Source organism: Chthoniobacterales bacterium (assembly GCA_036569045.1).
GTDB lineage: Bacteria > Verrucomicrobiota > Verrucomicrobiia > Chthoniobacterales > JAATET01 > JAATET01.
Window position 1 is genome coordinate 1 of sequence record DATCRI010000017.1, and the last position, 55,935, is coordinate 55,935.

General features: G+C 64.8%; 56 protein-coding genes (1 of these 56 only partly in view). 30 read left to right on the forward strand and 26 right to left on the reverse strand.

Annotated features, from left to right (window positions below; genetic code table 11):
• Positions 1-120: 120 nt before the first annotated feature.
• The 4 genes from VIM61_04130 to VIM61_04145 all read right to left on the reverse strand — a co-directional run bounded on the left by VIM61_04130 (position 121) and on the right by VIM61_04145 (position 4,699).
• On the reverse strand, positions 121-681 hold the full coding sequence (locus tag VIM61_04130) for a cytochrome b/b6 domain-containing protein (GenBank protein ID HEY8899575.1): 561 nt from the start codon (positions 679-681) through the stop codon (positions 121-123).
• A 2-nt stretch (positions 682-683) separates the two neighbouring features.
• The gene (locus tag VIM61_04135) at positions 684-1,781 is read right to left on the reverse strand and encodes a catalase family peroxidase (protein ID HEY8899576.1); all 1,098 of its coding nucleotides are present in this window, start codon (positions 1,779-1,781) and stop codon (positions 684-686) included.
• A 197-nt stretch (positions 1,782-1,978) separates the two neighbouring features.
• Positions 1,979-2,272 (reverse strand): DUF3817 domain-containing protein, encoded by a 294-nt coding sequence (locus VIM61_04140; protein HEY8899577.1) that lies wholly within the window; start codon positions 2,270-2,272, stop codon positions 1,979-1,981.
• 222 nt (positions 2,273-2,494) lie between these two features.
• Positions 2,495-4,699 (reverse strand): NADP-dependent isocitrate dehydrogenase, encoded by a 2,205-nt coding sequence (locus tag VIM61_04145; protein HEY8899578.1) that lies wholly within the window; start codon positions 4,697-4,699, stop codon positions 2,495-2,497.
• Positions 4,700-4,838: 139 nt separating this feature from the next.
• Between VIM61_04145 and acs the strand changes: the two genes are divergently transcribed.
• On the forward strand, positions 4,839-6,785 hold the full coding sequence (gene acs, locus VIM61_04150; GenBank protein ID HEY8899579.1) for an acetate--CoA ligase: 1,947 nt from the start codon (positions 4,839-4,841) through the stop codon (positions 6,783-6,785).
• Between the two features lie 112 nt (positions 6,786-6,897).
• Here the strand turns inward: acs and VIM61_04155 are convergent, their stop codons facing one another.
• Positions 6,898-7,143, reverse strand: a complete 246-nt coding sequence (locus VIM61_04155) for an acyl carrier protein (protein HEY8899580.1) — start codon at positions 7,141-7,143, stop codon at positions 6,898-6,900.
• Positions 7,144-7,243: 100 nt separating this feature from the next.
• On the opposite strand from VIM61_04155, the gene VIM61_04160 reads away from it, so the two are divergent.
• Positions 7,244-7,732 carry an SRPBCC family protein gene (locus tag VIM61_04160; protein HEY8899581.1) on the forward strand — a complete coding sequence of 163 codons (489 nt, stop codon included), beginning with the start codon at positions 7,244-7,246 and terminating at the stop codon, positions 7,730-7,732.
• On the opposite strand, the gene VIM61_04165 is transcribed toward VIM61_04160, so the two are convergent.
• On the reverse strand, positions 7,729-8,463 hold the full coding sequence (locus VIM61_04165; GenBank protein ID HEY8899582.1) for a BsuPI-related putative proteinase inhibitor: 735 nt from the start codon (positions 8,461-8,463) through the stop codon (positions 7,729-7,731). The genes VIM61_04160 and VIM61_04165 overlap by 4 nt on opposite strands.
• 65 nt (positions 8,464-8,528) lie before the next feature.
• On the opposite strand from VIM61_04165, the gene VIM61_04170 reads away from it, so the two are divergent.
• The 16 genes from VIM61_04170 (at position 8,529) to VIM61_04245 (ending at position 23,202) form a co-directional block, all read left to right on the forward strand.
• Positions 8,529-9,191 (forward strand): hypothetical protein, encoded by a 663-nt coding sequence (locus tag VIM61_04170; protein ID HEY8899583.1) that lies wholly within the window; start codon positions 8,529-8,531, stop codon positions 9,189-9,191.
• A 31-nt stretch (positions 9,192-9,222) separates the two neighbouring features.
• Positions 9,223-10,851 (forward strand): apolipoprotein N-acyltransferase, encoded by a 1,629-nt coding sequence (lnt, locus tag VIM61_04175; protein HEY8899584.1) that lies wholly within the window; start codon positions 9,223-9,225, stop codon positions 10,849-10,851.
• Between the two features lie 68 nt (positions 10,852-10,919).
• The gene (purS, locus tag VIM61_04180) at positions 10,920-11,153 is read left to right on the forward strand and encodes a phosphoribosylformylglycinamidine synthase subunit PurS (GenBank protein ID HEY8899585.1); all 234 of its coding nucleotides are present in this window, start codon (positions 10,920-10,922) and stop codon (positions 11,151-11,153) included.
• Positions 11,153-11,809 (forward strand): phosphoribosylformylglycinamidine synthase subunit PurQ, encoded by a 657-nt coding sequence (gene purQ / locus VIM61_04185; protein HEY8899586.1) that lies wholly within the window; start codon positions 11,153-11,155, stop codon positions 11,807-11,809. The genes purS and purQ overlap by 1 nt, the downstream gene beginning before the upstream one ends.
• 5 nt (positions 11,810-11,814) lie before the next feature.
• Positions 11,815-14,079 (forward strand): phosphoribosylformylglycinamidine synthase subunit PurL, encoded by a 2,265-nt coding sequence (gene purL / locus VIM61_04190; GenBank protein ID HEY8899587.1) that lies wholly within the window; start codon positions 11,815-11,817, stop codon positions 14,077-14,079.
• A gap of 14 nt (positions 14,080-14,093) precedes the next feature.
• Positions 14,094-14,612 carry a nucleotidyl transferase AbiEii/AbiGii toxin family protein gene (locus tag VIM61_04195; protein ID HEY8899588.1) on the forward strand — a complete coding sequence of 173 codons (519 nt, stop codon included), beginning with the start codon at positions 14,094-14,096 and terminating at the stop codon, positions 14,610-14,612.
• The gene (locus VIM61_04200) at positions 14,605-14,832 is read left to right on the forward strand and encodes a hypothetical protein (GenBank protein ID HEY8899589.1); all 228 of its coding nucleotides are present in this window, start codon (positions 14,605-14,607) and stop codon (positions 14,830-14,832) included. Before VIM61_04195 ends, VIM61_04200 begins: the two co-directional genes overlap by 8 nt.
• A 39-nt stretch (positions 14,833-14,871) precedes the next feature.
• A complete protein-coding gene (locus tag VIM61_04205) occupies positions 14,872-15,213 on the forward strand; it encodes a hypothetical protein (GenBank protein ID HEY8899590.1) in 342 nt (113 codons plus the stop codon).
• A gap of 83 nt (positions 15,214-15,296) precedes the next feature.
• Complete coding sequence (locus tag VIM61_04210; GenBank protein ID HEY8899591.1) at positions 15,297-17,837, forward strand: response regulator; 2,541 nt, start codon at positions 15,297-15,299, stop codon at positions 17,835-17,837.
• A gap of 9 nt (positions 17,838-17,846) precedes the next feature.
• Positions 17,847-18,233 carry a response regulator gene (locus VIM61_04215; protein ID HEY8899592.1) on the forward strand — a complete coding sequence of 129 codons (387 nt, stop codon included), beginning with the start codon at positions 17,847-17,849 and terminating at the stop codon, positions 18,231-18,233.
• Positions 18,230-19,678, forward strand: a complete 1,449-nt coding sequence (locus VIM61_04220; GenBank protein ID HEY8899593.1) for a SpoIIE family protein phosphatase — start codon at positions 18,230-18,232, stop codon at positions 19,676-19,678. The genes VIM61_04215 and VIM61_04220 overlap by 4 nt, the downstream gene beginning before the upstream one ends.
• Before the next feature lie 13 nt (positions 19,679-19,691).
• Positions 19,692-20,111: an ATP-binding protein gene (locus VIM61_04225; protein ID HEY8899594.1), complete on the forward strand. Its 420-nt coding sequence runs from the start codon at positions 19,692-19,694 to the stop codon at positions 20,109-20,111.
• A complete protein-coding gene (locus tag VIM61_04230) occupies positions 20,108-21,295 on the forward strand; it encodes an MFS transporter (protein HEY8899595.1) in 1,188 nt (395 codons plus the stop codon). Before VIM61_04225 ends, VIM61_04230 begins: the two co-directional genes overlap by 4 nt.
• 13 nt (positions 21,296-21,308) lie before the next feature.
• The gene (locus tag VIM61_04235) at positions 21,309-21,644 is read left to right on the forward strand and encodes an STAS domain-containing protein (GenBank protein ID HEY8899596.1); all 336 of its coding nucleotides are present in this window, start codon (positions 21,309-21,311) and stop codon (positions 21,642-21,644) included.
• Positions 21,641-22,294 (forward strand): GDSL-type esterase/lipase family protein, encoded by a 654-nt coding sequence (locus VIM61_04240; protein ID HEY8899597.1) that lies wholly within the window; start codon positions 21,641-21,643, stop codon positions 22,292-22,294. The genes VIM61_04235 and VIM61_04240 overlap by 4 nt, the downstream gene beginning before the upstream one ends.
• A 71-nt stretch (positions 22,295-22,365) precedes the next feature.
• Positions 22,366-23,202: a hypothetical protein gene (locus VIM61_04245; GenBank protein HEY8899598.1), complete on the forward strand. Its 837-nt coding sequence runs from the start codon at positions 22,366-22,368 to the stop codon at positions 23,200-23,202.
• 15 nt (positions 23,203-23,217) lie between these two features.
• Here the strand turns inward: VIM61_04245 and VIM61_04250 are convergent, their stop codons facing one another.
• Both VIM61_04250 and VIM61_04255 read right to left on the reverse strand, forming a co-directional pair.
• Positions 23,218-24,201 (reverse strand): small ribosomal subunit Rsm22 family protein, encoded by a 984-nt coding sequence (locus VIM61_04250; GenBank protein ID HEY8899599.1) that lies wholly within the window; start codon positions 24,199-24,201, stop codon positions 23,218-23,220.
• Positions 24,191-24,646, reverse strand: a complete 456-nt coding sequence (locus tag VIM61_04255) for a cupin domain-containing protein (protein ID HEY8899600.1) — start codon at positions 24,644-24,646, stop codon at positions 24,191-24,193. Before VIM61_04255 ends, VIM61_04250 begins: the two co-directional genes overlap by 11 nt.
• A gap of 233 nt (positions 24,647-24,879) precedes the next feature.
• Between VIM61_04255 and VIM61_04260 the strand changes: the two genes are divergently transcribed.
• Positions 24,880-25,224: an RNA-binding protein gene (locus VIM61_04260; protein ID HEY8899601.1), complete on the forward strand. Its 345-nt coding sequence runs from the start codon at positions 24,880-24,882 to the stop codon at positions 25,222-25,224.
• 66 nt (positions 25,225-25,290) lie between these two features.
• Here VIM61_04260 and rapA read toward each other — a convergent pair whose 3' ends face one another.
• Together rapA and VIM61_04270 are read right to left on the reverse strand one after the other, a co-directional pair.
• Positions 25,291-28,083, reverse strand: a complete 2,793-nt coding sequence (rapA, locus tag VIM61_04265) for an RNA polymerase-associated protein RapA (protein ID HEY8899602.1) — start codon at positions 28,081-28,083, stop codon at positions 25,291-25,293.
• Between the two features lie 51 nt (positions 28,084-28,134).
• Entirely contained in the window at positions 28,135-29,145 is a 1,011-nt protein-coding gene (locus VIM61_04270) for a hypothetical protein (GenBank protein ID HEY8899603.1), read from the reverse strand.
• 105 nt (positions 29,146-29,250) lie between these two features.
• Here VIM61_04270 and VIM61_04275 point away from each other — a divergent pair, with 105 nt between their 5' ends.
• Complete coding sequence (locus VIM61_04275) at positions 29,251-29,541, forward strand: putative quinol monooxygenase (protein HEY8899604.1); 291 nt, start codon at positions 29,251-29,253, stop codon at positions 29,539-29,541.
• A gap of 51 nt (positions 29,542-29,592) precedes the next feature.
• On the opposite strand, the gene VIM61_04280 is transcribed toward VIM61_04275, so the two are convergent.
• Entirely contained in the window at positions 29,593-30,708 is a 1,116-nt protein-coding gene (locus VIM61_04280; protein HEY8899605.1) for a formylglycine-generating enzyme family protein, read from the reverse strand.
• Positions 30,705-32,276 carry a hypothetical protein gene (locus VIM61_04285; GenBank protein ID HEY8899606.1) on the reverse strand — a complete coding sequence of 524 codons (1,572 nt, stop codon included), beginning with the start codon at positions 32,274-32,276 and terminating at the stop codon, positions 30,705-30,707. Before VIM61_04285 ends, VIM61_04280 begins: the two co-directional genes overlap by 4 nt.
• Before the next feature lie 140 nt (positions 32,277-32,416).
• Between VIM61_04285 and VIM61_04290 the strand changes: the two genes are divergently transcribed.
• Together VIM61_04290 and VIM61_04295 are read left to right on the forward strand one after the other, a co-directional pair.
• Positions 32,417-32,770: a metalloregulator ArsR/SmtB family transcription factor gene (locus VIM61_04290; protein ID HEY8899607.1), complete on the forward strand. Its 354-nt coding sequence runs from the start codon at positions 32,417-32,419 to the stop codon at positions 32,768-32,770.
• Positions 32,767-33,720 carry an SRPBCC family protein gene (locus VIM61_04295; protein ID HEY8899608.1) on the forward strand — a complete coding sequence of 318 codons (954 nt, stop codon included), beginning with the start codon at positions 32,767-32,769 and terminating at the stop codon, positions 33,718-33,720. The genes VIM61_04290 and VIM61_04295 overlap by 4 nt, the downstream gene beginning before the upstream one ends.
• A 25-nt stretch (positions 33,721-33,745) precedes the next feature.
• On the opposite strand, the gene VIM61_04300 is transcribed toward VIM61_04295, so the two are convergent.
• Positions 33,746-35,443, reverse strand: coding sequence for an FAD-dependent oxidoreductase (locus tag VIM61_04300; protein HEY8899609.1), 1,698 nt, complete (start codon positions 35,441-35,443; stop codon positions 33,746-33,748).
• A gap of 184 nt (positions 35,444-35,627) precedes the next feature.
• Between VIM61_04300 and VIM61_04305 the strand changes: the two genes are divergently transcribed.
• A complete protein-coding gene (locus tag VIM61_04305; protein ID HEY8899610.1) occupies positions 35,628-36,095 on the forward strand; it encodes a hypothetical protein in 468 nt (155 codons plus the stop codon).
• Between the two features lie 246 nt (positions 36,096-36,341).
• Here the strand turns inward: VIM61_04305 and VIM61_04310 are convergent, their stop codons facing one another.
• The 9 genes from VIM61_04310 to VIM61_04350 all read right to left on the reverse strand — a co-directional run bounded on the left by VIM61_04310 (position 36,342) and on the right by VIM61_04350 (position 44,484).
• The gene (locus VIM61_04310; GenBank protein HEY8899611.1) at positions 36,342-36,977 is read right to left on the reverse strand and encodes a hypothetical protein; all 636 of its coding nucleotides are present in this window, start codon (positions 36,975-36,977) and stop codon (positions 36,342-36,344) included.
• Complete coding sequence (locus tag VIM61_04315) at positions 36,974-37,441, reverse strand: sigma-70 family RNA polymerase sigma factor (protein ID HEY8899612.1); 468 nt, start codon at positions 37,439-37,441, stop codon at positions 36,974-36,976. The genes VIM61_04310 and VIM61_04315 overlap by 4 nt, the downstream gene beginning before the upstream one ends.
• 302 nt (positions 37,442-37,743) lie before the next feature.
• The gene (locus VIM61_04320; protein ID HEY8899613.1) at positions 37,744-38,184 is read right to left on the reverse strand and encodes a hypothetical protein; all 441 of its coding nucleotides are present in this window, start codon (positions 38,182-38,184) and stop codon (positions 37,744-37,746) included.
• Positions 38,185-38,884: 700 nt separating this feature from the next.
• Positions 38,885-39,019: a hypothetical protein gene (locus tag VIM61_04325; GenBank protein ID HEY8899614.1), complete on the reverse strand. Its 135-nt coding sequence runs from the start codon at positions 39,017-39,019 to the stop codon at positions 38,885-38,887.
• Positions 39,020-39,101: 82 nt separating this feature from the next.
• Positions 39,102-40,067, reverse strand: a complete 966-nt coding sequence (locus VIM61_04330; protein ID HEY8899615.1) for an SDR family oxidoreductase — start codon at positions 40,065-40,067, stop codon at positions 39,102-39,104.
• A gap of 43 nt (positions 40,068-40,110) precedes the next feature.
• Entirely contained in the window at positions 40,111-40,677 is a 567-nt protein-coding gene (locus VIM61_04335) for a TetR/AcrR family transcriptional regulator (GenBank protein ID HEY8899616.1), read from the reverse strand.
• A 54-nt stretch (positions 40,678-40,731) separates the two neighbouring features.
• Positions 40,732-42,255, reverse strand: coding sequence for a YifB family Mg chelatase-like AAA ATPase (locus VIM61_04340; GenBank protein HEY8899617.1), 1,524 nt, complete (start codon positions 42,253-42,255; stop codon positions 40,732-40,734).
• Between the two features lie 162 nt (positions 42,256-42,417).
• The gene (locus tag VIM61_04345) at positions 42,418-44,142 is read right to left on the reverse strand and encodes an adenylate/guanylate cyclase domain-containing protein (protein HEY8899618.1); all 1,725 of its coding nucleotides are present in this window, start codon (positions 44,140-44,142) and stop codon (positions 42,418-42,420) included.
• A 24-nt stretch (positions 44,143-44,166) separates the two neighbouring features.
• The gene (locus VIM61_04350; protein HEY8899619.1) at positions 44,167-44,484 is read right to left on the reverse strand and encodes a hypothetical protein; all 318 of its coding nucleotides are present in this window, start codon (positions 44,482-44,484) and stop codon (positions 44,167-44,169) included.
• A 512-nt stretch (positions 44,485-44,996) separates the two neighbouring features.
• Between VIM61_04350 and VIM61_04355 the strand changes: the two genes are divergently transcribed.
• The 3 genes from VIM61_04355 (at position 44,997) to VIM61_04365 (ending at position 47,477) form a co-directional block, all read left to right on the forward strand.
• On the forward strand, positions 44,997-45,902 hold the full coding sequence (locus tag VIM61_04355; protein ID HEY8899620.1) for a polyphosphate kinase 2 family protein: 906 nt from the start codon (positions 44,997-44,999) through the stop codon (positions 45,900-45,902).
• A 79-nt stretch (positions 45,903-45,981) separates the two neighbouring features.
• Positions 45,982-46,341, forward strand: coding sequence for a DUF3302 domain-containing protein (locus VIM61_04360; protein HEY8899621.1), 360 nt, complete (start codon positions 45,982-45,984; stop codon positions 46,339-46,341).
• A 2-nt stretch (positions 46,342-46,343) separates the two neighbouring features.
• Complete coding sequence (locus tag VIM61_04365; protein HEY8899622.1) at positions 46,344-47,477, forward strand: biotin/lipoyl-binding protein; 1,134 nt, start codon at positions 46,344-46,346, stop codon at positions 47,475-47,477.
• Positions 47,478-47,519: 42 nt separating this feature from the next.
• Here the strand turns inward: VIM61_04365 and VIM61_04370 are convergent, their stop codons facing one another.
• Complete coding sequence (locus VIM61_04370) at positions 47,520-49,535, reverse strand: hypothetical protein (GenBank protein ID HEY8899623.1); 2,016 nt, start codon at positions 49,533-49,535, stop codon at positions 47,520-47,522.
• Positions 49,536-49,726: 191 nt separating this feature from the next.
• Between VIM61_04370 and VIM61_04375 the strand changes: the two genes are divergently transcribed.
• Positions 49,727-50,443: a hypothetical protein gene (locus tag VIM61_04375; GenBank protein ID HEY8899624.1), complete on the forward strand. Its 717-nt coding sequence runs from the start codon at positions 49,727-49,729 to the stop codon at positions 50,441-50,443.
• A gap of 3 nt (positions 50,444-50,446) precedes the next feature.
• On the opposite strand, the gene VIM61_04380 is transcribed toward VIM61_04375, so the two are convergent.
• From VIM61_04380 to VIM61_04390, 3 genes are read right to left on the reverse strand one after another with little or no spacing between them, the layout of a single operon-like run.
• The gene (locus tag VIM61_04380) at positions 50,447-50,911 is read right to left on the reverse strand and encodes a flavodoxin domain-containing protein (protein ID HEY8899625.1); all 465 of its coding nucleotides are present in this window, start codon (positions 50,909-50,911) and stop codon (positions 50,447-50,449) included.
• Positions 50,908-51,849, reverse strand: coding sequence for a hypothetical protein (locus VIM61_04385; GenBank protein ID HEY8899626.1), 942 nt, complete (start codon positions 51,847-51,849; stop codon positions 50,908-50,910). Before VIM61_04385 ends, VIM61_04380 begins: the two co-directional genes overlap by 4 nt.
• Positions 51,850-51,886: 37 nt before the next feature.
• The gene (locus VIM61_04390; protein ID HEY8899627.1) at positions 51,887-52,726 is read right to left on the reverse strand and encodes a M14 family zinc carboxypeptidase; all 840 of its coding nucleotides are present in this window, start codon (positions 52,724-52,726) and stop codon (positions 51,887-51,889) included.
• A gap of 57 nt (positions 52,727-52,783) precedes the next feature.
• On the opposite strand from VIM61_04390, the gene VIM61_04395 reads away from it, so the two are divergent.
• From VIM61_04395 to VIM61_04405, 3 genes are all read left to right on the forward strand, one after another.
• On the forward strand, positions 52,784-53,815 hold the full coding sequence (locus VIM61_04395; GenBank protein HEY8899628.1) for a dipeptide epimerase: 1,032 nt from the start codon (positions 52,784-52,786) through the stop codon (positions 53,813-53,815).
• 45 nt (positions 53,816-53,860) lie between these two features.
• On the forward strand, positions 53,861-55,414 hold the full coding sequence (locus VIM61_04400; GenBank protein HEY8899629.1) for a glycosyl hydrolase 53 family protein: 1,554 nt from the start codon (positions 53,861-53,863) through the stop codon (positions 55,412-55,414).
• Positions 55,415-55,560: 146 nt separating this feature from the next.
• Positions 55,561-55,935 carry part of the coding region annotated (locus tag VIM61_04405) for a CHRD domain-containing protein (protein ID HEY8899630.1) on the forward strand (this coding region is incomplete at its 3' end). 1,261 nt of the annotated region lie beyond the right edge of the window, so 375 of the 1,636 annotated nt are shown.

The window sequence follows — 55,935 nt, forward strand, 5'->3', positions numbered from 1 at the left end:
CCTGAGCTCTCCTTTCTGGCGTCCAAACAAGCCGATTCTCGACATCGAAACGGACAAATCCCGCCCCGGGGTCTGGCGGCGAAGAACGGAACTGCTTCCAGACAGCCCGCAGCCGCGCGGTCAATTTCCGTCGCGGTTGCGCACCGGCCACAACGCCATCCGATCGAGGATCCGGTCGCGCACGATCAGCGTGTGAAACAACACGGCGCCGAGATGCGCGAGAAACATGAAGAAGAGCAGGTAGGCCAGCACGGTGTGGGCCGGACGCAGGATCGCGTAAAGCGCCGGATGGGCCGGCAGGATGGGCGGCAGATGCACCGCGCCGAACATCACGATCGGGTAGTGGCCGGCGGACAGCATTCCCCAGCCGACGAGCGGCAATGCGAACATCAGCGCATAGAGCAGCTTCTCGGACGACGACGCGATGAATCGCTCCCGTTTCGACATCGTGGGCGGGAACGGCGGCAGCGTCGTGCACATGCGGTTGATGAAGCGCACCGCCGCCAGAATCAGAATCAGGATGCCCAGCGGACGATGGATGGCGACCAGCATGTGGTAGTCGCCGAGCGAGGCGACCATCGCCGCTCCGATGAAGAGCATGGCCAGCAGCATCGCGGCCATGAGCCAGTGCAGGATGCGGGACTGGAGGGCGAATTGGGTGCGTGGTTTTGGCGCGCTCATGGTTATTTGGCGACCTCGGCGGGCGAGACGGCGCTCGGTTCCTTGCGTTCGCCTTCGCGGCGCGCGAAGGATTTCAAATAGGCGGCCGAGCGCGCGCTGAGCAGCGGATCGTCCGACGCGGCGATTCCGTCCGGCAGCACGAGCGGATCGAAGGTGATGTCGCGGGTGGGGCTGGTGTCCTCGCTCTCGATGCGATCGATGGTCAGCATTCCCACGTCCACCTGTTTTCGATCCGCCGGCCACATTGCGGAGGCGTCTCCGGTCGGATCGCCGGGCTGGCCGACGGTGACCACGAGACGCCACTGCAATGGCCCGCGGTGAATGGCGGCAATCAGTGCGTCGAAGAGGTAGTTCTTGTCCGCCTTCTCCGGCTCGGGGCCGATCGGCGCGAACGGCTGGACCGGCACGAGCGACCAGCGAACGGGCGTCACCTCGCCGGCGGCATTGATGAACCGGAAAGCGTTGAGGCCATTGTAGGTGCTGTTGTCGAAACCGGAGGAACCCGGATTGGCGCCGATCACCGGGAAATTGCGGCCAGCCTCGGGATATTTTTCGATGAAGGCCTTCATCTTCGCGCCATCGGGCTTTCCGGTGGCCGGGTCCGGCGCGGAAGCGAGCAGCAGGTCGTAGAAGGCCTGCGGCGTGTGGACGGGGAAGACCGGAATATTGATGCAGCCGGTGCGCCATTCCTCGCCATTCGGCAGCTGGAACAGAATGGCCAGGCTGCGCACGATGCGCGACGAGTCAGGGACGTAGGGCTTCCCGCCCGCAAATGCGAAGCGGCCGACGAAAGGCACCCGGCCGGCCGGGAAGACCGCGGCTCTGGAGAGTGCGACGCCGTTGCCATTGCTCTCGAAGGTGCCGGCGATGCAGACGCCCTTCGCGTGATTGCGGCGGAAGCCGGGGAAGGTGCCGTTGACCTGCTGGAAGCGATCGACCATCGCCGTCGGCGACAGCGCGTGCGGCGTGAGCCAGCCGCCGACATAGGCGAACAGGCCGGCGATGCCGCCCAGCACCGCGCCGATGATCCCGAATCGCAGCGCGAGCCCCGCCCGCGATAGGGGCGGCGGTGTTTCCGGATTCGATTCGCTGGCGTTCATCGGTCTTCCATCCAATCCAGCAGGTGCCGGGCCAGCGACGGAACCTCAGGGGCTCAACGACATCGCCTTTCCGGGGAAGAAACAATCTTGCATTGGCAAATCTATCCGCCCGCGATCGCGCCCATCGATGAAGGGCTCAGCATTCCGTAATCGCGGAACGCCTCACGCGAGCCACGACCAATGCATCGCCCCCAGCGTCAGTGCCCGCTCTCGTAGTGCTTCAGCCGGCCGTCAATCACGAACGGCCCAAAGGGAACGAGCGCCGCGAGAAGGACCAGCGCCGCCCGCCCAATCGGCCAGCCGCCGCGGATCACCAGCGCAGCCAGCAGTCCGCACACGCCCATGAAAAGCACGCCGTGCAGCCAGCCGACGACAATCACAGCCTGCGGCAGGCCGGCCGCATATTTGAGCGGCATGGCCACGCCGAGCAGAAGCAGGAAGGAAACGCCCTCGGCGAGGGTGGTGAGACGCAGGAGATGAGCGGCAGGCATCGGAGTCGAGTGATCGAAAGTGCCCCGACAGAACCGCCGGTCGCGGCGGACGTCAACCCGTCTTGCGCAGGCTGCGGGAAAATATCCGGTAGAGCGGAGGGGCTGACGCGCCTTCGTGAACACGGTGAACCGGCGCGGCTGGCACTTGCCGACGCTAAAGGCCTGGCGATTCCCATGTCGCCGATTCCGACTCGGAGGCCGGAATCGGCGGGAATCGGATGCCTACAGCGTCGCGAGGATGCCGTTGAACGTCGCGCTCGGGCGGAGGGCGGCGTTGGCCTTCGCGTCGTCGGGCTGGTAGTAACCGCCGATATCGACGGCGCTGCCCTGCACGGCGAGAAGTTCCTCGACGATTTTCGACTCGTTCGCGGTGAGGGCTTCGGCGACGGGCGTGAAGAGGGCCTTCAGCTCGGCGTCGGCGTCCTGCGCGGCGAGGGCCTGGGCCCAGTAGAGCGCGAGATAGAAGTGGCTGCCGCGGTTGTCGATGGTGCCGAGTTTGCGGCCGGGCGAACGGTCGTTCTCGAGGAACTTGCCGGTCGCGGCGTCGAGCGTGTCGGCAAGGACCCTGGCTTTCGGCAGGCTGAAGGTGGCGGCGATGTGCTCGAAGCTGGGGGCAAGGGCGAAGAATTCGCCGAGCGAATCCCAGCGGAGGTAGTTTTCCGCGACGAACTGCTGCACGTGCTTCGGCGCAGATCCGCCGGCGCCGGTCTCGAACAGGCCGCCGCCGTTCATGAGCGGGACGATCGAGAGCATCTTGGCGCTGGTGCCGACTTCGAGGATCGGGAAGAGGTCCGTGAGATAGTCGCGGAGGACGTTGCCGGTGACGCTGATGGTGTCTTCACCCTTCACGATGCGCTCGAGGCTGTATTTGCAGGCGTCGGCGGGTGCGAGGACGGGGAACTCGAGACCGGCGGTGTCGTGGTCCCCGAGGTAGAGCTCGATCTTCTTGAGAAGCTCGGCGTCGTGGGCGCGGGTCTTGTCGAGCCAGAAGACGGCGGGGACGCCGGTGGCGCGGGCGCGGTTCACGGCGAGTTTCACCCAGTCGCGGACCGGTGCATCCTTCGTCTGGCAGGCACGCCAGACGTCGCCGGCCTCGACTTCGTGCGTGATGAGGACGTTGCCCGCGGCGTCGGTGACCGTCACGGTGCCGTCGGCGGGGATTTCGAAGGTCTTGTTGTGGGAGCCGTATTCTTCGGCGGCCTGGGCCATGAGACCGACGTTCGGCACGGAGCCCATGGTTTTCGGGTCGAGGGCGCCGTTGGCTTTGCAGAAGTCGATGACGGCCTGGTAGACGCCCGCGTAGCAGCTGTCGGGAATGACCGCGAGGGTGTCCTGCGTCTTGCCGGCAGCGTTCCACATCTTGCCGCCTTCGCGAATCATCGCGGGCATGGAGGCATCGACGATCACATCACTCGGGACGTGGAGATTCGTGATGCCCTTGTCGGAATTCACCATCGCGACAGCGGGGCTGTTTCTGAACAGCGTTTCGAGATCGGCCTTGATGGCGGCCTGCTTCTCCGCGGGCAGCGTGGCGGCCTTTGCGACAAAATCGCCGAAGCCATTGTTGAAATCGACGCCGAGGGCGGCGATGTCGTCCGCGTATTTCTCGATGAGGTCCTTGAAAAAAACCTTCACGGCGTGGCCGAAGAGGATGGGGTCCGAGACCTTCATCATCGTGGCCTTGAGGTGGAGCGAGAAAAGCGTGCCGTCGACCTTCGCGCGAGCGATCTGATCGGCGAGGAAGGAGACGAGCGCATTCTTGCTCATGAACGTCGCGTCGAGAATCTCGCCGGCCTTGAGCGGGGTTTTCTCCTTGAGAACGGTCACGGCGCCGTCCTTTGCGACGAATTCGATCTTCACGTCGGTCGCCTCCGGCACGGTGACGGATTTCTCGTTCGAGCAAAAATCGAACTCGCCCATCGTCGCGACCTCGGTCTGCGAATCCCTGCTCCAGGCGCCCATCTTGTGCGGGTGGGCCTTGGCGTAGTCTTTCACGGCCTTCGGCGCGCGGCGGTCGGAGTTGCCCTCACGGAGGACGGGGTTCACGGCCGAGCCCTTGACCTTGTCGTAGCGGGCCTTGGCGTCCTTCTCGGCGTCGGTGGTCGCGGCCTCGGGATAATCGGGGATGGCGTAGCCCCTGGCCTGCAGCTCGGCGATGGCGGCCTTCAGCTGCGGGATGGAGGCGGAGATGTTCGGTAGCTTGATGATGTTCGCCTCGGGCTCGAGCGTCCACGCACCGAGTTCGGCGAGGGCGTCGGGAACGAGATCGAAGGCCGCGAGGATGCGCCCGGCGAGAGAGATGTCGCGCACTTCCACGGCGATGCCGCTGTGCTTCGTGAACGCCTGAACGATGGGCAGCAGCGAATAGGTCGCGAGGAGCGGGGCTTCGTCGGTCTTCGTGTAGATGATGGTCGGCGTCTTGGACATGGCTTTAGCGCTCTGAAGTAGCCGCCGAGGCGCGGGAGAGTCGATGAAAAACCCTCCGAATCCCCTTGTGGCGACCACTTCGGCCTTTATCACCGCGCCGTTTTCATCCATCGTCCGCATTCCTTCTTCCCCTTTCTTCATGAGCACCAACGTCGAGTCTCACCTCGTCGAAAACCGCGTCTTCAAGCCCTCCCGTGAATTCTCCAAGGCCGCCGGCATCGGCAGCCTCGCCGAATACAGGCGGCTCTACGAGTCCTCCATCAGGCGCCCGGATAAGTTCTGGGCCGCGCAGGCCAGCGAACTCAGCTGGGCCCGGAAATGGACGAAGACGCTGGAATGGAAGGCGCCTTTTGCAAAGTGGTTCGTTGGCGGAAAGTTGAACGCGAGCGCGAACTGCCTCGACCGCCACCTCACCGGCCCGCGCCGCAACAAAGCCGCGATCATCTGGGAGGGCGAGCCCGGCGAAAAGCGCACGCTCACCTACCACCAGCTCCATCGCGAGGTCTGCAAGTTCGCGAACGTCCTCAAGCGCAATGGCGTGAAGAAGGGCGACCGCGTGCTGGTCTACCTCCCGCTCGTCCCCGAGGCCACCGTCACGATGCTCGCCTGCGCCCGCATCGGCGCCGTGCACTCCGTCGTCTTCGGCGGCTTCAGCGCGGACAGCATCAAGGACCGCCTCGCCGACTCCGGCGCAAAGGTCATCGTCACCGCCGACGGCGGATATCGCCGCGGACAGACGGTCACCCTCAAGCAAAGCGTCGACCGCGCCATCGAGGGCAACGAGGCCATCGAGCGCGTCATCGTCCTCCGCCGCGCGAACATCGACATCCACATCAAGGAGGGCCGCGATGTCTGGTGGCATCGCGAGATGGATTACGTGGATGCGAACTGCCCGGCCGTCCCGCTCGATAGCGAGCACCCGCTCTTCATCCTTTATACGAGCGGCTCCACCGGGAAACCGAAGGGCATTCTCCACACCACCGGCGGCTACCTCACCGGCGCCTACACGACGACGAAGTTCATCTTCGACCTGCGCGAAGACGACGTTTACTGGTGCACGGCCGACGTCGGCTGGATCACCGGCCACAGCTATCTCGTCTACGGCCCCCTCGCAAATGGTGCGACCTGCGTGATGTATGAAGGCGCGCCGAACTGGCCGGAGCCCGACCGTTTCTGGGAAATCATCGAGCAATACGGCGTCACGATTCTCTACACCGCGCCGACCGCCATCCGCGCCTTCATCAAATGGGGTGACGAATGGCCCGAGAAGCACGACCTCTCCTCGCTGCGCCTGCTCGGCACCGTCGGCGAGCCAATCAATCCCGAGGCCTGGATGTGGTATCGCGAAAAAATTGGCGGCGGCCGCTGCCCCATCGTGGACACTTGGTGGCAGACGGAAACCGGCGCGATCATGATCTCCCCGCTCCCCGGCGCGACGCCCGCCAAGCCCGGCACGGCCACGCTGCCATTCTTTGGCATCGATGCGGCGATCGTCGACGACGACGGCCGGGAGCTGAAGCACGGGGAAGGCGGCAAGCTCGTCATCCGCAAGCCCTGGCCCTCGATGCTGCGCACGATCTTCGGCGACAAGCCGCGCTACAAGAAAACCTACTGGAGCGAGGTGAAGGGCTGCTACTTCACCGGCGACGGCGCCCGCCGCGACAAGGACGGCTATTTCTGGATCACCGGTCGCATGGACGACGTGCTCAACGTCGCCGGCCACCGTCTCGGCACCGCCGAGGTCGAGAGCGCGCTCGTCGCGCACGAAGCCGTGGCCGAGGCCGCGGTCGTCGGCCGGCCCGACGAAATCAAGGGCCAGGGCGTCGTCGCCTTCGTCACGCTCAAGGTCGGCGTCGCCGCGAACCACGAGCTCAAGGAATGCCTCCGCAGGCACGTCGGCGAAATCATCGGCCCGATCGCGAAGCCGGACGAAATTCGCTTTGCCGACATGCTGCCCAAGACGCGCAGCGGCAAGATCATGCGCCGCCTGCTCAAGGAAGTCGCCGGCGGGGGGGGCGTCACGGGCGATACGACCACGCTCGAGGATCTCAACGTCCTGGCCAGGCTCGGCAAGGCCGACGAATAACCGGAGGGAGGGCGCCTGCGCGAGCTGGCGCCTTTCCTGTGACCAGAGGGAAACGAAACAGGCCGCGCGGTTCGCGCGGCCTGTTCAAAGTCGAACTCGAAAGTCGGTCGGCTTACTTGCCAGCCTTCTCTTCGATGTATTTGATGACGTCGCCGACGCTCTGGAGCTTCTCGGCGTCTTCGTCGGGCACTTCGACGTTGAACTCCTCTTCGAAAGCCATCACGAGCTCGACCGTGTCGAGCGAATCGGCGCCGAGATCCTCGATGAACGATGCGGCGGGCGTGACCTGCTCGGGCGTGACGCCAAGCTGCTCAACGATGATGTCTTTGACTTTTTCTTCGATGGATTTTTCGGACATAAGAATTCGGGTAATTGGGTGAGTGGGGAAGCAGTTATTCGCCCTCCCAGGCTTTGACAACAACTAATTTCCCGTGAGCGCAGAAACAGGGTTTTCCTCGGTGGGGTCAAGCAGAAATCTGTTTGCGAACTCCGCCATCTTCGAGCGTTCGACCTGGCTGGCGGCGCCTCCGGAAGCCGTCTTTGCCTTCCACGAAAACCCCGGCAACCTTGCGCGCATCAGCCCGCCCCTGCTCCGGCTGCGACGCATCGAGGCCGATCCCGTGGCCATCCCGGGAACGCGTTTCCGGATCGTGGCGAGACCGCTCGGCCTGCCACTGGACTGGACCGGCGAATGGCTGGCGATCGAGAGGCCGAGGCGGCTTGTCGATGGCGTGGTGCAGGCACCCTTTGCCCGCTTCGATCACGAGCATTGCTTCGAGCCCGAAGGCAACGGCACGCGCATGACGGATCGCGTGACGTATGCCCTCCTCGGGCCAGGCTGGGGATTTCTCGGCCGGCTCATGAACCGGCTCGTCGCCGCCTTCGTCCTGATCCCGATGTTCCGCATGCGCCACGTCGCAACGCGGCGCTATTTCGCGGGAAACTAGGCACCGGGCGTCGGTTCGGGCGTCGGCGTCGCTTCCAGGGCCGGATTCGGCTGCTGGCCGCGGGCCTTGCCCGTGGGCGTGACCGTGGCCGTGCGGGTGAACTCCGGATTATTCGCGAGCGAAGCCTCGATCGTATACGTCTGGCCGGGCTGCATGTCGCGCGTGGCGATCTTCTCCTCGTATTGGATGCGCTCGTCGGGATTGATCATCACGACTCCCGAGACGTCGTCGAACGCGCGATCGTCGGACCATTTTTCGATGACCTTGCCGCTGCCGTCGCGCACGAGAATCTCGATGCGCTGCGAGGTCGGGAAGTCGAGCTTGAGAAGCTTCGAGGTGCGATTGATCACCGAGTAGGTGACCGTGATCTCGCGACGATCATCGACGGAGAATTTCTCCGGCTGGATCACGAGCTTGCTGTCGGAGTGCTTTTTGACGAGCTGCACCGACGAGAACATGTCGGTGAAAAACGACGTAAGCATCTTCGTCGAGCTCTTGTCGCTCGTCTTGTTGAGCGGAAACGAGTTCGCGGGCGTGAGCGTCGACGATTTGTTCGTGCGAGGCCCCGGGCCCGTGGAATTATTGGAATCGTCGGGAACGATGAAAAACGGGCTCTGCTCCTCGGGGATCACCGGCACGACGGACTGCGCCAGGGCCGGCCGGAGACCGAAACCAAGGGCCGCACCGATGAGGAGCGGCGTCGTAGAGCGCAGGAATCGCGGGACTTGCATGGGGCATCGGGTTACCGCAGGGCGGGCGCGGTTGCAAATCCTATCCGCATCGCTACGCTCCCGCCATGCAGCGTTTCCGCCCCATTTTGTTCCTGACGCTCGCGCTCGTCGCGACCTCCGCCGCGTTTGCCGGCGCGAAGAAGCAATCCGCGGTCTCCGTTCGATTTCACGCGGAAGGCGGCTCGGAAGGTGGCGAGTTTTCCCAGCCCGTCGAGCTGATCAATCCCAGGCGCAAGACGAACATGCAGGCGCTTGCGCTCATCTCCGAGCGCGACATCAAATCCTTCTACCCCTACCCGGCCACGGACGGCTCCGGCACGTTTGGCGCAAGCTTCCGGCTCGATTCCCATGGATCGAACCTCCTCGGCCAGCACACGATGTCGCGCCAAGGCAGCTACCTGCTCGCCTATTTCAACGGCCGCCACGTCATCGACCTCTACATCGATCGCGCGGTCACGGACGGCATCATCAGCATCCCCAGCAGTCTGACCCCCGCCGACATCGCCGCCCTGGAACTCACTTTCCCCCTGATGGGCCACGAAAACGAGAAACCGGGGAAGAAGAAGCCGGTCCAGAAGGACGCCCCGCCGCCGAAGGCCTCCGAAATGCCACGCATGCAGCCGGCCACCGTTCGCCAGGCCGACGGCTCGCTGGCCCCCGCGCAATCCTCGGGCGCCGCCCCGAGCGGCGAAGTCATTCCCCGCTCGGTCTCCCCGGTCGGCCAGTAGCTCGCACTTGTCTTTCGCCCGCTCGTCCCGAATGCGTCAGCTGAAATCCGTCTGGCCCTGGCTGCTCGCAGCCCTGAGCGGCGCCCTCCAGGCCTTCGCCTTCCCGCCCTTCAATCAGGCCGGGCTCGCCTGGTTCGCCTTCACCCCGCTCATCGCCGCTCTCTGGTTCACGCCGACGACCGGTCGCGGCCGGCCGCTGCGCCTCTTCGCCCTCGGCTACCTGTCCGGCCTGGTCTTTTTCTGGGTGAGCCTTTTCTGGTTCACGGAAGTCACCCGCCTCGGCTGGTTTGTCTTCGCCTTCTATCTCGCGATTTTTCCGGGCCTCTGGGGCCTGTTCGTCGGCATCACCTGCCGCCCTCGCGACTCGAAGGACCTCGCAACGAATCCCTGGCTGAGCTCCATGGGCAATCTGCGCCTCGCCGCCCGAGGGGCCGCGGCCTGGGCCGCGATCGAATGGGTGCGCGGCTCGCTCTTCAGCGGCTTCGGCTGGAATTCGCTGGCCGTCTCTCAATGGCAGAATACCGCCGTCATCCAGATCGCGGATTTCTCCGGCGTCGCCGGCCTCGGCTTCGTCATCATCCTGATGAACCTCACGCTCGTGCACACGGTGCGGCGTATCAGCCTCGAGGCCGGCCGCGTGAAAATGCGCCCGCATTTCGACTTCACGCTCACGATGGCCATCGTCGCGTCGACGTTTTGCTACGGCGTGTATCGCGTGAACTATGCGAGCCCGAAACCCGCCGCTGGCGCGCCGCCCACCACGGCCACCCTCCGCGTCGCCGCCGTCCAGGCGAACATTCCGCAATACGCGAAGTGGGATCCCCAGTTCGAGCAGCACATCATCCAGACCTACCGCCGCCTCTCGGAGAACGCCGCCGCCTACCGGCCCGACCTCGTCATCTGGCCCGAGGCCGCCACGCCGCGGCCATTGCTCGAAGATGAGGACATGAAACGCGAGGCCGTGAACGTGCTCGCGAAGACCCGCGCCGACTTCCTCACCGGCTCCATCCGCTACTTCCTCGGCGAGGCTTTCAACGCCGCCATCCTCCTCGACCAGAAGGGCGGCGTGCAGGTCTATCACAAGATCCACCTCGTGCCCTTCGGCGAATACGTGCCCTTCCGGAATAGCTTCCCGCTCTTTGCCTGGATCGTCGGCAGCGAGGTGCCCAGTGATTTCGCCGCCGGCACCGAGCCCGTGGTGATGACCCTTCGCAAACGCCCGTTCAAGATCGCCCCGCTCATTTGCTTCGAGGACACCGTCGGCGACCTCACCCGGCGCTTTGCCCAGGGCGGCGCCGAACTTCTCGTCACCCTCACGAACGATGGCTGGTTCCGCGAGAGCGCCGGTTCGCACCAGCACATGGCCAACGCGGTCTTCCGCAGCGCCGAGACGAAGCTGCCCCTCGTCCGCGTCGCCAATACCGGCGTCACCTGCGTGATCGACCGCTTTGGCCACGTCAGCCAGACGCTCGAAACTCGCGGCAACACCTTCATCGAGGGCGTCCTCCTCGCGCAGCTCACGATCGCCGTCGAGCCCCCGAAGACCTTCTACACCCGCTACGGCGATCTCTTCGCCCTCTTCTGCGGCATCGCCACCATCGGAGCGATCTACACGCACCTGCTCACCGCCCGGCGCCGCGGCCTCACCGAGTCCGCCTGATCCACCCGACCGCGAAAATCGTCTCTCGCGCCTTGCCCACCGCGGGCGAACCCGGCAACCTTTCGCGCATGAAAGCCGTCGTCACCGTCATGCCCAAACAATCCGTGCTCGACCCACAGGGCGCCGCTGTCGCCCAGGCCCTCGGCCACCACGGCCTCGATAGCGTCGGCAAGGTCCGGGTCGGCAAGGTCATCGAGATCGAACTCACCGGCGCTCCGGACGAATCCACGCTCCACAGCCTCAGCCGCGACCTCCTCAGCAACCCCGTCATCGAGGATTACACGCTCGACGTCGTCGCTTGATGAAATTCGCAGTCCTTCAATTTCCCGGTTCGAATTGCGACCAGGATTGCCTCCTCGCCCTGCGCTCCTTCGAGGGCGTCACCGCCGAATACGTCTGGCATAAGAACACCTCCGTCGCCGGCTTCGACGCCGTCATCGTCCCCGGCGGCTTCTCCTACGGCGACTACCTGCGCTGCGGCGCAATCGCCAGCCTCTCGCCCATCATGGGCGCCGTGAAGGAGTTCGCGACCAATGGCGGCCCCGTCCTCGGCGTCTGCAACGGCTTCCAGATTCTCTGCGAGAGCGGCCTCCTCCCCGGCGCCCTCGTCCGCAATCGCGACATGCATTTCCTCTGCGAGCACGTCGATCTCCGAGTGGAGACCACCGACTCGCGCTTCACGAAAAACGCCGCCGCCGGCGCGATCCTGAACATTCCCATCGCCCACGGCGAAGGCTGCTACGTCGCCGACGAGGCCACCCTCGCCGAGCTCCAGGCCAACGACCAGATCCTCGTTCGCTACGCCGGCAGCAACCCCAACGGCTCCGTCGACAACATCGCCGGCATCCGGAACCGCTCCGGCAACGTCTTCGGCCTCATGCCCCATCCCGAGCGCGCCTGCGACCCCGCCCTCGGCAGCACCGACGGCCGCGTCATCTTCGAATCTCTGCTTTCCTAATTTTCATGGCCGATCCCGCCATCACTCCCGAAGTCATCGCCAAGCACGGCATCACGCCCGACGAATACGAGCGCATCCAGAAGATCCTCGGCCGCGACCCGAATTTCACCGAGCTCGGTGTCTTCTCCGTCATGTGGAGCGAGCACTGCTCGTATAAGAACTCCAAGCTCGAGCTGAAGAAATTTCCGACCACCGGCGACAAGGTGCTCGTGAAAGCCGGCGAGGAAAACGCGGGCGTCATCGACATCGGCGACGGCTGGGCCATCGCGTTCAAGATGGAAAGCCACAACCACCCGAGCGCCGTGGAGCCATTCCAGGGCGCGGCCACCGGCGTCGGCGGCATCATTCGCGACATCTTCACGATGGGCGCCCGCCCCGTGTTCTCGATGAACAGCCTGCGCTTCGGCCCCATCACCGGCGACGACGCGGAAGCCAGGACGAACCGCCGTCTCTTCGCCGGCGTCGTGAGCGGCATCTCGCACTACGGAAATTGCATCGGCATCCCGACGATCGGCGGCGAGGTCTATTTCGACGAATCGTATTCCGGCAACCCGCTCGTCAACGTCCTGAACCTCGGCATCCTGCGCCACGACCAGATCGCGCGCGGCGGAGCCGTCGGCATCGGGAATCCCGTTTTCTACGTCGGCGCCGAGACCGGCCGCGACGGCCTTGCTGGCGCCGCCTTCGCCTCCCGGGAACTCACCGAGGAATCGAAGGAAGACCGCCCCGCCGTTCAGGTCGGCGATCCCTTCCGCGAAAAACTTCTCCTCGAGGCCTGCCTCGAACTCCTCGCCAGCGGCTGCGTCGCCGGCATTCAAGACATGGGCGCCGCCGGCCTCACCTGCTCGACCTGCGAGACGGCCAGCCGCGGCGGCACCGGCGTCGAGATCGAGCTCGACCTCGTGCCGAAGCGCGAGACAGGCATGACGCCTTACGAAATCCTCCTGAGCGAGAGCCAGGAGCGCATGCTCGTCATCGTGAAGAAAGGTGAGGAACAGACCGTCCGCGACATCTTCGAGAAGTGGGATCTCCCCTACGCGGAAGTCGGCATCGTGAACGACGACGGCATGATGCGCGTGAAATCCGGCGGCAGGACGGTCGTGGAAATTCCCGCCCGCCAGCTCGCCGACGAAGCCCCGCTCTACTCCCGCGAAGCCGCGGAGAAAACCGCGGATCACACGGATTTTCCGGATGAACTTCAGAAGCTCCTATCCGCCTCATCCGTGTCATCCGTGGTCCAAAGCCTTCTGTCTTTGCTCTCGCACCCGTCCATCGCCAGCAAGCGCTGGGTCTGGCGCCAATACGACCACATGGTCCGCCTCGGCGCGACCGTGCTGCCCGGCAGCGACGCCGCCGTTTTCCTCGTTCGCGAGGCCAACAAAATCCTCGCCGCTTCGACGGACTGCAACTCGATCTACTGCAAACAGGATCCCCGCGAAGGCGCTCGCATCGCCGTCGCCGAATGCTGCCGCAACCTCGCGTGCTCCGGCGCCGTGCCGCTCGCACTCACCGACAACCTGAACTTCGGCAACCCGCACAAGCCCGAGAATTTCCTCCAGCTCCGCGAGGCCGTCGAAGGCATGGCCGAGGCCTGCCGCGAGTTCGGCACGCCCGTCACCGGTGGCAACGTCAGCCTCTATAACGAGAGTCCCGTCGCCGCGATCGATCCCACGCCGACCGTCAGCGTAGTCGGCCTCATCGCCGACGCCGCGCACGTCACGACCAGCGCCTTCAAGGCCGCCGGCGACGTCATTCTCCTGCTCGGCGAACTCGTGGAAAGCACGCCCGCCCAGGGCATGGGCGCCACGCATTACCTGAAAGTGGTTCACGGCACGAAAGCCGGCCCGCCGCCCGCGTTGAGCTACGAAAGCGAGCTCGCCGTTCACGACGCCCTGCGCGCCGCGATCAAGGCCGGTCTCGTCCGCAGCGCTCACGACTGCAGCGAAGGCGGCATCGCCGTCACCCTCGCGGAAAGCTGCCTCGCGGCCGCCGGCTCGCCCCTCGGCGCAACGGTTTCGCTCGAGGCGACCGACGCCATCGTCGCACTTTTCAACGAATCGCAGTCCCGCGTCGTCATCAGCGTGGCCCCGGCCGACGTGCCCGCCACCCTTGCCCTGCTCGAGAAGAGCGGCGTCCCCGCCGCCCGCCTCGGCGAGGTGACGAGCCACGGAACGCTCGCGATCAGCACGGCCGGCAAGACCTTCACCTGGCCGCTCCCCGACCTCCACCACGCCTGGGCCGACACGATCGGCAAGCTGATGGAAAGCTGACCCAAGGACGATCGATGATCAAACTCGCCAGCCTCGAGCAGATCGTCCGCACCCTCAACGCACAAGGCGTCCGCTTCCTCATTGCTGGTGGAGTCGCTGTGAATGGATATGGCTATCTGCGCGTCACCAAGGATCTGGACATCGCAGTGGCGCTGGATGCCCAAGCCTTCCACGCTGCGGTGATTGCGCTGGAGTCCATTGGCTATGCGCCCAAAATTCCGGTGACGGCGGAGATGATCGCCGATCCGGCGAATCGCGAGCGTTGGCGGGCAGAAAAGGGAATGCTCGTTTTCCAGATGTGGAACGACTCACACCGTGAAACCCCCATCGACATTTTCACCACCTTGCCCTTCGATTTCGAAACGGCATTTGCGTCCAGCATAGAGGAAAACCTTGCTCCTGGTCTCGAGGTCCGCCTCGTGCCCCTGGACCTGCTGATCGCCATGAAGCAGGAAGCCGCCCGCCCTCGAGATCTTGATGACATTGATCATCTGAGGCAGATTCAATCCATCCGGGCAGAGAAAAATGGATGAGGATCGCATCGACTGGAATCTGGGCACTTTCGCAGGTTCGCGCCGCGAGCAACTCCGCGAATGGTGCGGCCTGACATTCCGCCAGCGCATGTGTGCGTTGGAAGAACTGGGAGAACTTGCCCGCTTCTCCTTCGAGGAAAAACGCCGACAGGGCCAACCCTATTTCGATCCCTACACGGGACAACTGATTCATCCGAACGGTTCCCAGATATCGACTTAGCTCTTGCCAGAATAGAACAACCTTCTTAGCGTCCCCGCCATGGGATCGATCAAGGGCGTATCGGTTGTTCTGGGGATATTTTTAGCTTCACACGCCTTCGGGGACGATAGGCCGGTCTCGCCCCGGAAGACGCTCGAGGAGATCAAAGCCGAGCTGAAGCCGCTCCGCGAGCGAGCCGCGCTCGAGCCCGAGGTCGTCGCCGCCCGCAAGTCTCTCGACGAAGCCTACCGGGCTTACTGGGAGAGCGTCCGTGTGGCGATGGTCAGACTCGAGCCGGAGAAAAAGACGCTGATCGAAAAGGAGATCAGGCTTCGGAAGCAGCTCAATTCCGTGCGTGGCGAGGCCTCGCCGTCCCCGACCCCGGCCGGCTCGAAACCCTAGGCGGACTCACGACGGCGCCCCCCTCCATTTGAACCTTGTCCGCCTCTTCGCACGGCCTATTTTGACGGCTGGCGATGCCGCGCATGCACAGCTCCCTCCGCAAGAAAGTCGTCCTCTGGTTCATCGTCATCGCGCTGGCTGTCGGGGCGGCCGCCTACCTTGGTTACCACCGGATTTCCGACCTCATTCGTCGCGAAGCCGAGAAGCAGATGACGGACAAGCTCCATCACGTGATGGATGTGCTCGAGGCCACGGACGCGACCTACATGAACCTCGTTCATGCCTCGATGGCCGTCCTGAAACGCGAGGCCGCGCGATTCGGTCCGCCGAACCTCCGTTCCGCTCCGGGCGACAGTCGCATGGAGACCCTTTTCTTCGGCGATCACTCCGTCGCCGGGTCCTTCGACCTCGTGGACGACGTGACGAAGATCATGGGCGGCACGGCGACGATTTTTCTCCGCCAGGGCGACCGCTATGTCCGGATTTCCACAAATGTGCTCACACCGGGTGCCGCCCGCGCCGTCGGCACGGAACTGGATCCCAAGGGCCGCGCCATCGCCGCGATCCGCGAGGGCCGCGCCTTCCACGGCGTGGTGGACATTCTCGGGACGGCTTACATCACCAGCTACGAACCGATTTTCGACGCCAGCGGCGCCGTGATCGGAATTTATTACGTGGGTTATCCCCTCGAGCAGCTGAGCACGATCCGCGAAGCCCTCGACAAGAGCGGCATCCTGGATCGCGGGTTCTTCGCCCTGCTCGATCCCGCGAACAAGATCATCTTCCAGTCCAGCGGAGGATCGATTCCGGAGAATATCACCCAGATCACCGACGCCGTGGAGGAGGGCCGCGATCCGGGACCGAACTGGCGCATCCATTGGGAAACGTTCAAGCCCTGGGACTACGACGTGATCGCCGCCATGTATCTTCCAGACGTTTCGCGAATGACGTTTCGGATGATCTGGCAGGCATACAGCGTAACCGGCGCCGTCATTCTGGCGGTGCTCATCCTGTCCTTCATCCTCGCCTCGCGCCTTTCGGATGCCCTCGAGCGAGCCGAAGTCGCCACCGGGGAGGCGCTCGATGCCCGCGACGCCGCGGAGTCCGCCAACCGCACGAAGAGCACCTTCCTCGCGAACATGAGCCACGAACTTCGCACGCCGATGAATGCAATCATCGGCTACAGCGAGATGCTCATCGAAGAGGCCGAAGACCTCGGGCAGGACGACTTCACCCCCGACCTGCAGAAAATCCGCGGCGCCGGCAAACACCTCCTTGCCCTCATCAACGACATTCTCGATCTCTCGAAGATCGAGGCCGGCAAGATGACCATTTTCCTCGAGGACATTCCGCTCGGCGAAATGATCACCGAGGTCGTGGGCACCATCCAGCCACTGCTCGAAAAGAATGGCAACCGACTCGATATCCGCGTCGCTTCCGACATCGGGACCATGCGCGCCGACCTCACGAAGGTCCGCCAGACGCTCTTCAACCTGCTGAGCAACGCCACGAAATTCACCGAGCGCGGCATCATCACCCTCGCCGCGGAGCGCATGCAAACCGAGCTCGGAGAGCGCATTCGCATCCGCGTGTCCGACACCGGCATCGGCATGACGCCCGAGCAACTCGGCAAGCTCTTCCAGGCCTTCTCCCAGGCGGACGCGTCGACCACGCGCAAATACGGCGGCACCGGTCTCGGCCTCATCATCAGTCGAAAATTCTGCCAGATCATGGGCGGCGACATTTCCGTGGAAAGCCGCGCCGGCATTGGCACGACCTTCGCCGTCGACCTGCCCGCCATCGTCGTGCCTGCGCCGGAACCGGTCGTGCCGCCCACCACCCCCGCGCCGGACGTTCCGAAGCCTCGCTCCCAGAATCGCAAGACCATCCTCGTCATCGACGATGATCCCGACGCCGCCGACCTCATGGCCCGCGCCCTGGATCGCGCCGGCTTTGCGACCCTCCGCGCCAGCAAGGGCGGCGAGGGCATCGTGATGGCGCAGCAACAGCAGCCCGACGCCATCACGCTCGATGTCATGATGCCGGGCATGGACGGCTGGTCCGTGCTCAGCGTGCTGAAGTCCGACCCCCTCACCGCAAAGATCCCCGTCGTGATGGTGACGATGCTGCAGGATCGCCAGCTCGGCTACGCCCTCGGTGCCGCGGATTTTCTCACCAAGCCGGTCGACTCGGAAAAACTTCGCGACGTGCTCGCGCGCCATGCCGGCCACCCGGAGATGCCCGTGCTCGTTGTCGAGGACGATCCCGCCAGCCGAGAGATGCTCGTCCGCGTGCTCTCGAAAGAGGGCTTTTCCGTCACCGAGGCCGAGAACGGCAGCGTCGCCCTCGAGCGCATCGCCGAGCGCCGTCCCGAGCTCATTCTTCTCGATCTGATGATGCCCGTGATGGACGGCTTCGAATTCCTCGCCGTTCTCGGCGCGGAGCCCGAGTTGGCCCGCATCCCCGTGATCGTCGTGACCGCGAAAGATCTCACTCCCGCAGACCGCGATATCCTCAATGGCAGCGTGCAGCAGGTTTTCGAAAAAGGCGCCATGGACCGGGAAAAACTCCTCCGCGACGTCTGTGCCATGGTCGCAAAGACCGTCAAATCTCACCCGGCGTAGCCCAATCCCATGAAGATCCTTCTCGTCGAAGACAACGAAATGAACCGCGACATGCTCTCGCGCCGCCTCGCGCGCAAGGGCTACGAAGTCGTCATTGCGGAGGACGGCGGCAAGGGCGTGGAACTCGCCGGCAGCGCCGCTCCCGACCTCATTCTCATGGACATGAGCCTCCCGGTCATCGACGGCTGGGAAGCCACCCGGCAGGTGAAGGCCAACGCCGCCACCGCCGAGATTCCCGTGATCGCGCTCACTGCGCATGCCATGGCCGGCGACCGCGAGCAGGCCCTCGGCGCCGGCTGCGACGACTACGACACGAAGCCGATCGAGCTTCCTCGCCTGCTCGAAAAGATCGTCGCCCAGCTCGCCCGCGTCGGCAAAACGCCCCCCTCGGCATGAGCGAGACTCCCCTCGCCCGGGTGCGCCACGACCTCCGCACCCCGATCAATCACATTCTCGGCTACAGCGAACTCGCCGCCGAGGAACTCGCCGACGAAGGCGTGAAGACCGGCGTCGAGGATCTCGCAAAGATCCGAACCGCGGCCGAGGCGCTGCTCGCCATGATCGATGAGAACCTGTCCGAGGAGGGATTCGCCGCCCTCCGCGACGGGGAAAGCGCGTCCACCGCCACCGCGTCGGCCGGGGTGACCCACAAGTCCGCGACCGCCGCGCCGCCGCCGGAGGATTTCTCCGAAGTGGCGATCAAGGGGCGCATCCTTGTGGTCGACGACAACCGGGAGAATCGCGAGACGCTTGCCCGCCGCCTCCAACGCCAGGGGCACGCCACCACGCTCGCTGCCGACGGCGTCGAAGCGCTGGAAATCGCGCGCCGCGAGCCGTTCGACCTCGTTCTGCTCGACGTCCTGATGCCCGTCATGGATGGCTACGCCACTCTCGAGGCACTCAAGGCTGACGACGCGCTGCGCCACATTCCCGTCATCATGATATCCGCCCTCGACGAGATCGACAGCGTCGTCCATTGCATCGAGCACGGCGCGGAGGATTACCTCGCAAAGCCTTTCAATCCCACCCTTCTGCGCGCCCGCATCGGCGCCAGCCTCGAGAAAAAGGCCCTCCGCGATCAGGAGCAGCGCTACCTCGGCGAGATCGAAAAGACCCAGCGCCACCTCAAGGCCGAGCTCGCCGAGGCCGCGAAATACGTGCGGTCCATCTTCCCCGCGCCGACGAAGGAGCCATTCGCGATCGACTGGTGCTACGCGCCATCGATGGAGCTCGGCGGCGACGCCTTCGGCTTCCACTGGATCGACGACGAACACATGGCCGTCTACCTGCTCGACGTGTGCGGACACGGCGTCGGCGCCTCGTTGCTCTCGGTCTCGGCCATCAATGTCCTGCGCTCCGGCTCGCTGCCCGACACGAACTTCCGCGATCCCGGCGACGTGCTCGCCGCGCTCAACGAAGCCTTCCCGATGGAGCAGCAGAACAACATGTATTTCACCATCTGGTATGGCGTCTATCATCGCCCCACGCGCCTGCTCCGCCACGCCAGCGGCGGCCATCCGCCCTCGCTGCTCATCTCCCCCACCGGCGAAATGTCCGAGCTCCGCGCGCCCGGCATGCTCATCGGCGTGATGCCCGAGGTGAAATACGCCAGTGAGTCCCTCCCGATCGCGCCCGGCAGCCACCTGCTCGTGCTCTGCGACGGCACCTACGAGATCAAGCGCCCCGACGGCACGATGATCGAGTTCGACGACTTCAAGGACTTCATGCGCAAACACGGCACCCAGCCCGACGGCCTCGACCGCCTGCTCGACTGGGTGCACGACCTCCGGGGCGGCGGCGCCCTGGAGGACGACTTCTCCATCCTGCGCATCGCCTTCTGACCCTCCTCCACGCATGCCCGGCCTCACCCTGGAAATTGGCAACGACTTCTCCGCCCTGCGCCCCGCCAGCGGGGCCCTGCGGGAATTTCTTACCGAACGCGGCGCGCCCGAGGCCGCATCCTTTCTCGCCGATCTCGTGCTCGAGGAACTCGTCACGAACACGATCAAATACGGCTACGACGACGCCGGCGCGCATTGCATCCACGTGGACGTCGACTTCGCCGCCGGCCGGCTCGGCATCGCCGTGCGGGACGACGGCCGCCCGTTCGATCCGCTCGACCGACCCGCTCCCGACGTCACCCTTCCTGCCGACCAGCGCGATATCGGCGGCCTCGGCCTGCACCTCGTGCGGCAGATGACCGATTCGCTCACCTACGAACGCCGCGACGGCTGGAATATCGTCCGCGCCGAGAAGGATTTCCCGTCCGCTTGAGTCCGCACCGCTGGCTCGTCCGCTGCTGCCACCTGGGCATGTTCATCCAGGCGCTGGTGATCAACGTCACCCCGCTGCTGTTCGTGCCGCTGCGCGAGGAATTCGGCCTCAGCTTCGAGCAGATCGGTCGCCTCGTGCTCATCAACTTCCTCACGCAAATGCTCGTCGACCTCGCCTGCAGCGCCTGGGCCGACCGAGTCTCGACAAGGCTCCTCATCGTCAGCGCAAACCTTCTCGCCGCCCTCGGCCTGTGGGTCTTCGCCCTCGCTCCCGGCTGGCTCGCCACGCCCTACGATGGCCTCCTGCTCGGCACCATCATCTTCTCCGCCGGTTGCGGCCTGCTCGAAGTCTTGCTCAGCCCGATCATCAACGCCGTGCCTTCCGAGCGTAAAAGCGGCGCCATGGCCGTGCTCCATGCCTTCTATCCGATCGGGAAAGTCGCCGTCATCGTCGTCACCGGCGGCCTTCTCTACCTCACCGGCGCCGCGAGCTGGCGCGCGATCCTCATCGGCTGGTCGATCTTCCCGCTGGTCAACACCGTGGGCTTTCTCCTCGTGCGCATCCCGCCGCTCGGCCACGAAGACTCCCCGCAAACCCTCCGCGCCCTGTTCCGCGAGTCCGACTACTTCCTCCTTCTCCTCTCGATCGCCCTCGCCGGTGCCACCGAGGTCACCGTGGCGCAGTGGACGTCCGCCTTCCTCGAGAAAGGCCTCGGTTTCTCGAAACTCGTCGCCGATCTCGTCGGCTTCGCCCTCTTCGGCGTGGGTATGATCGCCGGCCGCCTGTGGTTCGGTCTCCGCGGGGAGCACGGCAACCTCCGCCGCACCATGCTCGTCGGCGCCGGCATCTCGGCCGCCGCCTACGTGCTCATGGCCGTCTCGCCGTGGCCCGTCCTTGCCCTCATCGCCTGCGCGAGCTCCGGTTTCTTCGTCAGCATGCTCTGGCCCGGCACGCTCTCGCTTTCCGCCGCCCGCTTTCCCCTCGCCGGCGCCGCGATGTTCGCCATCCTCGCCGCCGCAGGTGACGCTGGCGCCGCCCTCATGCCCTGGAGCGTCGGCGTGATTGCAGATGTCACGAACCTCCGCGTCGGCCTGCTCGTCGCCGCCCTCGGCCCGCTCCTCATGCTGCCGGTTTTATGGCGCCTGCGGCCGAAAGCGGCATTGCCCGCGCAAGCCTCCGCGTGATAAGGCCAACAGCATGAAAATCGAAGAGCGCCGCGAAGGTCCGGTCGTCATTTTGTCCATCGAAGGCCGCCTCGATCACGCCGGCGCCGAGATTTTCGACGAACGCGTCAGCCGGCACATCGCGGAAGGCGATCGCGCCTTTGTCGTCGACTTCCACGGCGTCGATTTCGTCGCCAGCATGGGCCTCCGCGCCCTCATCAAGCCGTATCAAATCCTCGCCCCGCAGGGCGGCAAGATCGTCGTCACCCACCTCGGCGAATCCGTCCGCAACGTCTTCCGGCTCGCCGGCATCGAGCAGGCCATTCCCATCTACGATTCCGTGGAGGCCGCCGTCGCCGCGATTTCATGAAAGCGCTCCGCGCCGCTCTCATTTTCCTCTCCGCCATTCTCTCCACCCGCGCCGGTGAGGTAAAGGTCGCCTGCGTCGGCGACAGCATCACCCAGGGCGTCGGCGTGGCCAACCCCGGCCGCGACAGCTACCCGGCGCAACTGGGCAAACTTCTCGGCAAGCCCTACCGCGTCGAAAACTTCGGCTATTCCGGCGCCACGCTGCTCAAGGACGGCAACAATCCCTACTGGAGGACCGCCGCCTTCCGCGACGCCACGAAGTTCCTGCCCAGCATCGTCGTCATCGCCCTCGGCACAAATGACTCGAAGCCCCAGAACTGGGACGGCCGCGAGGAGACCTTCCTCCAGGACTACAAAGCTCTCATCGCGCATTTCCGCAAGCTCCGGTCGAAGCCCAGAATCTTCCTCTGCCTGCCCCCGCCCTCTTTCCAAAGCCGCACTGACGACATTCGCGAGCCCATCCTCAAGCGCCAGCGCCTCATGCTCTCCAGCTTCGCCGAAAAGGAACGCCTCCCCCTGATCAATTTTTATTCTCCGCTGAAATCGCATCCCGAATGGCTTCCTGATGGCGTCCATCCGAACGGAGCCGGCGCCAAGGCCCTCGCAGACGCCGTTTCACTAAGAATAAAATCCTGGAGTGACCAACATTGAGCGCTCCCTAATTGCATCCTTGCAAATTCCTGACAGTTTCATACTCTCGCGGAATGAAAACCATTTGCTCCTTGGTAATCGCTTTCTTCACCGCCGTCACACTGCCCGGACACGCGGCCTCCCTCACCACCACTTTCGTAACCGGCGGTCACATCGCCGACGAAGGCATGATGTTCGACGTCATTGCGGTTCGCGCCATGACGATCACCGGCATTCAGATTGCCTTCGAAGAAGCCCCGTTGACTTCGGTTCTCGACATCTACACGAAGCCGAATTCCTTCGTTGGCAGTGAAACCGTAGCTGCGGACTGGACTTTGAATACCACCGTCGGAGCCCTCACGGTATCGGCCGTCGATACGCCGTCCCCACTGGTGAATCTGGCCACCCCCGTGGCCTTGGCGGCGGGCGAGCGTCGTGCGTTTTACTATGTGCGGGACGCGGGCGCCGGTCCCAATATTTCTGCGACCGCTGGAACCGCCATCGGGAACGTCGCCGCGTCCGATGGAAATTTGCTGATCCTGGAGGGGTCCGAAATTGACGGGGTTTTCACCGCAATCGGTGGCGCGAACATCATTCCCGACATCACGATCCACTACACGCTGACGGATACCGCCGCACCCACCATCACTCTCATCGGTAAACAAAAGGTCTTCAGCACCTCCGCCCGCACCGTCCTTTTCGGAATCGCCGAGGATGATGTCGCCGTGGCCTCCGTCACCGCCAAGTTCAAGAAAGTCCTGCCTAACGGTAGCCGACGCACCGTCACGAAGACGCTCACTCCCCTCTCCAACGGTCTCTTCAAGCTCTCTCTGAAATCCCAGCCCGGCCGCACGAACGTGAAGTTCACGGCGGTCGACACCTCTGGCAAGGTTTCGGCAACCACGACCGCGATCGTGATCGGCAGCTGATTTCCCCAGCCAATCCTACAGAGCGTCCGCGAGGCGCCCCCCGCAAACGCGATCCGGTCGTCCCGGATCGCGTTTCCATTGGAAGACACCATCGGCGCCCTTCTTCGTAATTTGCCGGTAAAGCTCCGGCGCGTCCCGTTTTTGCAGCGTGCGCTCGTTCAAGCCTTCCCTCCCGCAACAGAGCAGCTTGCAGTGCGCCTTCAGCTCCCGCGGATGCCCGATCAGCCGTTCCGCATCCTCCACCAGAGCGGGAATCTCCCGTCGCGACGCAGCGACGAAACTGTAGGGCAGGCTGCGCAGGTCGATCTCGACGCGGGTCGAAACCTCGCGCCAGAACGGCGATTGGAAGACCTCCGTCGGAGGCTTCGCGAAGAAGTGACACCAGTGCCGCTCGTTCTCTGGCTCGAGCATCGGGCACGCCAGCTGATGCGTGCAGGGCGTGGCGAACCGATGCCCCGCCGCCCGCAGGACCTCCCGCGCCTCGCCAAGGCGACGGCTCACGTCGCGCGCCCCCGGCTCGACCCAGATGATCTCCTCCGCCGTCGCGGCAAACGCGGCCAGCCTGCCCAGCTCGGCGTCATCGAGCTCGCCGGCCACATGGCTGAGCACGAGCAGCGTGCCGGGATCCACCGCATTGCCCTCGGCAGCCGCGCGCACGTTCAGCCCGGCGTCTCGCAGACGCGCGGCGGCAAAATTCATCGCCAGCGGCGACTGGTCGAAAACCTCCACGTCACGAATACCGCTCCAGGCCGCGACCGTTCGCGCCGCGATCCCCGTGCCGCAGCCCCAATCGAGCAGACGCGCCGACTGCGGCCGCCACTTCGCGCGGTCCAGACTCCCAAGCACTCCGTCCCATTTCCAGCCGATGCGCGGGGCGAACGCCGCGTCGTAGAGTTCGAGATCGCGCGCCGTCCAATACTCCTCGCTCGCGTCGGTGAGGAATCGATCCCGCAGCGTCCGCAGCCGCTGCCAGTCGCCAGCGTGGAACTTAGTTTGCACCCGCGGGGGGCTCCGCCTTCACGGTGAAAGGCTTGTCCTTCTCGCCGGTCACGAACATCACCAGCGTCACTGGCTCCGTGCCGACATTGCGCCCGTTATGCAGCACGTCGACGGATTCCGCCAGCGCCTGCCCGGCCGAAAGCTTCTCGACCTTGCCGCCCTCCATCTCGACGACCAGATTGCCCGAGAGGATGTAGCCGTAGCAGGGAAACGGATGCCGATGCCAACCGGTCTCCGCACCCGGCGGGATCACCACGCGCACCGCCGTCACTTGGGCATCGTCGACCTTCGGATAAACGATCGGCTGCCCTGCGGACGTCGTCATCGTCTTGAGCAGCGGCGTGACCTGGATCACCGGCCGATAGCCAGCGGCCACCTCCGGAGCCGGATCACCCCGCAAACTTCCCGCCGCCAGAACTGCCAACGCCACAACCAGTCTCTTCATGCGCGAGCAGTAACATCCCGACCGCCGAACGACGAGCGTTTGCATGCCAGCGAACTCTGGGCATCCATGATTTCCATTGCACATTGGCGAATACCTGATCAGGTGGCGTCGCAGTGCAGAGCCCCTTTTGGGCGTAGGTAGATAGCTAGTAGTGTTTGCAGAGTGGCCCCGGCCATGACCCTTCCTGTGGCGACTCGTATCCGATTAACGGAATCCGCGGCGAAGACTCGATCATGCAAAAGAACACCACAACTATGGGCAGCAAACTCTACGTCGGAAACCTCTCCTTCAACACCACCGAGAGCGATCTCAAGAGCCTCTTCGCATCCGCAGGCAGCGTGAGCGAAGCCGCGCTCGTCTCCGATCGCGAAACGGGCAACTCCCGGGGCTTCGCCTTCGTCACCATGTCGTCCGACGCGGAAGCGCAGGCGGCGATTTCGCAGTTCAGCGGCAAGGAAGTCGACGGCCGCAGCCTCACCGTCAACGAAGCCCGTCCTCGCGAAGAAGGCGGTCCCCGCAAGAGCTTCGGCGGTGGCGGTAATCGCGGTGGTCGCGACGGCGGTAATCGCCGCTACTAATCACCCGTCGTCACCCGACGACCTGATTTATCCGAACGTCCCGGTTCTCGAACCGGGGCGTTTTTTTTATTCCGCCCGCCAGATCAGCCGCACGGAGTCGAGCCGCAGCGGCGCTTCCTCGATGCGCGCCGCCAGCTCGGCGGCCTGCGTCTCGAGCACCGTGATCTCGTCCTCGCGCACGTGATCGTTCACGCGCTGCAGATCCCGCAGCCGCTCGATTTCATGGCGAAGGAGCGTCTGCATTTTCTCCGTGGCCGTTTGCGCGATCGCCTCGCTGCGCGCAGTGGCATGCTCGCGACTGCGCTCGAGCATGTCGGGCAGGAGCTTCTGCCTGATACGGCGATTGTCGAGGAGCTGGAAAATCGGCCCCGGCTCGAGGTCCGCGGCGTCCGGCGCGATGTCGGCGGAGACATCTTCTCCCCGCGCATCGACGACCACGCGAAACGGCGTCGGCGGCAGAAAGCGGTCGGCATGGAGCTCGGGCGGCGCGACCGGTTCGACGACATAGATCGCCTCGAGAAAAATTCCCGGGTCGCCGCCATCCGTCCACCGGGCAAACGCGCTGTTCCCCTGCTCGCTGCCGAGCAACAGATCGATCGCGCCGGTGAGGATGGGATGGTCCCACGTGAGGAAGCCGATTTCTTCGCGGCTGAGCGCGCGGGCGCGGTCTGCCGTGAGCGTGAGGCCCTCTTCCGGCAGTTCGGGAAAGGCATCCGTCGTGAGATGAGCGGGAATCACGAGCCACGTCCGCGCCGCCAGCTCCTCGACCTGCACGCCGAAGTGATCGAAGATACGCAGCGCAAAGGCATCGAGGGCCGAATCCCGGTCGATGGCCGCGATCTGCGCGACGATCTCCCTCGCCGCCTCCGGCCGGCAGGAATTCATCTGGAGCAGGCGGTCCTGCCCCTGTTCGAGATTCTTCGCAAGCTCCGCGCGAAAGGACCGCGCCTCCTCGAGAAGCGTCTTCGGGATCGAGGACTCGAGCGCCTCGGCGAGCCGGGCGCCGAACTTCGCAACGATCTCGCGGCCTCCCTCGAGCGGCCGCTCGAAGGCCTCCAGCCCCTCGTGATACCAGCGCGCGAGCCCCTCGAGCGGACTGCCCTGCGGAAACGGCACATGGATCGCGATCGTCTCGGTCTGCCCGATGCGGTCGAGGCGGCCGATGCGCTGCTCGAGCAATTCCGGATTCTCCGGCAGGTCGAAGAGCACAAGATGATGCGCGAACTGGAAGTTCCGGCCCTCGCTGCCGATCTCGGAGCAGATGAGCAACTGCGCCCCATCTTCTTCGGCAAACCACGCCGCGTTGCGGTCGCGCTGGAGGAGCGTGAGGTCCTCGTGAAACAGGCCGATCTTCACCTTCACGCGGTCGCGCAGCGCCTTCTCGAGGGCGAGGACCTTTTCCCGGGTGCGACAGATCAGCAGGACCTTCGCCTTTCGCTTCTTCGCGAGAAACGCGATCAGCCACTCGACCCGCGGATCGCCCTTCAGCTTGTAAACCCGCCCCTCGGGATCGCGGTCGGCCGCCCATTCGGCGGCGAGGTCGCCCTCCGCCGCGGGCAACGGCTCGAGAAACGCGCGCCGCCTGGGGAAGCCCTTGATCGCAGCCCGGGTGTTTCGAAACATCACGCGGCCGGTGCCATGCTGATCGAGCAATTCCTCGACGAGTGCGTCGCGCGCGGCGAGGTCACCCGTCTTCACCGCGGCCAGCCGGGCCTCCAGCCGCACGGGGTCGGCCCCGCAGATTTCCCGCAGGACCTTGCCGTCGGCGGCGGTCAGCTTCTTCCCATCGAGCAATCTGGCCGCAATCGCGGCCGGGCGGCGGTAGTCGGCTCGTTCGGCCTGGAATTGCGCAAAGTCGCGGTAGCGATCGGGATCGAGCAAACGCAGCCGGGCGAAATGCCCTTCCGTGCCAAGCTGCTCCGGGGTGGCGGTGAGCAGAATCAGGCCGGACGTCCCACCGGCGATCGCCTCGACGGCGGCGTATTCCGGACTCGCCGCCTCTGGCGTCCATTCGAGATGGTGCGCCTCGTCCACGACGACGAGGTCCCAGCCCGCCTCGGCCGCCTGCCGCGCGCGGCGTTCGTCGGCGGCCAGCAGGGAGATCGGGCACAGGATGAGCTGGTCGTCGAGAAACGGATTCGCGGCGGGATCGCCGGCCTCGATGGCGAGGCACCGCTCCTCGTCGAAGATGCTCACGAGCAGATTGAAGCGGCGCAGCAGCTCGACGAACCATTGATGCACCAGAGGCTCCGGCACGAGCACGAGGATGCGCCTCGCCCGGCCGCTGCGAAACAGCCGGTGCAGCACCAGGCAGGCCTCGATCGTCTTGCCGAGTCCGACCTCGTCGGCGAGCAGCACGCGTGGCAGGGCGCGGGCGGCGACTTCCTGCGCGACGAAAAGCTGGTGCGGGATGAGCTCGATGCGCGCCCCGAGCAGACCGCGCACGGGCGCGTGGCGAATCTGGTGACGACGGCGCAGGGCCTCGAGCCGCAGATCGAACGCGGCATTTTCGTCCGTCTGGCCAGCGAACAACCGGTCCTCGGGCTTCGAAAAGCTCAGCGTGTCGGCGAGGTCGATCTCGGGAACTTCGCGGTCCGCGCCGCGATAGAGCAGCACGCCATCGTCGCGCGTGGCGACGCTCTCGACGACGAGCGACTCGCCGGTGTGCGTCTTGATCGTGTCGCCGGGGCGGAACTCCACGCGTTTGATCGGCGCGGATTCGGTGGCGTATTGGCGCAGCGTGTTGCTCACGCGGAAGAGCAGGAACACGCGACCGGGCGCCACGTCGACCACGACGCCGACGCCCAGCTCGGGCTCGGACTCGTTGATCCAGCGCTGGCCTTTTTGAAAACGACTCATGGCTTTAGGCGATCAGAAATGGAGCGCTTCGCCGAAGCGAAATTGCCCCCATCAACGGGCGGAGGCGGGCACGCATCGATAGGCGGCCACCTCGTCGGAAAGAATGTCCTGCCGCAACGTGAACGCGGAACCGGCGGTGATTTTGAGATCCCACACCTGCGCAGCCTTTCCGGCGGCGGCGTTGAAATCGTGCTCGGGAATGCTGGCCAGGTCATCGTAGCGGTAAAGTCGGTAAGCGACGCCGGGAACGAGCCCCGAGACGGTGACCGTGAGCGTGAGTGGCATCGGCTTCGGCCGGTCGGTGGAATGGCGCGCCATCGCGGGCACCTCGTCATTGCGATTGGTCGCCACGCGCACGGGCAGGGTGTCGCCGTCGCGATCCTTCACGCCGAGGATGGCGATGCCGAAGTTGCGGCCGTAGTCAGGCAGCCGGTAAATCGGCCCGCGCGGATCGTTGGCCTGCGCGCGGTTTCCCGGGAATTTCGCGAACGTCGCGGGGAAGAAATAGCGGAAGTGGCGGGTGCCCCAGAGGCCGTTGTCGGAGAAGGTGACGCGGTCCGTGCCGTGGTAGCGCCGGCTGTGGAGCGGCGCCTGCGAACGGATGCGCGAGACGGGCACGATGTGGTCGTATTGCGGATCGCCGGCCGAGGCGGCGCGGCGGCCGTAGAGTTTGAACTCGTTGTTGTAGACGCCGATGGCGACCGGCCGACCGCGCAGCACCTGTCGCTTTACCCATTGCAAGAACCGGGCCGGCGAAGCCGTGCGGCGGTCGTCCCAGGTCACGGATTTCAGATGCATGCGATCGGCGGCCCGGACGTCGTTCACGCCGAGCAGAAGCTCGCCCCTGTCCTGCGGCGTGCGGCCGATCGCGCAGATGCGGGCGTCGTATTGCGAGAGATACTGGCCGAAATATAGGCCGGCGCTGATGAGCGAAACTTCGCCGCAATAGCCGCCGTTGGCCTCCCATTGCAGGCGCGGCGGGATCGCATTGCGATGCTCTCCGGCCGGGGCGCTCGCGGCGGAAAGGAGCAGGAGGGCGAGAAGACAACGTGGGGCGCTCATGAGGGTCGAACTCAACCTAGTCGAGAGTCTCGTCCGCGACAAAGATTTCGACTCCTCGGGAGCGCCGGCTTGTTCGCGCGCAGGGATTCCCCCACGCTCCGCTCCATGTCCGAACTCCACATTCTTGCCCAGATCACCGCAAAGCCCGGCCGCGAGGCGGATGTCCGCCGCGGCATCGAGTCCCTCGTGGCGCCCACGCTGGCGGAGCCTGGCTGCCGGCAATACGTTCCCTACGAGTCGAACCTGCCGGGGAAATTCTTCGTCGATGAAATCTGGGACAGCCAGGCCGCGCTGGATGCCCACATGCAGACGCCCCACTTCCTGGAAATCGCGGCGCGCTTTCCCGATCTGCTCGACGGTCCGCTGGTGATCGAAGTCCTGACGAAGTTCGACTGACGGCCGCGACCTTCATCACCGGTTCGTAAACCTTCCGATGCCGTTCAACGGCTATCGTGAGGCCGCCGGATCCTTCACGCAGCGGAAGCCGAGGTGGTTCGTGCCCGTGTTTGGGTCGCCCTTGCCGCGGGTGCCGGCGATGTCGCGGGAGCAATATTGGTCCGTGCAGAGGAAGGAGCCGCCTTTCTGCACGCGCTTTGGCTGGCCGGGCTCGCTGGGGTCGAAGGAGCTTTCCGGCCCGGGCGGATTGCGCGCAACCTTCCCGGCGGCCGCGAGCGTGGCGTAGTAATCGGGACGATACCAGTCGCTGGCCCATTCCCAGACATTGCCGGTCATGTCGTAGAGGCCGTAGGCGTTTGGCGGAAACGATTTCACCGGGGAGATCCCGACGAAGCCGTCCTCTCCGATATCCCTGACCGGGAATTTTCCCTGGTAGGTGTTCGCCATGAACTTGCCGCCGGGTTTGAACTCGTCGCCCCAGGCGAAAATCTTGCCCGATAGTCCGCCGCGGTCGGCGAATTCCCATTCCGCTTCGGTCGGCAGGCGCTTGCCAGCCCATTTTGCGTAGGCGACGGCGTCGGAATACGCGATCTGGACGACGGGATCGTTCTCACGGCCCTTGATGCTGCTCTGCGGGCCCTCGGGGTGCCGCCAGTCTGCGCCGTGCACGTAGGTCCACCATTGGAAGTGGTTGTCGAGCGGAACGGGGCCGTCGGTGGGCACGAAAACGACGGAACCCGCGACAAGATTCTCCGGCGGAGCGGTGGGGAATTCCTCCTGCATCGGCGCGATCTCGGCGAGGGTCCGGTAGCCGGTCGCCTCGACGAATTTCGCAAACTGGGCGTTGGTCACCTCGGTCGCATCCATCCAGAAGCCGTCGACCGCAACGCGATGAATCGGCACGGTGTCGACGACGGTGTTCATCGTGCAGCAGGACTCGCCCGTGCTGGCGACGATGCCATCCGCGCCCATGGAAAATTCGCCGCCGGGGATCCACACCATGCCCTCGGGCGCAGGGCCGGGAGGCTTTGCGGAACCTGGAACCGTGGGCTCGAAGGCCCATGTCGCCGGGATGTCAGCCGCCTTTTCCGCGGCGCACGCGCACCCTGCAGCGAAAAGCGCGAGGAGGAGGACGGTGCGGGCGGAGCCCCCCGACGAACGCTTCAAAACTTCAGGCCCGCGCCGACGAAGAGACCCGATTCCGCCATCTGGTAAACGACGCCGGAGCTTTCGTAGTCGAGGTAGTAGTAGCGCCAGCCGGCCTCGGTGAAGAAACTGCGCGTCCAGTTGATGCCGGCCGTGCCGTTGAGGTTCCAGGCAATCTCCGATCCGGCGCCGAAGCCGCCGACGTCGCATTGCGTCGCAAGGTAAAGCCAGCGGGTAATATTGACCTGCGCGCGCACGCCGACAATCGGGTCCACCCACCAGCGGTCGCCACCGCCACCGGTGGGCAGATTCTCCTCGAGTGAGTCGGAGATGGCCTTCGCGAGCTGCTTCTTCGCCTCGGCGACCTTTCCGCCGAGTCTCGATGTATCGAGAGAAATGGCGCCGAGCTGCCGGCGGGCGGCGGCCAGCTGCGAGCGGGACGTCGCGACCAGCTGGCGCGCGTTCTCCCGCTGCCGGCGCACGTTTTCGGCCTTGCTCCGGAGGGTCTCGGCCAGCACTTGCTCCGCGGCGGCAAGCCGCTGCCGGGCGGTGTCGACAAGCTGCCGACGGAGACGTTGCTCGACCTGCACCTTCGCCACGGCGATGCGCTGCTCGGCCTCGGCCTGCACGAGGCGAACGAATTCGCCGCGATCGGGGCTCATGATCCGCTCGAGCGCCCGGTCCTTGAGGAGTTTTCGCGCCGCGCGCGGCACGTCGGCCCATTTCGCGACGAGCCGCGATCCGAGCTCCTGCCCGATGGCGGTCACGGCCAGGTCGCGCAGACCGTCCAGCCGCGCGGCGCCCGCGGCAACCTGCTGCTGGAGGTTCGCGGTCAATTCCGTCTGCCTCGCCTGGAGCTGCGCGATCTGCGCCTGCGAGCCGTTGCGAATCGCCGTGCGGATCTGCTGGTCGAGCGCGACGAGTTGCGCCGAAACGGCGGTTCGAGCCTGCGCCACGCCCGCGCTGACCTGCCCGGCCAGCTGGGCCGCGCGGGGCTCGACCGCCGTGCGGACGCGATCGCCCAGTCTTTCGAAAATGAGGTCGGTGGATTTCTCGCCGACCTGGGCGATGCCGGCCGAGTCCCTGGCGAGGGCGACATTCAGGCCGAGGTAATTGTAGCGCGCTCCGGCGTAGAGCTCGACGAACCCGCGCCGATCCTCCCACAGGCGGTAGGCGAGCGCGAGCTGCGCGAGGCCTTGCTCTACGCCGACGGTTGCGTTCGTGTAGAGCGGCCCGGGGGTGCCCTTGTCCGTCTGCAAATCGACGAAAAATCCGTCGCTGAGCAGTCCCCACCGGCCGTAGCGCACCTCGGCCTTCGCAAAGACGGCCCACTTCAGCATGCGCAGCACCGAGATCGTGTCGATGTCGAGATGCACCGGCGCGATGCCGTACAGTCCGACGTCACCATTCAGGCCCGGTGTCCATCCATAGGGCTCGATCGCGAAGGACCATTTTTTCTCGGTGTTCGACGGAATCGAAACCGACTTCGCGAGGGCCTCGCTCTTGAAGTCAGCAACCGGCGCGGACGTCTGCGCCAGGCTCGAAGCCACGAGGACAAGGAAGGCGAAGCTGAACGCGCGAACGATCATGGATGGCGGATGCGAATCGAAAGATCCGCAGGACGTATCGCATCGCCCGCTCCAAGGGAAGCCCGGCCACGGGGAATCACCATTGACGGGTCAGCGTCGATGCCTTATTTAACCATTCAGTTAATTACAATCTCCTTTCCATGGAAGACACCCTGAGCCTGACCTTCTCCGCGCTGGCGGACCCCACGCGCCGGGCCATGCTTGCCCGACTCTCGCAGAGCGCAGCCAGCATCTCGGACCTCGGCCGTCCATTCCTGAAGCGGATGAGTCTTCCGGCGATCACCAAGCACGTGAAGGTCCTCGAGAAGGCCGGGCTCATTACGAAGACCCGCGACGCCCAGTGGCGGCCGTGCATGCTGAATCCCGAGGCACTCCGTCCCGTCGACGAGTGGATGGAGCCCTATCGCATGCTCTGGGAGGAGCGGTTCGATCGCCTCGACACGTATTTGAAGACCGTCACCGCCACCCCACCTCCAAAGGATCCCGCACCATGACCACCCCCGCCCCATCGAACGAACTGAAGCTCATCCGCGTTTACGACGCCCCCGTGCGGCTCGTCTGGGATGCGTGGACCGACCCGGCGCAGGTCGCGCAGTGGTGGGGTCCGCGAGGATTCACCATCACGACGCACAGCAAGGACCTCCGCCCCGGCGGGCACTGGGCCTACACGATGCACGGGCCGGACGGCACGGACTACGAGAACAAGACGCTCTACCACGAGGTCGAGGAATGCGCGAAGCTCGTCTACGACCACGGCGGCAACGACGACCGGCCGCCGCTCTTCCGGGTGACCGTATTCTTCCGCGAGACGGCCGGGAAGACGACGATGGACTTCACCATGGCGCTGGCGACGCCGGAGGCTGCCGCGGAAACTGCGAAATTCATCAGGAAAGCCGGCGGCAACACGACCTGGGATCGCCTCGCGGAGTATCTCGCGAAGGCGGAAGGTGGCGTGGAGAAGTTCGTCATCAATCGCACGTTCGACGCGCCGCTCGAGGTGATGTTCGCAATGTGGACCGATCCCGCCCACGTCGCGCGGTGGCTGCCGCCGCAGGGTTTCACGATGGAATTCCTCGAGGCCGACATCCGCCCGGGCGGCCGCTCGTTCTACCGCATGACGAACGGCCAGATCACGATGTATGGGCGTGCCGAATACCGGGAAATCCGCCCGCCCGACCGCTTCGTCTACACGCAGCAATTCAGCGACGAGCACGGTGGCGTGTCGCGCCACCCCATGGCGCCGATGTGGCCCGAAACGATGCTCACGACGGTGACCTTTGCTGCCGAGGATGCCAGCCGGACGCGCGTGACGGTGACGTGGGAGCCCTTCGGCCCCGCGACCGCCGAGGAAATCGCCGTCTTCGCCAGCGCCCGGGACGGCATGACGATAGGCTGGACCGGCTCCTTCGACAAACTGGAGGACTGTCTCGCGGCGGCGAGTTGACGACGGCTGCGGAAGGACGATTCGCTCACGCGTAGGTGCCGAGCACCTGGTGAACGCCCTCGATGGCCATGCCCCCCTCGCCCACCGCGGCCGTGCAGCGCTTCACGGACCCCGACCGCACGTCTCCCGCGGCGAAGATGCCCGGCACGCTCGTCTCCATCGCCCCCGGCGGACGCCCCTCGGCCTGCCAGGTGGGTGTGCTTGCGACCGCGGGCCCGGTGAGGATGAACTCGCGCGCGTCTCGCAGGATCTCGGGCGGCAGCCAGCTCGTGCACGGCTTCGCGCCGATCATCGAAAACACGGCCGGCGTCTCGACGACGCGGCGCGCACCGGTCGCCACGTCCTCCAGTTCCACGCTCCGCAGCCGCACGTCGCCATCCATTCGGCGAATCTCGGTGCGATACATGATCTCGATGTTTTCCTTCATCTCCACGCGTCGCGAGAGGTAGCTCGACATGCTTTTCGCAAGGGTGTCTCCGCGAATGACCAGCAGCACCTTGCTCGCAATCTCGGAAAGAAACATCGCGGCCTGGCCGGCGGAGTTGCCGCCGCCGGCGACGATGACGGTCGCGCCGCGGCAGGCCTGCGCCTCCATCACCGTCGCCGCGTAATAGACGCCCATGCCGTCGAATTTTTCCCGGCCCTCGGCGCCGATGCGGTTGTAATCCGCGCCGGTGGAAACGATCACCGTCTTCGCGCGCAGCGTCGCCATGCAGCCGTCGATACGCAGCGCGGCGCGGTATTCGCCACCGGGGAACGAGAGCGAAAGCGCCTGCGAGGGCGTGGTGAACTTCGCGCCGAACCGGTGCGCCTGGAGCTGCGCGAGGTTCGTGAGATCACCGCCGCTGATGCCGGTCGGGAAGCCGAAAAAATTTTCGATGAGCGACGACATGCCGGCCTGCCCGCCCGGCGCATAGCTTTCGAGAACGACGGTGTTGAGCCCCTCGGATGCCGCGTTCACCGCCGCCGACAGGCCCGCGGGGCCGGCGCCGACGATCGCGAGATCGCAAAACACCTCGTTCGCCCCGTCCTCGGCAAGCGGGCGGAGCAGGCCGGCAACCTGCGCGATCTCGCGGAGCGACGGCTGGCTGAGCGTGGAGCCGTTGTTCGCGATGAGGATAGGCAGCGCGGCGTCCGCGAACCGCAACCGCTCGCACAGCGCGCGGCCCTCCGGCTCGTCGGAGGGAATGAGCCGGTGCGGGATGTGATTCTTGTCGAGGAAGTCGTGCATGCGATGCGCCGTGCGGCAGCCGCTGTGGGCCACGATGCGCAGGCCCGCGAACTCGCAATCCCGCTGCAGCCGCTTTCGCCGCATGATGAACGCCTGAACGATCGGTTCGCCGACGCCCGGCAGTTCCGCGAGCGCACGGCGGATCGCGGTGGCAGGAATTTCCAGGATCTCGGATTCCTCGGCGCTGCCACGCACGCTGGCGACGGCGGACGTGCCGTTGAGCATGCTCACATCGCCCACGAAATCGCGCGGGCCGGGATTCGCGAGAATCTGCTCCTCGCCCTCGCGCGACTCGTAGGCCTCGAGCTCGCCGGAAAGAACGACCGTCATCGGCAGGTCGCGCTGGCCGGCGCAGAAAACCTTCTCGCCCCGCCGCACGATGCGCCGGCGGCCAAGCGGCTCGAGCTGCGCGAGCTGGTGATCGGTCAGCTTCGGGAACGCGATGTTGTGCGTGTCGCGGTAAAACTCCTCGTCTTTCGCCGGGTCGCCCATGCGGGCGATGCTCCCGTGTTCTGCTGCAAATTCCGAGCGCGAAATGGCGAGCATCGCCTCGAAGCGCACTTGCGCACGGGGAGGAATCGCCGCCAGTATGGCGCCGATGAAATCGCCCGTCTCCCCGCGAATCCGGCCGCGGCAGCATGCTGAGTTCGAGCCGTCGGGTTTAGGGATCCGCGCGATGGGGCTCGCCGCACTGGTTCTCGCGCTCGCTCTGACCGGATGCGCCACGGCAACCTTCGCGCCGCTGCCGGGCGGCGCCGTGCCCGGCACCCCGGGGAGTCGTGCGATGATGAATTCCTGCCTCCGACTGCCGATTTATTCCGGCCCTCCCAATCGGCCCTACGAGATCATGGGCATCGTTCATTGCGCCTCGGGAGCGAATCCCATGCAGGCCGCCCGCGCCGCCGTGCGAGAGGGCGCCGAGCATGGGGCGGAGGCCCTTGTCCTGATGAACGAATACGTGAAAGTGGCCGGAGTGAAGACGCCGGGCGCAACGTTCGGATTGTGGAATGCCTATTCGCGCGACATTTCCGTGGAATGGCCCTGTCGCGACGCCGGGGTGCCCCCGCTGTGGCGCGCCTACGTCGACTGCCTGCCGGCGATCTACGAATCGGAATACGTCTTCGCGGCGATTCACTGGCGGTAGGCGGCAAGTCCGGAAACCGCATTCCGAAAGAGCCGGCAGAGGATCGCTATCGCGAGCGGCTTCGCTCATCCGCCCGATCCTCCTGAAATTCTCCCGCCAGAGACTCCAATCCAGCGTGCGATACGGGATGACCTCCGCGGGGTGCCCGGAGCGAATCGCGGAGAATTCCGCAAGGTCGACGATCGTGCGGGCGAATTTGAGGATTCGGTCGTAGGCGTGGATCGGACTTTCAGATGGAGATCGCACTCAGCAGGTTTCGTTCGACCGCTCCAGGCTCGGGGACTGTTCGTAACTGTGGAGCAACGTCTCCACTCGATTTCGTTCGGGAAGCAGAACGCGGAAATATCGCTCAGCGACCAGTCCGCCTCCCAAAGCAAGCGCGACGGCGAACAAAAGAGCCATGAATCCGAGGTCACGTGCCTCGATCTTTCCGGTCGCGGCAAGTTGGTGAAGCATGAAAGGCAAGCTGATGGCGAAGGCCAGTTGAAGGAAGGCGATCACCCTATGCCTAGTGCGAGACGCGTGATTTTCGGCCAGAGTTTCGCGCAAAGCATCCACGATCGACCGGTTCGCTTTGGCAGCGGCATTGCCGCGGACGAGAAAACTGTGCCAGAAGAAAGCGAGCACAAACCAAAGGGGAAGAATAAGGGGCAGCAATATCCAGTCGGTCGCGGCCTGGAATTTTTCGCTATGCGCTACCCACCACGCCGTCCGGGCGGTGATGAATATAACCAGAAGCGCGGTCCAGACGAGCCACACTAAGCCAACCATGCGTTGACGGCGCAGTCGGCGGGCGAGCGACTTCGTCAGACGAGAGGCCGTGAGGGGATCGATCTGATTGGCGGGGGAAGTCCAGGCGGAGTGAATGTCGGCGTCGTTCATGATGGGTCTTGGTTCAAAAGTGTGGCAAGGCGTTCGCGGATTCGTTTCAGGCGAACTCCAACATTGCTCTCGGAAAGGCCGTGGATGTCGGCCATGTGGCGGTAACTCACGCCGTCGAGGGAGAGGAGAATAAGGGAGCGATCCGCCGGAGGTAGCAGTCGGATGGCCGCATAAATGCACTCGAGGCGCTCACGATCTTGCTCCCGTTGCTCGGGAGCAGGCTCGTTCGAGGCAAATGCCTCAAAGGTCGCGATTTTTCGTTGGTAAGTCCGCTGGCTGCGCCGCCACATCATCGCGGCATTGTGGGAGACACGATAAATGAAAGTCGAAGCGCTGGCGTGGCCACGGAAGGCAGGAATGGCATTCCAGACGGCCAGGGTCAATTCCTGCAGGAGATCGTAGCGATCGGACGGTTCGGAAAAGGCGTTCACCACACGGTGCAGGATGGCGGCGTGGTCGCGCATCCATTGTTCGAAACGGGGCCTGTTGCTCGGCGGGTGTCATCAATTTGCCTTTTCCTTATTGGGAGCCCGCCGGGGCGATTTCTTACACAGAACTTTGCACGAATGAAGCAACGCCAGAAAATACAGTGCTCAGTTCCCGCTTACCGTTTGCGAGGACTGTGGATCACCGCCAAAGATTCCGATCCAACGTGCGGTATCGGATCGCCTCGGCGAGATGTTCCGTTCCAATCGCTGGGGACTCTGCGAGGTCGGCGATCGTGCGCGCGACTTTGAGAATGCGGTCGTAAGCACGAAGTCGATTCTCAGGCGGAGATATTGCCGCCGCATCCGAGAACTTCGGTTTTTAAATCCCGCGGAGTAACGCCGTCGCTTGAAGGACAATCGGGTTTTATCAGCTGGCTATTAGCAACGAAGAGTGCGAGCCCGGAAAGGGCACTCGAAACCGGGACGAGCAACAGCCCCCATTTGAGACCGTTGGAGTTTTGGGATGTGCGCGTCGCGTCGCTGATCATGCCGACGAAGAGCGGGCCGAGGGCAGGGCCCAGGAGCGTCGAGCCGATCAGCACAAGGCTGGAGGCCTTTGCCTGCTTTCCCGGCCCGGCCACCCGATGCGCGGTGCCGAAAGCCCAGGGAAGAAGGAATGCAAACGACAGCATCCCGGGCACAAACAGCAAGATGGCCATCCACCCCGCTGGCGCGAACAGCGCCGCAAATGTCGCCACGCTCGCAACGAGGAAGAGCACCGCCGGTGCCCGAAGGGGGCCGTGGGCGCCAGATCGGACAGCCCGATCGAACCCGCGCCCGCCGAGCAGCGTTCCGACGGTTCCCAAGGTCCCCTGGAGCAGGCCAAATGTCAGCCCCACCTCGCTCGCCGTGTATCCATAGGGGCGAATCAGGAGCGGCGCGGCGAAGGCGTAAAACGGCGCGGACGCAAAGCCGAGCCCCCCCGCTCCGATGAACAACCGGCGAAATGCGGGCGAGACGAGCAACCAGCGACTCGACCGTAGGAACGGCTCGCCTTGTCCCGCCGTGCGGGCCATCGCCGGCGTCGCTCCGATCCACACTCCGACGGGCAGAGCGATCAGAATACCCGTCGCGTCAGCCCCGAACATTGCAGCCCTTCATCCGTGCGTGTCGCCGATGCGACCGCCCACCGCGAATCCGAGCATCGCTCCGATCGGAAGGCCCATGGAGTAGATCCCGATTGCCATCCCCCGGGTTCTTGGGCCTGATCTTCCGGGCGATCAACGCGTGACTCGCGGGAACCGCGCCCGCCTCGCCGAAGGCGACCCCCGAAACGCGCGAGGGAGAGAGCCAGAAAGCTCGCGGCCAGTCCTCCGGGAGTGCGGCCATCACGCTCCATACCAGGATGCAGGCGATCAAAACGACTTGGGGCGCGCCGCGATCAGCCCACCGGGCCAGTGGCAGCGCCATCAACGTGAATCAGACGGCGAATGCGACGCCCGTCATGAGGCCGAGCTGCGTGTCGCTGAGCCCCAGGTCGGTCTTGATCGACTCCGCAAGGATGAAGGGAAGAATTCGGTCGATCTGGCAAAGCACGCTGACGAGAAACAGCACCGTCAGCGCGGCGCCGGCCCGCCATCCCGAAAGGTAGGCGTCTGCGACTTCCGCGCCCCGGGAACGCGAAGGGATGGTGTCTTCACGGCAATCTCCAAGCGGATGCCGGGATCGTCACGCCCGAGAGGCGCCCGGAGATTTCCCACAGCCGGGACGCCGCCTCGACATCGAGCGCTTGTTTCGGAATCACCGCCTCCGTGGGCGCGCCTCGCATTTCCGCGAAGCCCGCCGGCCCGTAGTAGCCGCCTCCCCTCGCATCCGGCGAGGTAGCGGCGAACAGCGAGGGCCATGCTCCGTGGGACGCAGGCTGAAAAAGAAACCACAGGAGGCTGCGCGCCACTCCCTGAAAACTCCTGCGTCCGGCGCCGTTGTGGATGAGATCGGTGCGCGATATGCCGGGGTGCGCGGCGATGCTGGCGACGCCCCACCGCCCCGCCTCGCTCCGCCGCTGGAGTTCCAGCGCAAACATCAGGCATGCCAGCTTCGATTGGCTGTAGGATCGCATCGGCCGATAGCTCCGCTCCGCCTGCAGATCGTCGAAACGGATCGCCCCGCCGCGTGCGGCAATGCTCGACAGCGTGACCACTCGCGGATGCGCCCCCTCGCACAGCAGCGGCATGAGCTGCGCCGTGAGCGCGAAGTGGCCGAGATAGTTGGTGCCTAGCTGCAGCTCGAACCCGTCCGCCGTTTCCCGGCGCTTCGGCGGGTTCATCACGGCGGCGTTGTTGATCAGCACGTCAAGACTGCCCCGCTGGCTCCGGAGCCTCGCGCCAAAATCCGCCACGGACTCGAGGCTGGCCAGATCAACCCGCTCGAAGCGGACGTTCGCCGCCGGCACCGCGCTGCGGATCTTCGCGATCGCTTCCGCGCCCTTGTGGATATTCCGCCCCGCGATGATTACCTCCGCACCCGCACGCGCGAGCTCCAGGGCCGTGTGAAATCCGATTCCACCCGTGCCGGTCACGACGACCGACCGCTCATGCTGAGGGGGCATTTCCGCGAACGTCCAGTTTCCAGCGATACTCCGAGTCGTCGATATCTTTTCCATATTTTAAATGACTGTCCAGTCGCTCTATTTTGCGGTATAAAAATCAATGAATGGCCCGCCAGAAGGCCTCGAATCCGACCTTGCAATGCTCCTTCGCATTCGCGGGGTCGCTGATCATGTAATCCATCGTCGCGTCGGCGAGAGAGTTCATAATCGCACCGGCAAAACTCATCGGAGAGTTTCGCAGCGAGCCGGTGACCCGCATCTGCTCCATTAAATCGATGAAACCCGCCATGATCCGGGAGCCGGCGGCGCGGCTCTCCGGCGTGATCTGATCCGAAACACTCAGCTGCGCCACCACGCGGCGTTTTCCGGGATTGGAGGTGGCCCACTCCATCCAGTTCGACCAGACGTGGAACGCTTGCTTGCGAAGCGCGGCTTTTGCCGGGAGATCCGCGAGAGCCGCAGCCGCCATGTCGGATTTGATCTCGAGATAGAGCTGGTTGAACAAATCCGCCTTCGTCTCGAAATAGGTGAATAGCGAGCCGTTCGAAACACCCGCCTCCTTCGCGATCGTCGCGGTCGGCGCGCTCAGGCCCTGAGCGACGATCACACGAGTAGCCGCGTCCATGATAGCGGTGCGCTTGTCGGTGCTTTTCGGACGGGCCACGAGTCGAGCCATATATTTGAGTGACTGGCCAGTCAATTATTTATCGTGCCGCGATCACCGCCAGAGATTGCGATCCAACGTGCGGTATTGGATCGCTTCCGCGACATGTTCGGGGCGAATCGTTGCGGCCTCCGCGAGATCCGCGATCGTGCGCGAGACTTTCAGGATGCGGTCGTAGGCGCGGGCGCTGAGCTGGAGTTCGGTCATCGCGAGGCGGAGCATTTCGGTGCCTTCGGCGTCGAGCTTGCAGTGGGTCTTGAGCTGCCCGTGGGTCATGCCGGCATTCGTTCGGGCATGGCCACTGGAAAACCGTTTCGCCTGCACGGTGCGGGCGGCCACGACGCGCTCGCGAATGGCTTCGGAAGGCTCGGCGCGCTCGTCGCTGCTGAGATCCCTGAACTCCACCGCGGGCGTCTCGACGTGGATGTCGATGCGGTCGAGCAGGGGACCGGAGATGCGATTCCGGTAATTTTCCACCTGCCGCGGCGAGCAGCGGCACTCTCTTTTCGGATCGCCGAAATAACCGCAGGGGCAGGGATTCATCGCCGCGATCAGCATCACGTTCGCCGGGAAAACGACCGTGCCCGCGGCACGGCTAACCGTCACTTTCCGATCCTCGAGCGGCTGGCGCAGGACCTCCAGCGTCGAACGCTTGAATTCGGGGAGTTCGTCGAGAAACAACACGCCATTGTGGGCCATGCTCAACTCGCCGGGCGAGGGATTCGTGGAGCCGCCGATGAGGCCGACGTCGGAGATGGTGTGGTGCGGCGAGCGAAACGGGCGCACGCGACAGAAGCCGTCGCCGGCAAGCGCGCCGCTCACGCTGTGGACCTTCGTGGTCTCGATGGCCTCCTCGAGCGTGATCGGCGGCATGATCGTCGGGATGCGCTTCGAGAGCATCGATTTTCCGCTGCCGGGCGGACCGATCAACAACAGGGCGTGGTTTCCGGCAACGGCGACCTCGATCGCGCGTTTCACGAGCACCTGTCCCTTCACCTCTGCAAAGTCGAGCGCATCGACGGATGGCGCGTCTTCGCCGAAATCGGCCGCCGTCGGGGCGAGTTCCTTCTGGCGGGTGAGGAATTCGTAGGCCTCGCGGAGGCTGCGCACGCCGAACACATCGACGCCGGCAACCACCGCCGCCTCGGCGGCGTTCGCGAGCGGAAGGATCACGGCCTTCTTGCCTCGCCGGCGCGCCTCGAGCGCGATCGGCAATGCGCCCCGAATCGGGCGCACTTCGCCATTGAGACCGAGTTCGCCGGCGATGAGGCAGCGGTCGAGCCTCGGGACGTCGGCGCCGTCCGCGACGGTCACCATGCCGATGGCGATGGGCAGATCGAAGCTCGGCCCCTCCTTTTTAAGGTCCGCGGGAGCGAGGTTCACGGTCGTCCGCTGGCGGGGCCAGCGCAGGCCGCTATTGGCGATCGCCGTGGTCACGCGGTCGCGGCTTTCGCGCACCGAGGCGTCCGGCAGGCCCACCACGACGCGCACGGGATCGCCCGAGCCGGCGTTGACTTCCACCGTCACCTCCAGCGCGTCGACGCCTCGAAGCGCCGCGGAGAACACCCTTGTGAGCATGCGAAGGGTCTATCGACTCGGCCAGGATCGGCGAAGCGGAAAAGTCACCGGTTCAGGGCAGCCCCCCCTCACCGCCCTGCCCGCGGCCGGTTGCGTGCCGGCGAACACCTCGACATCTGACAAGCGGATTTGCAGCCGGCCCCCCTGCCGTCCCCCTGGGCCCTACTTCCGATGAAGTTCCCATTCACCCTTCCAATCGGGCGGCGGAGGATTCTCGCGGAGCTTCTGAATACGGTTTTTAAGAACGAGGGAAGGGCGATCGTCAGGACGCAGCTCCAGACAGGCCTGAAGCGCCTCCTCAGCGTCGTCCCAGTGGCGCAAGCGGTAGGCGGCGAGAGCGGTCGTCGAATGCTCGCAGAGTCTGAGGTCATCCAAAGAGACCTCATCGCGGAGTCCGACAAGGGAAAATGCCGTGGTCGGCTCTTCCTTTCCATGCACGACGAGAGTGTCGATTTCTCGCGCGACAATCGCGTCGCCAGCCTCCCGCCGCGTCGACTCGCAGATCAAGATCTGGGTGCCGTAGAAACGGTTTGCGGCCTCGAGTCGCGCAGCAAGGTTCACGCTGTCGCCGATGACCGTGTAACTCTGCGTATTTTCCGAGCCGATGTTCCCCACGACGACCTCACCGGTGCTGATGCCGATGCGTGCGTCCACGCGGGGCAGATTCTTTCGCAGCCCCGTAATCTCGGGAAGCCGGCGCTGAATCTCTTCAACCGCCCGCACCTGGGCGAGCGCGGACCGGCACGAAAGGAGGGCCCGATTTCCCCCGCCAATAAACGGATCGCCCCAGAATGCCATCACCGCATCGCCCATAAACTTATCGACCACGCCATGGCAGGCCTGGATGGCCTCGGCCTGGAGAGTGAAGTGTTGATTGAGAAGATTCACGACCCCGGCCGGCGTCAGCTGCTCACCGATGTTGGTGAAGCCAACGAGGTCTCCGAAGGAAACCGCCATCACCTGCCGCTCCCCTGCCAACGGTGCCGCGTCCGGGCCCGCCAGCACCCGATCGAGAATGCGAGGATCGATGTATTTTCCAAATGTCCGCCGAAGCTCCTCTTTGCGACGGAGTTCGCCAATGAAGTAATTGAACGATTGCGTGAGCCGCCCAATTTCATCGGAGGAGCGAACGGGAAGCTCGATGCTGAGATCCCCTCCCTCGACGGTGGCGAGGCCGCGAATGAGAGAACGCACCGGCTCGACGAGACGGCGCGTGGTCAGGGCGGCGACGGTGAGACCCAGGAGCACCGACGTGAATGTCGCAATCACCGTTGTCCAGAAAATGTGGGCGTGCTTCCGCGCCGATCCTGCTGACAGGGCGGCGATCATATCCGCCGTGAGTTTCTGCACATCGCTGCGCTGGGTCTGGAGCAGAGCCTGATAATCGTCGAGCAGGCGCAGGAGATCGACACCGCGGGAGAGCTCGCCCCTCCGCACGAGGTCAAGAATCTCCGCCTGACGCGTTGTGACGATCTCGAAGCTCGCATCGATCTGGTCGAGAAGCGCGCGGAGCCGGATGAGCATGGGGCCCTCTTCGGCAACGGGCGGCGGGTGAGCCAGAAGCTGCTGCGCATTCTCGATCTGCTGGGCCGCAAGAGCGGTATATGTTTCGTAGCTCCTGGACGCATCGGCAATGGCTTCCGCGCGGTCCGCGGTAGTCGTCAATCCTCCCAGCAGCCGCTCAAAGGCGATGCGCCGCCGCAGACCGACCTCGTTGAGGTTGTTGAGAACGCGGTCGAGCGGCGCGAAGTAACTGGAGATCTGCTGCAATTCGCTGCTGAGGACGGTGACCTGCCAGAGCAGGAAGGCCACCAGCAGGATCATGAGCAGCACCAGCCCCACCGCGAGACCGAAAATGCGGGACGCGATACTCGCGATGAACGGCATGACCGGGAAGAAGGCGGCTCTGCCTCAGGCTGCCCCGCCGAAAATCTCGGAAAGCGCTTTCAAGCCACTCGTTTGGATAATTCCCATGCCTTTGCCCGGAATGAACCAGATTCCCCGGTTGTGCGAGCGGCTGTAGAGCAACTGGACTCCATCGGGCAACTCGGCATGATGAATCAAGGCTTCCGGATTTTCTGACAGAAAATTGAAGAACCGCTCCCGCCACGGATCATCCATATGGGGAAAAAGGCTTTCTCCGAGTGCAGTGACTTCCGCGCTGCTCAGCGGGCGAATGGATTGAGCGACGGCCTGTCGACGCTCCTCGAGAATTTCTTCAAAGTTCATGGAATCACTTGTCGAGCGAATGCTACTCGCACCTCGGCGTGAAAGGCCAACCTTCGAATCGAAATTTTCCGGCGGGTCGCATGCCCGTCAATCAGGCAGAGTGAACCCCGTCCGTTCGTCCATGTTTTGCGCTCGGATCGCGCGCCTTTGATCCCGCTGAGCGGAGCGGTCATTATACCAGTTCTGCCGGCGTTGAAGCGCTTCTGTGCGGGCGTTCGAGCAGCCTCCCAGAAATGCGGTCGCCGACCCAATCGTCAGGAACAGCAGCAAAATGGAAGCCGAAGCGGGGAGGAAACGCATTCCGACTTTCTTAAGTCAGTCCACCCTGACAAAAAACAAGAATATCACGTCAACGGGTGTGAATGATTGCGACACACCGAAACCGTCCGGGCGCAAAAAAATCCCCCGCAGCCAGCTCGGGAAACGCAGATTGGTTCTCGTGTTTCCCATCCGGAAAGATAAGGTGGGCCAGGCTCAAGGGTTGACCGATCCGCAAGCCGTTCTCCCCAGAAATGAAAACTCGCAAGGTCATCGCCGCCGCCCGTCGTTTCTCCCAGCCCTACCGCGTGACGAACGGAAAAAAGTTCCGCCTCGCGGATATCGATCCTGGTGATACGGGCGAGCTGAAATCCGAGGATAAGCCGCGTGCGAAGGCCGCGCTGCAGACGGGCATCGAGGCCCTCGCGGAGTTGCAGGACACGCTCTACGCGCAGGACCGATGGTCGATCCTCCTCGTCTTCCAGGCGATGGACGCCGCGGGCAAGGACGGCACGATCAAGCACGTGATGTCGGGCGTGAATCCGCAGGGCTGCCAGGTCTCGTCGTTCAAGAGCCCGTCGAACGAAGACCTCGACCACGACTACCTCTGGCGGTGTGTGAAAGAGCTTCCCCAGCGCGGGCGGATCGGCATTTTCAACCGCAGCTACTACGAGGAGACGCTCGTCGTGCGCGTCCATCCGGAATTTCTGGCGGGCCAGAAACTGCCGAAGAAATGCGTGACAAAGCACATCTGGAAAGAGCGCTTCGAGGACATCCGAAACTTCGAGAGCTACCTCCATCGCAACGGCACGATCGTGCGAAAGTTTTTCCTCCACGTCTCGAAGGACGAGCAGCAGCGCCGCTTTCTCGACCGGCTCGACCGGCCGGAGAAGAACTGGAAGTTCTCGTCGAACGACGCGAAGGAGCGCGGCCACTGGGACGAATACATGAAGGCCTATGAGGCGATGATCCGCGCCACGGCGACGAAGGAATCGCCTTGGTATGTGGTGCCGGCGGACAACAAGTGGTTCACGCGGGTGATCGTCGCCGCGGCGGTGATCGATGCGCTGGCCTCGCTCGATTTGCACTACCCGCAGGTGAGTCCGGCGAAGCTCGAAGAGCTGGCCGAGGCGCGGCGGCTGCTCGTGGGCGGGGAGTGACCGGTCGGTCGGCTGATCCCGGTAATTTTCCAGAAAAATAGTCTCGCACCGTCTCAAGATGTGCGGCCCACTTGGCGCGATGGATGGTCTCAGCTATTTCGCCCTCGCGATCCTCTTTTTCGTCGTGCTGGTGCTCGCCTACGGGTTGATCGCGATCCACGACATCCCCTACAACATCGCCAAGGCGCGGAATCACCCGCACGCGGATGCGATCCATGCCGGCGGCTGGGTGAGCCTGTTCACGCTGCACGCCATCTGGCCGTTTCTCTGGTTGTGGGCCTACGCCTATCATCCCGAGCACGGCTATGCCGGGAAACCCGCCGACAAGACCGCGCCTCCCTCGCCGGGAGCGAAGGATGATCACGTCGCCGCGCTGCAAAGCCGCATCGCGGAACTCGAGGCCGAACTCGCCACCGCCAAAACGCCGAAATCCGAGTAACCATGGATCTCCTGCTCATCCTCACTTACGCGGCATTCGCCTACGCGGCATTCAAGCTGTTCAAGATTCCCGTCAACGGATTCACCCTGCTCACGGCCGCGCTCGGCGGCATCGCCCTCATCGGCGCACTGGTGCTCGGGATGAACTACAACCATCCCTTCACCAGCCAGGCGCGGTTTTATTTCACGACCACGCCGATCGTTCCCGGCGTGAGCGGCGTCGTGGTCGACGTCCCCGTCCAGCCGAATACGCCTTTGAAAGCCGGAGACGTGCTCTTTCGCATCGACCCGGCGCCGTTCAAGAACGCGGTTCAGGCCAAGGAAGCCGCCCTCGCCGACGCCGTGCAAGCCACGAGCCAGCTGCGGGCCTCGGCAGATCGTGCGCAGCAGCAATTTCAATCCGCCCAGGCGGCGCGAGCCGGCGCGAAGGACATCTTCGACCGGGCCACGAAACTCATCGCAAGCGGCTCGATCGCGCAGGCGCAATTCGAGAAGGCGAAGACCGATTTCCAGGCAGCCGATGCCGCGGCGGCCGCGGCGCGGTCCGAGGCCGAGCGCGCGCGATTGCAGGCGGACGCCACGCTCAGCGGCGTGAATACCGAGGTCGCGCGATTGCAGGCCGAGCTCGATACCGCGAAGTTCAACCTCGCGCAGTCCGTCGTGCGCGCGCCGTCGGACGGCACCGTCGTGCAAATGTTCCTGCGGCCCGGCATGTATGCGGCGTCGCTCCCGCTGCGCCCGGTGATGGTCTTCCTGCCAAAGGAGGCGCCAGTCTTCGCGGCCGCCTTCCTGCAGAACAGCGCTCAGCGCATCATTCAGAATTCGGACGCCGAGGTCATCCTGCCCGCCGTTCCGGGCCGGTTCTTCAAGGCCAGGGTCGACATGGTCGGCGCCTACATTCCGCAGGGCCAGCTCCAGCCCAGCGGCAACCTTGTCGATCCCGAGCAGATCCGGGGAACGGGCCGAATGCTTGTGACCATCGAGTTCACCGACGACCTCTCGAAATACCAGATCGTGCCGGGCAGCACCGGCGAAGTCGCAATCTACACCCACCACATGCACCACCTCGCGATCATGCGGAAGGTGCTGCTGCGGATGAAGTCCTGGACGAACTACCTCTTCAGCGACGGCCATTGAACCGCCACGCGGTTCGCCCGGGCCGCCGCGGCGCCGGGGCGGCTATTTGTCTTCGTCGATGACGGTGACCTTCTGCGTCTTCGAGTGAGTGCCCGCCGAGTTCTCCGCGTAGAACTTGAGGACCGTCTTTTTCACGAGCGGCTTGAACTTGAACTGCCATTTGCCGCCGGCCTTGATCGCGACGTGTTTGGTGAGGTTCTTGCCGGGCTTCTTCTTGTATTTGACGACGATCCCCGTGCCCGTAGCGGTGCCCTTGAGCTTCACCGTGCTCTTCGTGGTCTTGATCGTCTTTTTGCCGTCCACCTTCATCGTCGGGGTAACGGGCGCGGTGGAAGCGCTCCAGGCCCCAAAGGTCAGCTGCATCGAAGAGCCGGGGGTCACCGTGCCGTCGAACTTCGAGGGCACCTCGGGACCGGCGACCACCGGCGGAATCGGGCCGCCGTTCTCGTCGTAGGCAAAGCCGTAGGCGGAGCCCATGATCTGGCCGCGGGCATTGGCGCTGGCGCCGGCCGGGAGCAGGAAGATCGGCGTGCTGCCGACGGCCCCGGCGTGCATGAAGAGCGAGAAGAGATTCTGGGTCACGCCGGAGGGATACCAGTTCGCCTGCGTGCCCCAGTAGAGCGAGGTGCCGTTGTTCCCGGGCGTGGTGGCGGGATTCAGCGCGGCGGACGCGACGCCGACGCCGCGATTGAGCGCGGAGACGAGGAAGTTCTCGAGGCTGGCGAGCACCGAGGATTGCGCGGTATTCGGCGTAAACTGGATCGAGCTATCGGCAAAGAAGCCGCTGTTCCCGAAGACCATCTGACCGGGGGTGAGCATGAGCGCCAGGTAGGGCTGCTTGGAGAAGATATACTGCGAATTCGGCGCAGGATCGCCGCCGGCGAGGGGCGGAGAGAGCGTGAGCACGTTGCCGTTGATTGCGGAGATCGTCGTGACGGACTGGTTCGAGCTGTTTGGCGTAAGACCGGCGCCGGAGACAAACATGCCGGTCGTCAATCCGCTCACGGTGGACGCCAGCGTGAGCGTGGTCACGCCGCCGGCATTGTGAATGCTCCCGAGAATCTCGTCGCCGGCGTCGTCGGTGAGCGTGGAAACGCCAACGGGATTGAAGATGTAAAACACGGAGGCATCCGTCGCGCCGGTGAATTTCAGCGCGGGCAGCGAGACGCTCGTCCCGGGGTAAGTCTGCGTCACGGGGGCGACGGTGTAGGACTGGCCGGGAATGCCGGCGGGGTTCGAAACGACGCCCTGCACCTGCAGCGTCGAGGAGCCAAAGAGCGTCGTGAGATCCGTATTGAAGATCGTGTGGAGCGAACTGGTGAGATTGAGGAACTTTCCGGTGGAATCCTGTGCGGTGAGATAGGCGCCGGGATTCAGGATTCCCCCCGCCTGGCCGGCGATGCTGCCCGGCAGATAAACGAGATCGAGATACGGGGCGCCGGCCGTGCCTTCGGCCTGCATGAACGTCGTGTAGGCCGACAGGATGGAGGCGCGGGTGATGGCGGAATTCCCGAGCGGCTGGCCGTAGATGCTGCCTGCGGCCGAGGAGCCGTTCATCGAGATCGTGACCGGGAAGACAAAGCCGTCGACCGTCTGGATATCGACCGTGGCGTTCTGCGCCGAGGGATTCGGCGCCGGGATCGTCATCTCGACAATCGTGTAGGGCGGGTAGCTGGGATCGCCACCGGGATTCGGCGGTTGTTTGCCGAAGTCGACCGACGGGGCGGACTGGCCGTTCTGCACGATGAAGAAGTAGAAGCGGCCCCCATTGAACTCCGTGAGCGTGTCCAGCGAGATCGTGCTGATCTGTCCCGCTCCGGTGCCGACCGGGTAGCTCGAGACCGTGGCCCCCGCCGCGACGAGCGTGCCGGCCGGGCCAAGCACGAGATTGCTGCCGGTGCTGAAGCCCATCACGTAGATCGAATAATCCGGCGCGGGCAGGCCGGTCGCATTCGTGAGGCTGATCGTGTAATTGGCCGCCAGCGCTTGCGCGGGAATGAAGGCGGAAACGGCAAGAGCGCACGCAGCGACAAAAGCGCTGAGAGAGAACGGCTTCATGAAGCCGAGCGTATCGCCGGGGAACAAGCGCTGTCGAGGAATCCACCCGGAAAACATGCGCCGCGTCGAGAAATCATTCGCCGCGCAAGGCGAGGGTTTGCTAAGACACGTCCATGGGATCGCTCCTCCTCGCCCGCTTGCGTCAGCGGGCAGACGACCCCGGGTGTCGGCACCTTTCGCGCTGAACGGCCATGGCGAAAAGGGTGCCCAGGGAAATGGAGTTTTGCGTGGTTTCGGCCGGCGGGGTTGCCACGACGCGGCTGATCTCGCATTTTGCCGGGCGGCGTTGCGTGAACTCCCTTTGCGACGAGGACAGCCTGAAGCACCTGCCCGTGCCGCCGGTGAGCTTCAATCCGCGTTTCCGCTACATCTACCTTTTCGGTGACCCCGTGCCGGCGATCATTTCACTGTTCCGTCGCGGCTATCAGACGCCGCAGGCGCGCAAGCTCCAGCGCGGATGTCGCGGCCCCCGCCCCGGCCCGGAAATGACGATCGAGGACTACGCCCGGGGCGGACGCGATCTCTTCGGCTTCGAGCGCCATTTCGACAACTATTTCGAGCGCCACCTCATCCACCCCACGCTCTTCGTGCGCTACGAGGCCCTTTGGGAAAATCTCGACGCGATCCGCGACTTCCTCGGCTTCGACGCGGAGGAGTTTCGAGACTTCGCACCGCGCTGCCGGCGGCAGTCGGAGGATCGCCCACTCTGCCCCGTCGCCTTTGGCCAGCTTCGGGCCATTTACCGACCGTTCATCGACCGGCTGGAGGCGATGCCGGATGCCTTCGTGCGCGGCGAACACCTCGCGGGACATCGCGGCCATCTTTTCTTCTCCGCAAACCTGCGCCTCGCGGCGGTCAACGCCCTGAAGGACCGCCTCCGCTCGGCGCATCGACTCTACGGCGAGTAACCGCTACTCGACCGCGGCGGCGTTTGCCTCGATCGCGTCGGCCAGTTCGCACGCCCAGCGCGGCAGCCGTTCGTCGTGGTCCAGATCGCAGACCTCGCACGGCAACAGGCGAGTCGCTCCGGCGTTCTCGAGCAACTGATCGCAATTCCGGCCAAAGCCGCAGAACTCATCGTAGCTCGAGTCTCCGAGTGCAAAGACGGCGAAGCGGAGGGCGCTCAGGCTGCCGGCCTTGAGCACCTGGAGGTCTTCGTAGAAGGGGATGGCGTCGTCCGGCGGCTCGCCTTCGCCCCACGTGCTCACCACAAGCAGCGCGATCGACTCCCTGGCAAGAGACGACGCATCGTAGTGCGCGAGATTTTCCTTCCGGGCGGTGAAGCCGCGCTCCTTCAGCGCGAGTTCGAGGTCGATGGCGCAGCCTTCGGCGTTGCCCGTCATGGTGGCGAACAGAATGGTGATCGGTGGTTTCATAAATGGTCGATGGCGGTGTTCAGGAAATCCGCCCATTCGTCCTCGGCCATGCCCGCCGGCGCGGCGAGCGCGAGGCGCAGGGCGCCGTCTTCGGAAAATGATTTGAATTGCAGGCTCGCGTGACGCCCGTTGCGCGCGGCCGGGCCGTGCAGGACTTGCGTGGAGAGCCGGTCGGGATCGAAATGCAGCCCGACCGTATCGTCGCTGGTAAAGAGCCACGATCCCCGCGCTCGCACGCTGCGCGGCGTGAGTTCGCTGCTCTGCACGATCCCTTCGTTGCCGACGACGACACGCAGCGTCGCCTCCTGCTCACACGCATATTGCAGGATGCCTTCGAGCGCCTGCCCGGGCAGCTCCACCACCTCGTCGTAGTCGAGCCAGTGCCGCTGTTGCACGGTTTGCCAGCGCGAGGGGGCGAACGCCGGAGCGGGCGCGGCATTCGTAAATTCGCCGATGGCCTGATGATGTTCCACCCACTCGACAAATCGGTCCGGCAAGCTGCTGCCCGTGAGGCAGACCTTGTGGATCACCGCATTCGTGCAATCGCGAAACTCGATCGTCTGCGAGGCGCCACTGCCGCCGTGATGATGGCACACGACCGCGCCGCCGCCCCACGGCACGAACTCGATGTCGAGCGAACCATCCACGGCCTGCGCCCGCAGGAAATTCTCGCTGAAGGTGAGCGCGGGATACTCCCGCCGCTCGCCGAGAATCGCGCCCTCGTTGCCGGTCACGACAAGCACTTCGCCCAGCTTCGGCGCGCCATGCAGCATCTGCGCAAATTCGTTCCAAAGCCGGATGGAGCAGCACTCCCCGGAGCGGCGCGCATTGCCTGGCGTGGCGATCGCGAGCAACCGCGCCGTCAGCGCATCGGCATGGAGCGCACGTCCGGCAGATCCGGCTTCCGACCGGCGAAAGGAATTGTCTTCGGCATCCATGAGCGCGGCGACCCTAGAAGCCGGACCACGACGATCGCTAACGGTCGCTTGCGAATGTTTGATCGCTGCTTGCGAATGTTCCGCCCGCAAATCGGCATGCCGCCCGCAGCATTGCGTGCACGCCGGGCTCCACCGCCTCGAGATAGCCGACGGCATCGTGGCGCCACCGCTCGTGCATCGTCACCAGGTGATCGTCGGGAAGCGCGCCCGGCCGCGGCATCGCGGGGTCGTAGGGCAGCTCGAGCGTGATCATTGCGGGCGCGGAGCCGTCGGGATACGCAAGCCCATAGCCGCACCACTGCCCGAGCGAGCCGGGGCAGTCCGCCTGGATCAGCTGGAGATGATGCTGGCCGCGGAGGGGATCCGTCACCCGAAGTCGATAGGGCGCCCGCTGCCCGGGCGAAGGTGCGGCCCACATGGCCTCGGCAAGCGGCGTGGATTGCGCACCATCGGCATCGAGCTCCGCAAGCGCCCAATGCAGGGCGACGATCTTCGCCGGTCGCCACCCGAGGATGGCGTCGCGCAGGATGCGCGTCTCCGGCTCGGACCACGGCGCCGGGCCCGGGGGCTCCTCGCTATCGGCGCGCCAGTTGAAGCCGCAGTTGCGGTTGGGGTCCACGCCACGGGCGTTCACCCGCGTCCCGGCCTCGAGTCCGTCGGGATTCGCGCAGGAAATGATTGCCACCGGCTCCGCCAGCTCGAGCCGGCGGAAGCTTTCCAGCAGGTCCACCGTCGCGGGTTCGTCGCCATGCTGGCCGCCGATCAGCAGCGTAAGATTCGGCGGCGGCGCGGCGGGATCGAAATTTCGCCAGGCCAGAATTTCCCGCCCGAGGACGGAGAAGCCGAGAACTTGTGGATGAAGAGGGCCCCCGGACATTCGCGCGTGGCCGCAACGCTTCCAGAAACCGCCGCATCGTGAAAAGATAATCCGCCGATGAAGCTCACCTGGGTCACCCGCGAACTGCATCCGCGCCGCGTATTCCGGATCAGCCGGGCTCGTCGGCGCGAGGTGCGCAACGTCTTCGTGCGGCTCGAGCACGACGGCATCGCAGGCTACGGGGAGGCGTCGCCGAATGCTTTCTACGACGAGACGTGGGAAGGCGTCGGCGCCCGTCTCGAGGCCGCCCGCGACTGGCTCGAAAGGCTCGAGATCACGACCGTCGCCGAGCTCGAAGCTGCCTGGAACGAAGGCTGGACTCGCCTCCGCCCCTCCCGCGCGGCCCAGTGCGCGATCGACCTCGCGCTGTGGGATTGGCTCGCTCGTCGAGAGCGAAAATCGGTCACCGAGCTCGCCTGGAATCAGCCCGCCACACCGGTGAAGACCTTTTGCACGATCGGCCTTTCCACCGCAGAGGAGCTTCCCGAGAAAGTCGCCGAACTCGCCGGCTTTCCCTGCATCAAGATCAAATCCGACGCCACGGCCGATCTTGCGACGGTGCGATTCGTCCGCGAGCGCAGCGATGCCCTGCTCGCGGTGGACGCCAACTGTGCGTGGACCGGGCGCGACCTCGCCGCGCTCACCCGGGAGCTCGCGCAGCTCGGCGTGAACTTCCTCGAACAACCTCTTCCCGTTGATGCGGACGACGCTCTCCCGGCGGGGCTCGCCCTCCCGACCTTCGCGGACGAGAGCTGCGTCACCGAAGCCGACGTCGAGCGTGTCGCGGAAAGATTCTCCGGCTTCAACATCAAGCTCGTGAAATGCGGCGGCCTCACGCCCGCCCGCCGGATGGCGCGACGCGGCCGTGAACTCGGCCGGCAGCTCATGGTCGGCTGCATGCTGGAAAGCAGCGCATTGATCGCCGCCGGCGCCGCGATCGCCCAACGAACCGACCATGCCGATCTCGACGGCGCGTGGTTGATCGGTGACGATCCATTCCTCGGCTGGCGCTTTGATCGAGGCGTGCTCCAGCCGCCCGCGGCGTCCGGTCTGGGCATCGAGCCGCAGCCGGGATTGTTTCCGGATTAGGCGATCGGCCGCGATTCTGGATCGCGCCCTGCTTGCCTGAATCCCATGTCTGGAGCTTTCCCTCGCGTGCTCGCCATCCTCCTGGCGATCCCGACGATTTTGCCAGCCGGGCCCGCGACAGACGACGCCTTCGCGGGCGTGGATGCCAACTACTCGCTCGGCATGGAGAAGGCCGGGCGGACGTGGAACTGGGACGGCAGGAAGGAGGATCTCTTCACGGGCATGGCGGCTCGCGGCGTGCGGGGGTTTCGCGTGCGTCTGTGGACAGGTGACGACGGCCCGAATGGCAAAAACTACGCGACCGAAATTGTGAAGCGCGCGCTGGCCGGCGGGCTGGAGCCGTATCTCGTCATTTTTCTCAGCGAGGATTGGGCGGACCTTATGAAACAACCCGCGCCGACCATCTGGAGAGACCTCGACCTGCCGAAGCGCGCCGAAGCCGTGCGCGCCTATTCCCGCGACATCGTCACGCATTTCCGAAAAGTCGGCCTGCGCAGTCACCTCTACGAAATCGGCAACGAGATCGACTACGGGATCTGCGGCGTTTATCCGGGCAAGAGCACCAGGAAAAATGCCGAGGGCCTCTCGCGGACCTGCTGGCCCCAGGCGGCGGAACTCATTCGCGCAAGCCAGCAGGGCGTGCTCGAAGCGGACCCGGACGCGAAATTTCTTCTGCACATTTCGCACTGGTGGGACGCGGATTTCTGCATCGCCTTCTTCCGGTTCATGCTCGCGCACGACGTTCGCGTGGATTACGCGGGCCTCTCGTATTTCCCGTCATCGAACATCGGCGGCTCGCTCGAGATGTCGCAGTTCGGCGCGGTCGTCCGCGCGCTGCACGCCGCGATCGATCGCCCGATCATCGTGCCGGAGAGCGGCTATCCGAGCACCGCGGACTTCAAAGGCCAGTTCTCGCGATGGAAGAAGGCGACTCCCGGCTACCCGCTCACGCCCGAGGGTCAGCAACGCTGGCTGAAAGACTTCCTCGATTACTGCGCGCACGAGCCGGCCATCGCGTCCGTCTATTCCTGGAGTCCGGAATGGTGCGGGGCGGGGATGTGGGAAGCCTTCGCGCTGTTCGACGCCGACGGAGCGGCCCGCCCGGCCTGGGCGGCCTTTGCCAAATCGCGGGCGGAGCGGCCCGCCCCGAAGAACTGGCGTTATTTCGAAGCCCGCGGCGACCGGCTTTATCCCGTGCCGATCGAGGAGGCCCGCAAGCAGGCCGAGCCCATCCTGAAAAAGGAACTCGCGGCAGCCGGCCGCGTGAACACCGGCTACATCAACGCCATCAGCGCCCGCGAACTCCTCGTCGGCGGCTACCGGGTCAACCTGCGTGCGACCCTTTCCGGGAACCTCGATCTCGATCTTCAGGAAAGCGCCAGCGCGCCGCCGTGGAAGGAGCAACTGGCCTCGCTCGATTCCACGAAGGAACGCGTCGTCATCTTTGCTCGCGAGCCCGACTCCGCCTTCGTCGCGGAGGTTCTCGCGGCCGCTGGCGATCGCGGGATCGAGGCCGTGGTTCATCGCATCGATCCCGACCAGCCTCTGAAATTTGGCCAAACAGCCGGTGTGCCGCCGACATCGAATGGCTCCGAATAAATCCAATGCGCGTTCCGGAGCGATCTCACCCTAAGGCGTCGGCGACTCGGTTGTTTCGACCCGCGTGCCGAAAAATCACTCCTTGCCACGATAATGCAGGCGCAATTTCCAAAATGGCGTAGTCTCCCCAAGGTTCCCCTCCTCCCGTGAACTCCCCCTCCCGGCTCTCCGTCGTTTGCGCAGCCTTCGCCGGCGCGGCGTCGCTCCTGCCTGCGTGGGGCTTTGACGGGAACGGAAACGGCCTGAGTGACGTCTGGGAGCAGCGCTACAGCGCGCAATCTCTCGCGCCAGCGGAGGACGCGGACGGCGACGGCCAGAGCAATGGCACCGAGGCCGCGAATGGCACGGATCCCTTTGACGCTCAATCCCGCACGGGAATTTCCAGCGTGCAACCCGCGGGCGGCGACATCGTGCTCACCGTGAAAACCCAGCCCGGCAAGCGCTACCGGATCATGCGCAGTTCCAGCCTCGCCCCGGGATCATGGACCGCGGAGGGTGCCGCGCAGCTCGCCACCGGATCG

Coding starts and splice junctions, on each gene's coding strand:
- VIM61_04130 (HEY8899575.1), bottom strand. CDS start 681: ATGAGCGCGCCAAAACCACGCACCCAATTCGCCCTCCAGTCCCGCATC.
- VIM61_04135 (HEY8899576.1), bottom strand. CDS start 1,781: ATGAACGCCAGCGAATCGAATCCGGAAACACCGCCGCCCCTATCGCGG.
- VIM61_04140 (HEY8899577.1), bottom strand. CDS start 2,272: ATGCCTGCCGCTCATCTCCTGCGTCTCACCACCCTCGCCGAGGGCGTT.
- VIM61_04145 (HEY8899578.1), bottom strand. CDS start 4,699: ATGTCCAAGACGCCGACCATCATCTACACGAAGACCGACGAAGCCCCG.
- acs (HEY8899579.1), top strand. CDS start 4,839: ATGAGCACCAACGTCGAGTCTCACCTCGTCGAAAACCGCGTCTTCAAG.
- VIM61_04155 (HEY8899580.1), bottom strand. CDS start 7,143: ATGTCCGAAAAATCCATCGAAGAAAAAGTCAAAGACATCATCGTTGAG.
- VIM61_04165 (HEY8899582.1), bottom strand. CDS start 8,463: ATGCAAGTCCCGCGATTCCTGCGCTCTACGACGCCGCTCCTCATCGGT.
- VIM61_04170 (HEY8899583.1), top strand. CDS start 8,529: ATGCAGCGTTTCCGCCCCATTTTGTTCCTGACGCTCGCGCTCGTCGCG.
- lnt (HEY8899584.1), top strand. CDS start 9,223: ATGCGTCAGCTGAAATCCGTCTGGCCCTGGCTGCTCGCAGCCCTGAGC.
- purS (HEY8899585.1), top strand. CDS start 10,920: ATGAAAGCCGTCGTCACCGTCATGCCCAAACAATCCGTGCTCGACCCA.
- purQ (HEY8899586.1), top strand. CDS start 11,153: ATGAAATTCGCAGTCCTTCAATTTCCCGGTTCGAATTGCGACCAGGAT.
- purL (HEY8899587.1), top strand. CDS start 11,815: ATGGCCGATCCCGCCATCACTCCCGAAGTCATCGCCAAGCACGGCATC.
- VIM61_04195 (HEY8899588.1), top strand. CDS start 14,094: ATGATCAAACTCGCCAGCCTCGAGCAGATCGTCCGCACCCTCAACGCA.
- VIM61_04200 (HEY8899589.1), top strand. CDS start 14,605: ATGGATGAGGATCGCATCGACTGGAATCTGGGCACTTTCGCAGGTTCG.
- VIM61_04205 (HEY8899590.1), top strand. CDS start 14,872: ATGGGATCGATCAAGGGCGTATCGGTTGTTCTGGGGATATTTTTAGCT.
- VIM61_04210 (HEY8899591.1), top strand. CDS start 15,297: ATGCACAGCTCCCTCCGCAAGAAAGTCGTCCTCTGGTTCATCGTCATC.
- VIM61_04215 (HEY8899592.1), top strand. CDS start 17,847: ATGAAGATCCTTCTCGTCGAAGACAACGAAATGAACCGCGACATGCTC.
- VIM61_04220 (HEY8899593.1), top strand. CDS start 18,230: ATGAGCGAGACTCCCCTCGCCCGGGTGCGCCACGACCTCCGCACCCCG.
- VIM61_04225 (HEY8899594.1), top strand. CDS start 19,692: ATGCCCGGCCTCACCCTGGAAATTGGCAACGACTTCTCCGCCCTGCGC.
- VIM61_04235 (HEY8899596.1), top strand. CDS start 21,309: ATGAAAATCGAAGAGCGCCGCGAAGGTCCGGTCGTCATTTTGTCCATC.
- VIM61_04240 (HEY8899597.1), top strand. CDS start 21,641: ATGAAAGCGCTCCGCGCCGCTCTCATTTTCCTCTCCGCCATTCTCTCC.
- VIM61_04255 (HEY8899600.1), bottom strand. CDS start 24,646: ATGAAGAGACTGGTTGTGGCGTTGGCAGTTCTGGCGGCGGGAAGTTTG.
- VIM61_04260 (HEY8899601.1), top strand. CDS start 24,880: ATGCAAAAGAACACCACAACTATGGGCAGCAAACTCTACGTCGGAAAC.
- rapA (HEY8899602.1), bottom strand. CDS start 28,083: ATGAGTCGTTTTCAAAAAGGCCAGCGCTGGATCAACGAGTCCGAGCCC.
- VIM61_04270 (HEY8899603.1), bottom strand. CDS start 29,145: ATGAGCGCCCCACGTTGTCTTCTCGCCCTCCTGCTCCTTTCCGCCGCG.
- VIM61_04275 (HEY8899604.1), top strand. CDS start 29,251: ATGTCCGAACTCCACATTCTTGCCCAGATCACCGCAAAGCCCGGCCGC.
- VIM61_04285 (HEY8899606.1), bottom strand. CDS start 32,276: ATGATCGTTCGCGCGTTCAGCTTCGCCTTCCTTGTCCTCGTGGCTTCG.
- VIM61_04290 (HEY8899607.1), top strand. CDS start 32,417: ATGGAAGACACCCTGAGCCTGACCTTCTCCGCGCTGGCGGACCCCACG.
- VIM61_04295 (HEY8899608.1), top strand. CDS start 32,767: ATGACCACCCCCGCCCCATCGAACGAACTGAAGCTCATCCGCGTTTAC.
- VIM61_04300 (HEY8899609.1), bottom strand. CDS start 35,443: ATGGGCGACCCGGCGAAAGACGAGGAGTTTTACCGCGACACGCACAAC.
- VIM61_04305 (HEY8899610.1), top strand. CDS start 35,628: ATGGGGCTCGCCGCACTGGTTCTCGCGCTCGCTCTGACCGGATGCGCC.
- VIM61_04310 (HEY8899611.1), bottom strand. CDS start 36,977: ATGAACGACGCCGACATTCACTCCGCCTGGACTTCCCCCGCCAATCAG.
- VIM61_04315 (HEY8899612.1), bottom strand. CDS start 37,441: ATGCGCGACCACGCCGCCATCCTGCACCGTGTGGTGAACGCCTTTTCC.
- VIM61_04330 (HEY8899615.1), bottom strand. CDS start 40,067: ATGGAAAAGATATCGACGACTCGGAGTATCGCTGGAAACTGGACGTTC.
- VIM61_04340 (HEY8899617.1), bottom strand. CDS start 42,255: ATGCTCACAAGGGTGTTCTCCGCGGCGCTTCGAGGCGTCGACGCGCTG.
- VIM61_04345 (HEY8899618.1), bottom strand. CDS start 44,142: ATGCCGTTCATCGCGAGTATCGCGTCCCGCATTTTCGGTCTCGCGGTG.
- VIM61_04350 (HEY8899619.1), bottom strand. CDS start 44,484: ATGAACTTTGAAGAAATTCTCGAGGAGCGTCGACAGGCCGTCGCTCAA.
- VIM61_04355 (HEY8899620.1), top strand. CDS start 44,997: ATGAAAACTCGCAAGGTCATCGCCGCCGCCCGTCGTTTCTCCCAGCCC.
- VIM61_04360 (HEY8899621.1), top strand. CDS start 45,982: ATGGATGGTCTCAGCTATTTCGCCCTCGCGATCCTCTTTTTCGTCGTG.
- VIM61_04365 (HEY8899622.1), top strand. CDS start 46,344: ATGGATCTCCTGCTCATCCTCACTTACGCGGCATTCGCCTACGCGGCA.
- VIM61_04370 (HEY8899623.1), bottom strand. CDS start 49,535: ATGAAGCCGTTCTCTCTCAGCGCTTTTGTCGCTGCGTGCGCTCTTGCC.
- VIM61_04375 (HEY8899624.1), top strand. CDS start 49,727: ATGGCGAAAAGGGTGCCCAGGGAAATGGAGTTTTGCGTGGTTTCGGCC.
- VIM61_04380 (HEY8899625.1), bottom strand. CDS start 50,911: ATGAAACCACCGATCACCATTCTGTTCGCCACCATGACGGGCAACGCC.
- VIM61_04385 (HEY8899626.1), bottom strand. CDS start 51,849: ATGGATGCCGAAGACAATTCCTTTCGCCGGTCGGAAGCCGGATCTGCC.
- VIM61_04390 (HEY8899627.1), bottom strand. CDS start 52,726: ATGTCCGGGGGCCCTCTTCATCCACAAGTTCTCGGCTTCTCCGTCCTC.
- VIM61_04395 (HEY8899628.1), top strand. CDS start 52,784: ATGAAGCTCACCTGGGTCACCCGCGAACTGCATCCGCGCCGCGTATTC.
- VIM61_04400 (HEY8899629.1), top strand. CDS start 53,861: ATGTCTGGAGCTTTCCCTCGCGTGCTCGCCATCCTCCTGGCGATCCCG.